This is a genomic window from Pseudomonas sp. Irchel 3A7, assembly GCF_900187565.1.
Lineage (GTDB): Bacteria > Pseudomonadota > Gammaproteobacteria > Pseudomonadales > Pseudomonadaceae > Aquipseudomonas.
Genome location: NZ_FYED01000005.1, coordinates 342,999 through 399,704, shown reverse-complemented (window position 1 = coordinate 399,704; position 56,706 = coordinate 342,999). Strand labels below are relative to the sequence as shown.

The following is a 56,706-nucleotide window of genomic DNA, read 5'->3' as shown; positions in this document are numbered from 1 at the left end:
TGTGCAGACATTCGACCCTGATACCGGTTTGCCCGATCCGATCAATCCACTGGACATCGAAACGGTGACGGCCAGCGATTTGCTGCAAAGTCGCTACGGCCAACTGTATGTCGGCAGTTCCTGGCGCCGTGGCTTGCCCGGCGCGCTGGTGCGGACCAGGCCGCAATACACCTGGCTGGTGGACCTGACGGCAGGTTGGCAATGGACGGATTCAACCTTTAACTACGGCATCAATACCGGGATCGGCGTTGAAGTGCTGGGCGATGACGAACTGGCCTTCACCTTCGGCTACCAATCCGCGCCACAAGGCGGGGACGGCAAGGCCGGCGGAACACTGGGTGTGAGCTACGGCGTGCGTTTCGGACGCTGATCATGGAATTTCTACGGGAGAACAACGTATGCAAGCAATTCGTAATCTGAGCCTGGCGCTGGCGGTCCTGTTCGTCGCCGGTTGCGCCAGCTTCACCGACGATGCCAGCCCGACCCTGCCGCGCAATGCGCAGTGGGGCATCGTGCCGATGGTCAACTATTCGCAAACGCCGCAGGCCGGTGAGCGCAGCGAGCAAATCCTGCTCAGCGTGCTCAGCAGCCACGGCCTGCAACCACGGGTTTACCCAGCCAGCACCCGTGGTGAGCAAGCGTTGATGGACGACAACGAGCGTCTGGCCGGTGCCCTTGATTGGGCCCGTGAGCAGAAACTCGATTACGTGGTCGCCGGCAGCGTCGAAGAATGGCAGTACAAGAACGGTCTGGACGGCGAGCCAGCGGTGGGCATCAGCCTGCGCGTACTCGATGCCGACAGCGGTCGTGTGCTGTGGAGCAAAAGCGGTGCGCGTGCCGGTTGGTCCCGTGAAAGCCTGGCGGGCACTGCGCAAAAAGTGCTCGACACACTTGTTGGCGCCCTTCGGTTCGAGTGATTGCAATGAATTCTCCACACATGGATTACAGCCTGGCGCCTCGCGCCAGCGGCCCGGTGTCTTGGCTGGAAACGTTCCTGGTGACCGGCCTGGCCATTGGCCTGGGCCTGTGGCTGACCCCGGAAGACCCGATGCAGATGCACGGCGGTTTCCCCTGGCCGATTCTGGCGCCGCTGCTGTTGGGTGTGCGTTACGGATTTGTCCGCGGGCTGCTCAGCGCTGCGTTGTTGGTGATGGCAGTGTTCGCCCTGCGCTACAGCGGCCATGCCGGGTACGCCCAGCTTGAGCCGTCGTGGATTGTCGGCGTGCTGGTGTGCGGGATGTTGGTGGGCGAGGTTCGCGATCTGTGGGAACGACGCCTGGAGCGTCTGCAGATGGCCAACGATTATCGCCAGTATCGTCTCGATGAATTCACCCGCGCCCATCAGATCCTGCGGGTCTCCCACGACCTGCTGGAGCAGCGCGTGGCAGGCAGCGACCAAAGCTTGCGCAGTTCGTTGCTGGGCTTGCGTGAAAAACTGCGGGTGATGCCGGACGAAGGCGATGCGCTGGGTGCATTGGCCGACCCGATCGTAGCAGTGTTGGGGCAGTATGGCGCACTGCGGGTGGCCGGCCTTTACCGGGTCGACGATCGCGGTGAGCGGGTGTTGCCCACGCCGCTGGCCACCGTCGGTGTCATGGGCTCCCTGGACACCGAGGACGGTCTGGTCAAGCTCTGTCTGGAGCGCGGTGAGCTGGTGAGCGTGCGTCAGGAGCTGCTCGAAGCCGGCGCCGCGGCGCAATTTTCCTCGTTGCAGGCGTGCATTCCGTTGATCGATGCCGAGGGGCGTCTCCTGGCGATACTGGCGGTGCGACAGATGCCGTTCTTTGCCTTCCAGGATCGTACCTTGAGCCTGCTCGCGTTGCTGGCCGGGCACATTGCCGACCTGCTGTTGCGCGATACGCAAGTGCTGCAACTGGCCGATGCCGATGCCCAGCACTTTACGCTGCAACTCAAGCGTTCACTGGTGGACGTCGAGCAACACAAGTTGTCAGCCGGCCTGTTCGCCTTCGAAATGACCCGCGCCAATGAAGAACTGACGCGCTTGCTGGAACGCAGTCAGCGCGGTCTGGACCTGCACTTGCCGCTGCGCAACAACCGTGACCATCAGTTGTTGCTGGTGCTGTTGCCATTGACCAGCCCGCAAGGCACTGAAGGTTACCTGGCGAGGATCAACCTGTTGTTGCACGAACACTTTGGCATTGAAAGTGATATGGACAGCCTCGGCGTGCGGGTCATGCCTTTCAACCTGGAGCCTGGTGAACACAACGGGCTGCGTAATTTCCTGTTCAACGAGTGTGGTCTGAATGATCAGCAAGTGGCTGTTTAGCGGAGCCTTTTTGCTAGAGGCAGGCAGTTGGACCAGTCTATGGGTCGACGTGCCCGAGGCGCACCAATTGTGGGTGTTCACCTTCAGTCATGGCCTGGCCTGCGCGATGTTGTGCGGCGCGGTATGGCTGCTGTTGCCGGCGCGTTATCGCTCGCCGCTGCCGTGGAGCCCGCTGTTCATATTCAGCCTGGCGTTTTTTGTGCCGGCGCTCGGTGCGGTGGGGGTGGTCGCGGCGATCTTCCCGGCCCTGTACCTGCCACGCAAACGCGACAAGCAGGCCTGGCAAGCGGTCGGGATTCCGAGTCTGCCGTACCGGGCCCAACTGCAATCGCGCACGCCGATTTTTGCCGATGGCGGATTGCAGGACGTGCTGCGTCATGCCTCCGATCCAGATCAGCGCCTGGCGGCGTTGCTGGCTACCAAACGCATGCCCGGCAAGGAGGCGGTGCCGATCCTCAAGCTGGCACTGGGCGATCCGAGCGATGACGTGCGGCTGTTGGCGTACTCGATGCTCGACAAGCAGGAAAGCGACATCAACCTGCGCATCCAGATTGCCCTCGGCCAATTGCACGGTGCCACGGCCAAGGCCGCCGGTGTATTGCATGGCACGCTGGCGCGCTGGTATTGGGAGCTGGCGTATCTGGGCCTGGCCCAGGGCAGCGTGCTGGAACACGTGCTCAATCAGGCCAGCGAACATGCCGAGCAAGGCCTGGCCGCAGGCGAGGGCGGTGAACTGTTTCTGCTGGCGGGGCGTATCGCCCTGGAGCGCGGGGATATCGATCGCGCCGAAGTCCTGCTGACCAAGGCCCAGGAAAACGGCATGGGCGCGGCGCAGATTCTGCCGTTCCACGCCGAGCTGGCGTTCGAGGCCGGTCGTTATCACGAAATTCCCGGATTGCTCGCCAGCCTTCCGGAAAAAACCCGTCAGCGACCACCCTTCGCTGATCTGGTGAGGAGTTGGACATGAGTCGCAAGGAAGAGGCGCCAATGGCCGACATCTGCCTGCTGCTCGAAGGCACCTGGCCTTACGTGCGCGGCGGTGTGTCGAGCTGGATTCACCAGATGATCCTCGGCCTGCCGGAACTGACGTTCTCGGTCATGTTCATCGGCGGGCAGCGCTCGGCCTATGGGGAGCGTCGCTACCAGGTGCCGCCCAATGTGCTGCATATCGAAGAGGTCTTCCTCGAAGACGCGACCCATCCGACCGACATCCGGGGCACGCCACGGGAAGCCGACCTGCAGCAGTTGCAGGATTTGTATCGCTTCCTGCACCACCCGGACGCGCCGGAACCTGCGCTGGGCGAAAGCCTGCTCGACAACATCGTCCAGGGTCGTCTGACCCTCGACGACGTGCTGCGCAGCCGCGCCAGTTGGGAGGCGTTGAGCGAAGGTTATCGCCTGCATTGCGCCGACCCGTCGTTCATCAACTATTTCTGGACCCTGCGCTCGATGCAGTCGCCGTTGCTGATGCTCGCCGAGTCGTCGCGCCGCATGCCTCGGGCGCGGGTGCTGCATTCGATCTCCACCGGCTACGCCGGGCTGTTGGGCTGCATCCTCAAGCAACGCTGGAACTGCACCTATCTGCTCAGCGAGCACGGAATCTACACCAAGGAACGCAAGATCGACCTGGCCCAGGCCACCTGGATTGCCGAGAGTTCCGGACAGGCACTGAACCGCAGTCTCGACGCCGGCTCGGGTTACATCCGAACCTTGTGGGTGCGCTTCTTCGAACGCATCGGCCAGCTGACCTACAACAGCGCCGACAGCATCATCTCGCTGTATGACGGCAACCGTCAGCGGCAAATCAAGGACGGCGCAGATCCGGTGCGTACCCGGGTCATTCCCAACGGCATCGACCTGCCGCAATGGACTGCGGCACTCGAATCCCGCGCGCCCGGCATTGCGCCGGTGGTGGGGTTGATCGGGCGTGTGGTGCCGATCAAGGATGTGAAGACTTTCCTGCGGGCGATGCGCGGCGTGATCAGCACCATGCCCCAGGTTGAAGGCTGGATCGTCGGCCCGGAAGAGGAAGACCCCGAATACGTCAGCGAATGCCGCAGCCTGATGGCCAGCCTGGGGCTGGAGGGCAAGGTGCATTTCCTTGGCTTCCAGCGTATCCAGGAAATCCTGCCCAAACTGGGCCTGATGGTGCTGACTTCGATCAGCGAGGCACAGCCGCTGGTGATCCTCGAAGCCTGGGCCGCCGGTACGCCGGTGGTCAGCAGTGACGTGGGGTCGTGCCGCGAGTTGATCGAAGGCGGCAGCGCTGAAGATCGCGACCTCGGCCTGGCCGGCAAAGTCGTGGCGATCGCCGATCCACAAGCCACCAGCGTGGCGATCCTCGAACTGCTGCGCAGCCCGCAACGTTGGCAGGCCGCTCAGGCCAGCGGCTTGCTGCGGGTCACCCGTTACTACACCGAAGCCTTGATGCTGCAGCGTTATCGCGACTTGTATCAAGCCGCCATGGAGAACAGTTAAATGGCCGGGATTGGCTTCGAACTTCGCAAGATCCTGTCGCGCGATTCCTACACCGCGACCTTGCACGCTTATGTGTATGCCGGGCTGATCAGCTCCGGTCCCTGGGTGTTGTCGATCATCAGCGTAATGCTGGTGGGGATCATCAGCCTGGGCCTGGTGGTGCCGAACACCCTGGTCGGGCAGTTTCTGGTGACCGTGACGTATCTGATGGCCAGTTCGCTGATCCTCACAGGCGGCTTGCAACTGTTCTTCACCCGATTCGTTTCCGACCGTTTGTTCGAGCACAAATACGAACAGATCCTGCCCAACCTGCTGGGCGTGCTGTTGCTGGTCACCATCGGTGCCGGTGTGCTGGGAATCGTCGTGTTGACGACCTTGTTCGATCAGTCGTTGATCTACCGATTACTGGTGCTGTCGAATTTCGTGGTGCTGTGCAACCTGTGGATGGTGATCATCTTCCTCTCGGGGATGAAGGCCTATAACCGTATCCTGCTGGTGATGCTGGTGGGCTACACGCTGATGGTTGTCAGTGCGTATCTGCTGGCCTTCCTGGGCATCGCGGGCCTGCTGCTGGCGTTGTTGATCGGGCACAGCACGCTGCTGTTCCTGTTTCTCTATGACATTTTGCGCGAATACCGCGCCGAGAAACTGATCGCCTTCGACTTCCTCCAGCGCCGCCAGGTGTTCCTCAGCCTGCTGGCCACCGGGCTCTTCTATAACCTGGGTATCTGGATCGACAAGTTCCTGTTCTGGTTCAACCCGGGTACCTCGAACATCGTCATCGGTCCGCTGCGTGCGTCGATTCTGTATGACTTGCCGATTTTCCTCGCGTACCTGGCGATCATTCCCGGGATGGCGGTGTTCCTGGTGCGCATCGAAACCGATTTTGCCGAGTGGTATGACCGACTGTTCCGGGCCATCCGCGAAGGTGAAACCCTGCAGCACATCAGTTCGCTGAAAACCGAAATGACCCTGTCGATCCGTCAGGGCCTGCTGGAAATCTGCAAGGTGCAGGGGCTGACCGTGGTGCTGCTGTTTCTGTTCGCCCCGCGCTTGCTGGACTGGCTGGGGATCTCCAGTTACTACCTGCCGCTGTTCTACATCGACTTGATCGGGGTGAGCATCCAGGTGGTGTTCATGGCACTGCTCAACGTGTTTTTCTACCTCGACAAGCGTGCCGTGGTGCTGGAGCTGTGTGTGATTTTCGCGGTGTTGAACGCCGGGTTGACGTTGCTCAGCATGCACCTGGGGCCGAGCTTCTTCGGCTACGGCTTCACTCTTTCGCTGCTGGTTTGCGTACTGCTGGGATTGCATCGGTTGTCCACGGCACTGGAAGACCTCGAGTACGACACCTTCATGTTGTCACGCTAAACACCCACAAGGCGCTGGCGACCTTCGCCGGCGCCTTTACATGTCAGGTGTGATCTCATCCGATGACAGGTCATGTCAGCCCAATTTGCGCTGCTACGCTTGAACCGTCGGAGCTGGCGCCGAAGACGACGTGTTCCGGGCCTCCCGCTTATGTTGACCCCAGCCGATGCCTCCGACCGTGCCCGACCGCTTTGCGGCGCTGCACACACTAACGATGTGTTGACCCGCAAAGGGACCGAGCACGGCGCGTGAGTCTTCACGCTCCGCGCAGCAGGCAGGCCGCAATGACTGCTCAACGGGAATCCACATGCCACCAGGCAATCCTCTGGAGAAGTTCCCATGAGATTTCAGTTGCTCACGGCTGCATTGATTTTCGCCAGCACAGCGATGACGGACACAGCGCTCGCAGGCCAGACAGCCCCTTCATCCGCCGACAAGGCATCCTCCACCAGCGCGGTCAAACAGGAAATCAAGCTCACGCGGGTCACGCCCGAGTACTGGCGGGTGACGTTCCACAATCCGCCGTACAACATCTATGGCCCGGAAACCATGCCGCAGTTGAACGAAGTGGTCACGGCCATCGAGTCCGATCCGAAACTGGTGGTCGTGGTATTCGACAGCGATGTGCCGGACTTCTTTTTGACCCACTATGACTTCGTGCCGCCGCTGACCGATACCACCAGCCTGCCCAACGGCCCGACCGGCCTGCCGCCGCTGCCCGACATGCTGGTGCGGCTGAGCAAGGCGCCGGTGGTCTCGATCGTGTCGATTCGCGGACGCGCCACCGGCGTCGGCAGCGAACTGGCCCTGGCCAGCGACATGCGTTTTGCCAGCCGCGAGAAAGCCATCCTGTCACAATGGGAAATCGGCGCCGCGCTGGTACCGGGAGGCGGCCCCATGGCTCGCCTGCCACGGCTGATGGGACGCGGGCGGGCGCTGGAAGTGTTGCTGACCGGCAACGACATCAATGGCGAACTCGCCGAGCGTTATGGTTACGTCAACCGCGCGCTGCCCGACGCCGAACTCGACAAGTTCGTCGACACCATGGCCCGACGCATCGCCCGCTTCGACAAACAATCGATTGCCGACATCAAGCGCCTGGTCGATGCCGCCAGCCTGCCGCCCAACGAAGCCATCGCCAGCGAGTGGGAAGGCTTCATCGGCTCGGTGCAACGGCCGGCGGCGCAGGCGCGGATCAAGCAGTTGATGGAGCTTGGCCTGCAGAAGAAAGCGGATGTCGAGAAACGCCTGGCCCACTACACCGGTATGCTGGGCGAGCCGTCGAAGTAAGGTGGTCGGCCCCTGTAGGAGCGAGCTGGCTCGCGATGGTCGTGAACGATAACGCGTGAAACCAGACACCCAACGGCGCCCTCAGGTTTTTCGCGAGCGAACTCGCTCCTACACAAAGCATTGCGGAGTACGAACGATGATCGAATTGCTGCAAAAGGTGCTCGATGCCCATGGCGGTCTGGAGCGCTGGAGCCGTTTCACCACACTCAACGCCACCATCGTGACGGGGGGCGAGTTGTGGGGGATCAAGAGCGTGTCACAAGACACCGTGCCCCGGGAAATGACCGTCAGCCTGCACCAGCAACGCGCCTCGGTGACACCGTTCGGCAAACCCGACTGGCGCACGGTATTCAGGGCCGACTACATCTCCATCGAAACCACCCAGGGTGAAATCGTCCGCGAGCGTTCGAACCCGCGCGAGGCATTCGCCGGGCATGTCATGGACACCCCCTGGGACCCGTTGCATCGCGCGTACTTCAGCGGATACGCCATGTGGACGTACCTGACGACACCGTTCTTCATGGCGATGCCGGGCTTCAGCGTCAATGAAATTACGCCCTGGCAGGAAGGCCAGGAGCGCTGGCGTGGATTGCGAGTGGAGTTTGCGCAAGACATTGCCAGTCACAGTCGCTATCAGGACTTTTACTTCGATGACGATTTTCTGCTGCGCCGTCACGACTATCACGTCGACGTGGCGGGTGGGTTTGCTGCCGCTCAATACGTGAGCGATTACGTTGAAGCCCAAGGCTTTCGTTTTCCGACCCGGCGTAGAGCCTACCTGCGGGGCGCGGATTTGCAGCCCATGCGTGAACGCTTGATGGTGTCGATAGACTTGAGTGACTTTCGCCTGAGTTGAGGTGCTTTGGTTGGCCAAGGCTGAATGGGCGTCAGTTGTTGCGATCTCGAACCACGGCATCGCAGGGCACCAGCCTATGGACCTCGTCGAGTTCCCTGGCGTGATGGATTCCCCATTCAATCAGCGACTCCAGGAGGGGGCGCAGGCTTTCGCCAAGCGGGGTAAGCAGGTATTCGATCCCCTGACGATCCTTGGCGCTGGGTTGCCGGCTCACCATTCCATGTTCCTCGAGCGCTCGCAGTTGCTCGATCAACACTTTCTGTGAAATGCCTGCAATGCGCTTCTCCAGATCGCAGGTGCGATGCGGGCCGTCCAGCAGCACATGAAGGATGACCGCCTTCCAGCGCCCGGAGAGGACAGCCAGGGTGCGCTCGACCGGCAAGCCCGGCAGTCTATTGATTGTCTTCATTTGCCACCACTGACAAAACGGTGTGTAGATGGGCGCGACTGACGAAAAGTACGCTTTCCTTCCGATCAAAACCGATCCGAAGGAAGTCCCATGATAGACCTGTTTGAATCTCGGTTGCTTGGCGGCACCGTTGTGCTGAAGAACCGCATTGTCATGGCCCCCATGACACGCACGCGGACGTCCGAGGGTGACATCCCGAATGAATTGATGGCCACCTATTACGGGCAACGGGCCAGTGCCGGCCTGATCGTCGCCGAGGCGACCGATGTTGCACCGTCCAGTAACGGCTACGCACTGACACCCGGCATCTACACGCAAGCCCAGCAGCAGGGCTGGCGTTTGGTGACCGATCAGGTTCACCGCAATGGCGGCACAATATTTTTGCAACTCTGGCACGTCGGCCGGATGGCCCATCCATCGCTCATGCCGAACGGCGAAGCGCCATGGGGAGTGACCGAGGAAAGGTCCGAGTCGCAGGTGTTTGCCCACGGCCCGGATGGCAAGTTGGACTTTATCGCCGCCGGTAAACCGAGACGCCTGAGGACGGAGGAAGTGATGGCGTTGGTCAGCACTTTTTCCCGGAACTGCGTCAATGCTCGGGAGGCTGGATTTGATGGTGTCGAAATCCACGGCGCCAACGGTTACCTGTTCGAGCAGTTCATGAACTCGGTGCTCAATACGCGCACCGATTGCTATGGGGGAGGCAGCGTAGAAAACCGTACACGGTTCCTGATGGAAGTCGTTGAAGCGGCGGTGCGTGAACTGGGTCCCGGGCGTGTGGGTGTCCGCCTGTCTCCGTTCGGCAAGTTCAACGGTATTGCGGCAGACCCGCTGACCGAGGAAACCCTGCTGTACGTTGCCGAGCGTCTGGGGCGTCTCGGCGTCGCCTATCTGCACCTGGTCTACGAGCTGATGCCTGAGGCGAACATGGAAATTGCCGAGTTCAAATCACACCACCTCGACCACACGCTGCTGGCCAAGGTGCGAGCGGCGTTTGCAGGTGCAATCATCTGGTGCGGTGGCTTTACTGGTCGCCAGAGCGCCCAGGACGCACTCGACACCGGCTTAGTGGACCTGATCGCCTTCGGCAGACCCTATATCGCCAACCCGGATCTGGCTGCGCGTCTCAAGCACGGCTGGCCGCTGGCCGAAGCGGACCGATCAACGTATTACACCCGACGTGGTGAGGTGGGTTACACGGACTTTCCTGCCTATCCGATGGTGAGTGCTGCATACGGCACGGCCTGACCGGGAGGGGTGTGCAGGCGCTTGATGCCGGCTGGTGGTTGCCCTGTCGGTCGCTGAAAACTTGATTTCACTGAATTCCAGGCACAAAAAAAGACGTCCGTGGACGTCTTTTTTGTTGAGTTGGTGGAGCCGGGGGGATTTGAACCCCCGTCCGCCAGTACTCCGCTGTCGGTACTACATGCGTAGCCGTGTCTATTAAGTTAACCCTCAGCGACCCGACGGGCAGGGTGCTTTGGGCGAGTTGTGTAAGTTTTAGCCGCTTCGTCCACAACGTACTGCACGGCGATTCTGTTCTATATGACAATCACTTTGGGTTTACAGACATCCCCTGGTGATTGCTGGACCCGAAGGTACCAGAAGCTCAGGGCTAAGGCTGCTTACGCAGCGAGAGCGAATTCCTGGCCGTAGTTTTCGTCATTGGCAACTATAAGTAGTTGCAACAGTGGATTTACGAGTTCTGTTACCAACTCGGCATGCACCTAAAGTTTCGCAACCGGCGTCGAATCCTAAACGGCCCCGAACTCATTGCTCGCAAATCATGGTGAGCAACAAGCCTGTACAGTCTACGTCAATGTGGCCCGGAAGGCCAACCCGAAGGTTGGCCTTGTCTCGCATCAGTTCCGGGTAGGGTTTCGGATCTGCATTTTGGTGATCATGCCGGAGGTGATTTCGATGCAATCCTTGTCGTTACCGGCCGCCTGGGCCGCCTTGGATTTTTCCAGCGCATCTTTGACGGTGTTCAGGGAGGTTTCAGGTATGGACGGTGCGCTGTCCACGAAGTCGCTTATTTGTTGAATGTTCGCCGCACAAAGATCCTTGTCTGCCGCGAATACGGGCGATGCCAGCAGTGCCGCAGTGATAAACAATCCAGCAATTGCAGAGTGCTTCATGGGTATCTCCTTGCGCATGAGGGCTCGGTGCTGCCGGTGAATGGGGCCGCTGGCCGAGGGGGTTATAAGCCCGTTCGCAGGGCCTAATCAAATGACTATAGCCGCGCGCAGGAATTCGGTTTTTTTTTGCAGCAGCGCAAGGGGTTGTAGGAGCGAGCTTGCTCGCGAAGGATTCAAGAGCGACGCGTTTATTCAGAAAGCACGCGTTATCGTTGACTTCCATCGCGAGCAAGCTCGCTCCACAGTTTTTACGCAGTGCGCGCTTGCGTCACGCGATCCACCAGATAGACCAGCCCGTGATAATCGATCCCGCCATGCTGGCTGAGGCCGATTTCACAGGTTCGGCTGGTGGAAATGCCTTCACTGCAGTACTGCACCGCGTCTTTCAAGGTGCGCAGCGAATGGGCGTTCAGCTCCGGCGTGGTGAACCCCTTGTCGCCGGCAAACCCGCAGCAGTGAATGCCTTCGGGGATGACCACGTTTTTACTGCACTTGCGCGCCAGATCGATCAACGCCTGGCTTTCCCCCAGGTGCTGGGTGCTGCAGGTGACGTGCACCGCGATGGGTGTGTCCTGTGGCGTGAAGTCCAGGCGATCCATCAGGTGCGTGCGAATGAAACGCACCGGGTCGTACAGGTCCAGGCGCACATCGCCGAGGTCCTGGGTCAGGCGCAAGGTGCAGGGGCTGGTGTCGCAGTAGATCGGATCGAGCCCGCCACGGCTGGCGTGGAGCAGGGCGCCGATCAGTTCCTGGCGTTTGTGTTCGGCCTGTTCGGCGTAACCCTTTGAGGCAAACGGCTGGCCGCAGCAGAGATTGTCCAGATTGTCTGGAAAGACCACCTGATACCCGGCTTTTTCCAGCAGACCGCGGGTTTTGTCGTACAGCGACATTTGTTCCTTGTCCCCGGCTGACGGACCCATGGCGCGTGAAACGCACGCAGCCAGGTACACCACGCGCGGGCGCTCGTCCGTCAGTGCCGGGCTGAAGCGGATCGCCCGTTCAGGCTGCGGCATGGCGTTGGTCCACTGCGGGATTTGCCCTTTGGACAGGCGGGTCACCGCTGCGGAAAGTTTGGCCAGTCGCGGTGCGCCCAGCAACATCCGCGCACCGTTGGCCACGTGGAGGGTGAAACGTGCGCCTTGCAACGCCGTGGCGAAATTTCCTTCAAGCCAGTTGGCAGTTTTCGTATGGGTGGCGTGCTGGCCGCGAAGCTTTTTCACCAGCTCGCCGGTATTGATGCCTACCGGGCAGCGTTGCGCGCAAAGGCCGGTGGCGGCACAGGTATCGATACCCTGGTATTCATAGGCTGCTTCGAGTTCCCGGGTATCGACCCCGGCTCGCTTCTTCGCCTGGATGTCACGCCAGATCACAATGCGCTGGCGCGGGCTCAGGGTCAGGCCTTTCGAGGGGCAGACGGGTTCACAGAAGCCGCACTCGATGCACTTGTCCACGATCTCGTCGGCGGCCGGCAATGGCTTGAGATGCTTGAGGTGGATCTGCGGATCGTCGCTGAGCACCACGTCCGGGTTGAGAATGCCATTGGGATCGAGCAGGCGTTTGAGTTGCCACATCAGCTGGTAGGCATCGCTGCCCCATTCCAGTTCGACAAACGGCGCCATGTTGCGCCCGGTGCCGTGTTCAGCCTTGAGCGAGCCGCCAAACTCCACCGCGACCAACTGCGCCACGTCATCCATGAACGCCTGGTAGCGTGCGACTTCTTCCGGGTTGTTGAAGCCTTGGGTGAAGACGAAGTGCAGATTGCCTTCCAGTGCGTGTCCGAAAAGGATCGCTTCGTCGTAATGATGTTTGTCGAACAATTCGATCAGGCGGTTCACGCCGATCGCCAGTTGTTCCACCGGGAAGGTCACGTCCTCGATGATCACCGTGGTACCGGTTTTGCGCACCGCGCCGACGGCGGGGAAGGTGTCCTTGCGGATCGCCCAGAGGCGGGCGTTTTCCAGCGGATCTTCGGTGAAGTCGACTTGCTTCTCCACCGGGAACGACGCCAATGACGTCATGATCTGTGCCAGTTGCTCTTGCAGCAAGGTGGACGATGCCGCGCGGGATTCGATCAGCAAGGCGCAAGCATTATTCGACAGGTGCTGTACGAAAGCGGGCATGCCGGGTTTGTTCTGCACCGAACGCAGGCTGCGCCGGTCCAGCAGTTCCACAGCTGACACCGGTTGGCTTTTCAGCACGGTGACCGCATTGCAGCAGGTTTCCACGTTCGGGAAGACGATCAGCGCCGAGGCCTTGTTCGGGTGGTCGATCACGGTGTCGTAGGTCACCGCGCTGATGAAGCCCAGGGTGCCTTCGGAACCCACCAGCAGGTGGCTCAAGATATCGACAGGCTCGTCGTAATCCACCAGGGCGTTGAGTGACAGGCCGGTGGTATTTTTCAGACGGTATTTGTGGCGGATTTTTGCCGCGAGTTCGGTGTTGGCGCGGGTCTCGCGACCCAAGGTTGCCAGGTGCTCCAGCAATGTTGCATGGCTTTGACGAAACGCAGCCACGCTGGCGGCATCTTCGGTGTCGAGACGGCTGCCATCGGCCAATACCAGGCGAATGCCGGCCAGGGTGTGATAGGTGTTTTGCGCGGTACCGCAGCACATGCCGCTGGCATTGTTGGCGACGATGCCGCCGATTTTGCAGGCATTGATCGACGCCGGGTCCGGGCCGATCTTGCGTCCGAACGGTGCCAGCCAGGCATTGGCCTGAGCGCCGATTACGCCGGGCTGCAGGCGAATTTGCGTGCCCTGGCCACGGATCTCGCGACCGTTCCAGTTATCCCCAAGGACGATCAACACCGAATCACTGATGGCCTGGCCGGACAGACTGGTGCCGGCGGCGCGGAAGGTCACCGGAACCTGATCGCGCTGAGCCAGTTGCAGCAGCGCTACCACTTCATCTTCAGACTCGACGCGAATTACCAGTTGCGGAATCAGCCGATAGAAACTGGCGTCAGTGCCGAACGCCAGGGTCGACAGCGGATCGTCGAAGCGCCGTTCATGGGGAATCAATTGCTGCGCATCGCGCAGGAAAGCGGCCGGTAGACTCATTGGTCCTCCAGGATCAACACCACCAGGTCCTTCGGACCGTGGGCACCGTAGGCCAGGACCTGCTCGATATCGGCGGTCTTCGATGGGCCGGACACCAGCAGCGCATTGGTCGGCATGCCTTGAGCCCACTCGAATTCCTGCTGCACCTGATAGAAGTTATCACGGATCTCGCTGGCCTTGAGCAGGGCGAAATGCACCGGTGGCGCCAGGCTCATCAAGCGCGGTTCTTCCCGCGTGGGCCAAAGGATCAGGCTACCTGTCGCCGCGATTGCGCCCAAGGTGCCGGTCAGGCTCGCCGGGGTGTCGTTGAACAGTTCGGCTTTCCATTCTTCCACAGGACGGTCGTAGGCCTTGAGTGTCGGCAGCTGCGGATTTTTCTCCCAGTGCTCGGTGACACGTTGGCCGTGAGTTGTGGTCGGCGAGATCAACAGGCTCGGCAGCTGACGATCCAGCAGCAACTTCGCCAGCAAGGCGGGCCAGTCTTCACCCGAGGTCAGATGGATTTCCGTGTGCACCGCTTCCATCAGTTTGCGCAGTTGCGGGATGCGTTGCTCCGGGGTGTAGGTGTAAGGCTCTGTCACCAAACCGACATTGAAGTTGTCAGCCACGGGTGTGGTGCCTGTCAGACTTTTGCGCAGTTTGCCCAGGATATTTTGCTTGGCGCTCATCAACGATCTCCCTGTTTGGCCAGATGTTCGCGAGCCATGTCATGCAGTGAACGGGCAGCGGGTTTCGGTGCGCTATGATTCTGCGTCCACGGGCCGACATTGCTCGGCGTGAGTGCACGCAGCCGCGTGGCGAAGAAACCGAACAGGCGATACAGCGTCGGTGAGCTGTTGAGCCTGGCCCAGGCGTTCCAGATGAACCGTTCCTTGCGCGAGTATTTGCTGCCCTGGCCGCGCATCGCTTGATGCGGGCTATCGGGCGCTTTGACATTCTCTTCGCGCAGACGCCGCAACAAGGACGGGATCGGAATCTTGACCGGGCACACCTCACCGCAAGCTCCGCACAACGAAGAGGCGCTGGGGTGGTCCGGGACTTTCGCCAGGCCGACCATGTGCGGGGTGATGATTTTTCCGATAGGGCCGGGGTAAACCTCACCGTAGGCATGGCCACCGATTCGGGTATAGACCGGGCAATGATTCATACAGGCGCCGCAGCGGATGCAGTTCAGGGTCTGGCGCAATTCGCTGTCGGCAAACGCCTGGCTGCGACCGTTATCCAGCAGGACCAGGTGCACTTCCTGTGGGCCGTCCAGTTCATGTTCCTTGCGCGGGCCGGAGATCATGTTGACGTAGGTGGTGATCGGAATGCCGAGTGCTGAACGGGTCAGCAGCGACAACAGCGGCACCACGTCGCGCAGGTTTTCCACGACTTTTTCGATACCGGTGACGGCGATGTGCACCGGTGGCACCGTGGTCGTCATGCGACCGTTGCCTTCGTTCTCAACCAGCAGCAAGGTGCCGGTTTCGGCCACGGCGAAGTTGACGCCGGAGACGCCGATGTCCGCTTCGAAGAATTTCTGCCGCAGGACCCTGCGACCGATCTGAATGAGTTGGTCAACGTCCTTGGTGTATTCCACGCCAAGTTTGTCGTGGAACAAGGACGCGACCTGGCCGGCGTTCTTGTGGATTGCCGGCATGATTATGTGTGAAGGCTTCTCGTGGTCGAGCTGGACGATGTACTCGCCCATGTCCGATTCCAGGCATTCAATGCCCTGTTCAGCGAGGACATGGTTCATCTCCATCTCTTCGCTGACCATCGATTTGCCCTTGATCACTTGCCGCCCCTCGTGAGCGCGGATGATCGAGAGGACGATGCCATTGGCCTCGTCCACCGTTTCCGCCCAGTGCACTGTCACACCGTTGCGGGTCAGGTTCTGTTCAAGTTGCTCGAGCAGGTCGGGCAACTTCGATAAAGCGCGGGCGCGGACCGCATTGCCCAGCGCTCGCAGGTGTTCTCTTTCATGGGCATCGCTGAAAGCCGTTGCCCGTTTTGTCATCAGTGAATCCATCGCCTTGCGAAAGTTGTTTCGCAATTGCGCATCACCCAGTGCGTCGTGAGCCCGGGTGCGGAAATCTTCTTCTACGGCGACCGTAGGAATAATCGCGGAAGCGTTCATTGTGCGCCTCCGGTTCGCTGCCAGAGGAAACTGGCCAGGTGTTGGCCACGCAACGCTTCTTGCTGTTTCTCCAGCGAGCCATTGATGTTCATCAGGCAACCGCAGTCGGCACTGAGTACCTTGTGTGCGCCGGATTCCTTCAACGACCGGGTCTTGTCAGCCACCATCGCCCCGGAGATATCTGGCATACGGACGCTGAAAGTCCCACCGAAGCCACAGCATTCGCTTTCATGGCTATGGTTGACTCGTTCTACATTGCTCAATTGCGCCAGCAATTCGCGGCCATGCAAATGAGTGTTCATTTCGCGACGTGCCGAACACGAGGTGTGCAACGCCACTTTCACAGGCGTGCCGCTGTCCTTGAGCTGCACCTTGCAGACAAACAGCAGGAACTCGGCCAGTTCATAGGTTCTGGCTGCCAATGCCTGAACCTGTTTCAACGTTTGCGGCTCGTCCTTGAACAGGTCGGCATAGTGCTCACGCAACATGCCGGCGCAGGAACCGGACGGCACCACCACCGGATAGTCCCCGGCGAACAGCGCCAGTTGCGAGCGCGCGACGGTCCTGGCCTGCTCGGTGTAACCCGAGGTGTAGGCCGGCTGACCGCAGCAGCTTTGCCCTTGCGGGTACTCGACACGGATGCCTTCGCGCTCGAGCAAGTGGATCGCATCCATACCAGCTTCCGGGTAGAACAAGTCCACTACGCAGGTCCCGAACAGGTACACCCGTTGCGGTTTCTCGCTGGGGTATTGCCGAGGCTCGGGCAGTGGCGGGGCGACACGGGTCGCATTCGGCACAGCGTTGTAAAAAAGCTCGCTCATCAGGCGTGTCTCTCGGCCGGTTATCCGTCCGCTGAGGCTGCTGAATATAGAGAAAGATGCTTTCAGCAGCCTTACAGACCGGGTTGTGAATAGCTGACGCCGGAGTCGTGGTCCGGCGTCGGTTTTTTCTATGCGGCGGGTAGTACTCAGTGCACCAGCATGCCGGTGAACCAGTAGGCCTGAGCCAGGGTGATCAGGCCGACGATGGTTGCAAAGAACAGGCTGTGCTTGAGCGTGAAGCGGAACAGATCCGATTCCTTGCCCACCAGGCCGGTCGCGGCGCAGGCCACGGCGATCGATTGTGGCGAGATCATCTTGCCGGTCACGCCGCCGCTGGTGTTAGCCGCCACCAGCAAGGTGTCGTTGACACCGATCTGATGTGCAGTGGTCGCTTGCAACGAGCCGAACAGTGCGTTGGACGAGGTGTCGGAACCGGTCAGGAACACGCCCAGCCAGCCAAGGAACGGCGAGAAGAACGGGAAGGCTGCGCCAGTGCCGGCCAACACCAGGGCCATGGTCGACGACATGCCCGAGAAGTTGGTGACGAAGGCGAAAGCCAACACCATGCCGATGGACAGAATCGGCCAGCGCAGTTCGTAGAAGGTCTCTTTCAAAGTGGTCAGACCAGTTCTGAGGTTGATCTTCAGAACCAGCATCGAAATCAATGCCGAGAAGAAAATCGCCGTACCGGTCGCGGAAATCGGGTCAAGCTTGAACACGGCCGGGATGGCGGTCGGATTGGCCACGATCGGTGCGACTTTGATCACCATCTGGTCCAGGTGCGGAATGGCGAAGTTGAACACCCAGCTGTACATGGAGCCGCCGGCGGCAAACATGGCCTTGAACGGCTTCAGGGTCCAGATGGTGACCAATACGGTGAGGATCAGGAACGGCGACCAGGCCTTGATGATTTCCCCCAGGCTGTAAGGCGAAGCCACGGTCGTGCGCTTCTGGCCGAAACCACCGGTACTGGCGCTCACCACAGAGGCGGATACGGCGCCGACGATGTGTTGGCCGGCGGCGCGTTTCGGCTGCCAGACTTTCAGGAACAGTGTCAGGGAAACCAGGCTGGCCAGGGCCGAAGTAATGTCCGGCAGTTCCGGGCCGATGAAGTTCGAGGTGAAGTACTGGGTCACGGCAAAGCTCAAACCGGCGACCAATGCAGCAGGCCAGGTTTCGCGCACGCCACGCAGGCCATCCATCATGAACACCAGCCAGAACGGCACGAACAACGACAGCAGCGGCAGTTGACGGCCGGTCATGGCGCCGATCTTGAACGCGTCGATGCCTGTCACTTGCCCGGCAACGATGATCGGAATGCCCAGGGCGCCGAAGGCCACCGGCGCGGTGTTCGCGATCAGGCACAGGCCTGCGGCGTACAGCGGGTTGAAGCCCAGCCCTACCAGCAACGCGGCGGTAATCGCTACCGGCGCGCCGAAACCGGCTGCACCTTCGAGGAAGGCGCCGAAGCAAAAGCCGATCAGCAGCACTTGCAGACGTTGGTCGTCGGTAATCGACAGCACCGAGCTGCGGATCACTTCGAACTGGCCGCTCTTGACCGTCAGTTTGTAGAGGAATACGGCGGCGACGATGATCCAGGCGATCGGCCACAGACCGTAAGCGAAGCCATATCCCGCGGCGGCGAATGCCATGTCGACCGGCATCTGGAAGGCAAAGATTGCCACCAAAATCGACAAGGCCAGGGTGATGCTGCCGGCCACGTGCCCTTTGAGGCGGAACACGGCCAGGGCCAGAAAGAAAAACACGATGGGGATGACGGCTGCGAGCGCGGATAAACCGAGGCTGCCGAGTGGGCTGTAGAGCTGTTGCCAAGTTTGCATATGGGGTGGCCCCTAATTGTTGTTGGTCAGGCACTGATCAGCGTTCTTGGATAATTGGTAAGACCAATTTACAATCGCTGTTGGCTAGGGTAAAAGCCTTGTAGGCGGTGTGTCAATTTGCCGCCCTAAAACTTTTGTCGAATGCGTGATCCATCAGGGCGTTCGGGCCTGAGGGTTAAATGCTTGGCAACAGGTGCCGACACGGCGCGAATGGGCCAGAATAGAGGCCCGGCGAGCCGTCGGGTCGTGGAGAAATCGAGTTATGGGGTTTGATCAGATTCGTCAGCGCCGTTTGTCTGACGATATTGTCGAGCAGCTGGAGGGCATGATCCTCGAAGGCACGCTGAAGGCCGGAGAGCGTCTGCCGGCCGAACGGGCATTGGCCGAGCAGTTCGGTGTGTCACGCCCTTCGTTGCGCGAAGCCATTCAGAAACTGGTCGCCAAGGGTTTGCTGGTCAGTCGCCAGGGTGGCGGCAACTATGTGGTGGAGTCCCTGGGCACGACCTTCAGTGATCCACTGCTGCAATTGCTGGAAAGCAATCCCGAGGCTCAGCGTGATCTGTTGGAATTTCGCCATACGCTGGAAGCGTCCTGCGCTTACTACGCCGCCTTACGTGCCACGGATGTTGATCGCGAGCGACTGACTGCGGCATTCAATGAGTTGCAGGACTGTTATTCGCGGCACGATGAGGTCAGTCGGGCGGAAGAAGGCGCGGCGGATGCAAAATTCCATCTGGCGATTGCCGAGGCGAGCCACAACGCGGTGCTGCTGCACACCATTCGCGGCTTGTTCGACCTGCTCAAGCGCAACGTGGTCACCAACATTGGCGGCATGTACAAACAGCGCACTGAAACCCGCGACATGCTGATCACGCAGCACCGGGAATTGTATCTGGCGATTATCGAAGGCAGGGCGGAGTACGCGCGGGAAGTCTCCAGTCGCCACATTCTGTATGTGCAGGAAGTGCTGGAAGAAGTGCGTCAGGAAGTGCAGCGCGTGGCCCGGGCGGAGCGGCGCAAGGGGATGTAGAGGTATTCTGTGGCGAGGGAGCTTGCTCCCGCTGGGGCGCGGAGCGGCCCCTTTTACCAGCCACTACACTTCTAGATACAGAGCGTATTTGCCAGATTGCGGCTGCTTCGCAGCCGAGCGGGAGCAAGCTCCCTCGCCACAGTAGTCGCGGTCAGGCCAGAAGATCGAATATCAGTCTTCCTTACCCTTGTTCCGCACCGCACGCTGCAGCTCGCGACCGGCATCGCGTTCGCGCTCGGTATCACGCTTGTCGTATTCCTTCTTGCCCTTGCCCAGAGCGATTTCGCACTTGACCATGTGCTTGCTCCAGTACCAGGACAGGCACACGCAGGCGTAACCTTTTTGCTGTACGGCTGCGGACAGCTTATCCAGCTCGCGGCGGTTGAGCAGCAATTTACGGGTGCGGGTCGGATCGGCAATGACGTGGGTGCTGGCGGTCGTCAGCGGCGTGATGTGGCTGCCGAGCAGCCAGGCTTCGCCGTCCTTGAGCAGTACGTAACTGTCAACCAGTTGCAGCTTGCTTGCCCGCAAACTTTTTACTTCCCAGCCGGCCAGGACCAGACCAGCCTCGAACCGATGTTCGATGAAGTAATCGTGTCGCGCCTTTTTATTTTGCGCGATGGTCCCTGTGGGGTGTTTCTTCTGTTTAGCCATAGGGGCGGCATTATAGGGAGTTGCAAGCGAGTCGGCTACGGTGATGCTGCGTGCTTGAGCAGGTTGATTGAATCCCGGACAATGCGCGCTCTTTTTTTGAACGCTCGGTCGTAATATTGATGTCGACAGACAAGGTTTCTGTCCACGGCAGTTGGGCTAGCCGCTGGGTTTTCATACTCGCCGCGACCGGTTCTGCCGTGGGACTGGGCAGCATCTGGAAATTTCCGTACATGGTCGGCGTCTATGGTGGCGGCGCCTTCGTGTTGATGTTCCTGGCCTGTATCGCGCTGATCGGTATCCCGGTCATGTTGGCAGAAACCCTGATCGGTCGGCGGGCGCGGCAAAGTCCGGCCAACGCCTTGAAGGTGCTGGCGCTGGAAGCGGGGCATTCGGCGAAATGGTCCTGGGGGGCCTTCGCCGGGATGATCACGGCGTTGCTGATCCTGTCTTTCTACAGTGTGGTTGGCGGCTGGTCGCTCGATTACATCATCGACATGGGGCGTGGCGACTTTCAGGGGGCGACACCCGATCAGGTGGGTGCGTACTTTGGTAATGTCATTGCCGACCCGTGGCGCCTGACACTTTGGCACACGATTTTCATGCTGCTGTCGGCGGTTGTGATCGCCAGGGGCGTGGTTGCCGGGCTGGAGCGCAGCTTGCGCATCATGATGCCGTTGCTGTTTGTGATGGTGATTGTGTTGCTGGGGTACAGCATGACCACCGGGCATTTCATGGAGGGCGTGCATTTCATGTTCGACTTCCATCCGGAAAAAGTCCTTGACGGTCTGTTGCCGGCCATGGGGCACGCGTTCTTTTCCCTGAGCGTGGGCGTTGGTTCGATCATGATCTACGGCGCTTACATGCCGAAGAGTTCGTCTATTTCCGGGACAATCGTTGGCGTGGCGCTGCTCGACACTTTTGTTTCCCTGGTGGCCGGCCTGGCACTGTTCCCGATCGTGTTCGCCGCGGGTCTGAACCCGAGCGAAGGTCCCGGGCTGATGTTTGTCAGCCTGCCGTTTGCCTTCGGTAACGTAGCGTTCGGTCAGTTGATGGGCGTAGTGTTCTTTGTGTTGGTGGCGATTGCGGCCTGGAGTTCGGCGATCTCGTTGCTCGAGCCGATGGTGGCGTACCTGGTCGAACGGACAAAAATCAGCCGCGCCTGGGTGACCTTCTGGCTGGCATTCACCTGCTGGTTTGTCGGCCTGGGCACGGTGTTTTCGTTCAATATCTGGAAGCAGGCCAAGTTTTTCGTGAACGAAGGCGGTTCGTTCCACCTCTACCAATGGGGAGCGGCGAGCGGCCTGGATTTCTTCGGTGTGATCGATTTCTTCACTTCGCGGATCATGTTGCCACTCGGTGGTTTGTGTTTCGTGGTGTTCGCGGGCTGGGTGATGAACCGGGAGGTGGTGCGCGACGAATTGTCGATCCGCAACCCTGCGTTGTTCGCCCTGTCTTTGTTCTTGATGCGCTATGTGGCGCCCATCGGCATTCTTGTAGTGTTTGCCGCCCAGCTGTGGAAATGACGCTGACATGACGACACACATTTCACGTTCGGCTTTGTTGCCGTACCCGGCGCAAGCCCTATTTGACCTGGTCAACGACGTGGCGCGATACCCTGAGTTCCTGCCGTGGTGTTCATCTGCCGAAGTGCTGGAAAGCTCGCCCGAGCATATGCGAGCCAGCGTCGGTGTGGCGAAGGGAGGGCTCAGCCAGCATTTCGTGACGCGTAATACCCTGGTTCCCGGGAAGTCGATCGAGATGAACCTCGAAGAAGGCCCGTTCACTCAGCTGCATGGCATTTGGGTATTCAAGGCTTTGACTGAAAAGGCCTGCAAGATCAGCCTGGACCTGTCGTTTGATTACGCCGGTCCCATTGTTCGCGCGACCTTGGGGCCGTTGTTCAATCAGGCGGCCAACACGTTGGTGGATGCGTTCTGTCAGCGGGCCAAGCAAATACATGGTTGAGGCAGTGATCGAGGTCGAAGTGGTCTATGCCGCTGTTGATCGGCAGGTGCTTTTGTCGGTGAAGGTACCGCCAGGAACAAGCATTCGGGCGGCGTTGCTGCAATCCGGGATTGGCCAATCGTTTCCGGAGCTGGATTTGGCCACATGTCCCGTTGGGATCTTCGGCAAGGTGATCGTCGATCCCGGCAACCGTCCCGTCCAGTCTGGGGATCGAATCGAGATTTACCGGCCTTTGCTGGCGGATCCGAAGGAAGTTCGTCGGTTGCGTGCAGCCAAAGCGGCCGAAGCCAAGGCCCGGAATCAGTGAGTGTTACGGCCAGACAATAAAAAACCCGGACATGCCGGGTTTTTTATTGCGTCGCAAATTATTGCGGCGAGGTGTCCAGTGGTTCTGGAGTTGGAACCGGAACAGTTTCTACACCGTCCACTTCCTTCTGGATCTGATCCAGCAACGAACCTGGCTTGACCGGTTTTTCCGGTTTCGGCTTCTCGACGTTTTCAGCTGGCGCGGTCACGGTAGTGCCACTGTCCTTGCCGAGAATGGCCTCGTCACGGCTCACGCCTGGCATGAAATCACCAGAGAGGCTGACAAGTTGATCATTTGGGTTGAAGATAACGCTAATGCGTTCCTGTTGGCGTTCACCGCCCCCTGGTTGCAGGCTGTACAGGTAATCCCAGCGATCGGCATGGAACGTGTCGGTCAACAGAGGGTTGCCCATGATAAACCTTACTTGCTTACGGGTCATTCCCGGGCGTAACTGGTCTATCATGTCCTGCGTGACGACATTGCCCTGCTGGATGTCGATTTTGTAAACCCCGGGGAATGAACAACCGGCGAGTGCGAGCAGTCCCACAAAGGTGAAACTGGTTAGCAAGAGCTTGGTGTTTTGCATCGGTGGGCGACTTCCACTATCTTGGCTGGGACAACGTAAACGCCGATCATACCCGCATTAAGAGAAGCTGCGAAGCAGCATCGCGAGAAAGCTGACCATGGTTGAAAATAGCGAACTACGCAAAGCCGGCCTCAAAGTGACCCTGCCACGGGTCAAGATTCTGCAAATGCTCGATTCCGCCGAGCAACGCCACATGAGTGCCGAGGATGTCTACAAGGCACTGATGGAGGCTGGCGAGGACGTCGGTCTGGCCACGGTTTACCGTGTACTGACTCAGTTCGAGGCAGCTGGCCTTGTGGTGCGGCACAACTTCGACGGGGGCCATGCGGTCTTCGAGCTGGACGACGGCAAGCATCACGACCATATGGTCAACGTCGAGACCAGTGAAGTGATCGAATTCTTCGACGAAGAAATCGAGCGCCTGCAGAAAGCAATCGTCGACAAGTATGGCTTCGAGATGGTTGATCACAATCTGGTGCTGTACGTGCGCAAGAAAAAGTAAGCATGTCGCGCGAACGCAAGGTTCGCGAAACGAACGAAGGCGACCCCAGGGTCGCCTTCGTGCTTTCTGCATCGACTTAGGCTTTTGCAGCAACCACCATTTTTTTGGCGTGAGCCAGGGATTCCTTGGTGAGATCGATGCCGCCCAGCATCCGAGCCACCTCTTCGACACGGTCATTCTTGCTTAGTTTTGAGACGGCAGTACGGGTGGCATCTTCACCTCGTACTTTGTGCACAAACAAGTGCTGATGACCCTGCGCTGCTACTTGTGGCAAGTGAGTCACGGTCAGAACCTGCCCGCGCTCTCCGAGCCGACGCAACAACTGGCCGACGATCTCGGCCGTCGGGCCGCCAATGCCCACGTCCACTTCGTCGAACACCAGGGTCGGCACGCGAGAGGTTTGTGCGGTGATCACCTGGATGGCCAGGCTGATCCGTGACAGCTCGCCGCCGGATGCGACTTTCGCCAGGGCCTTCAATGGCTGCCCTGGGTTGGCGCTGACCAGCAGCTCGACCTGCTCGAGCCCGTTAGGCAGCAGTTCGTCTCCGCTGTTGGGGCGCAGTTCGATGGTGAAGCGCCCCCCAGGCATCCCCAGGCGCTGGATTTCCTGTTCCACTGCGCTGGCCAGGCTGGTGGAGGCCTGGTGACGCAAATCGCTCAGTTCGCGGGCCTTTTCCTGGTAGTGGCGGGCGTAGGACGACAGCTCGTCGCTCAGGCGCTCGATGGATTCGTCGTTGGCGTTCAGGGTTTCGATTTCATCCAGCAGCTTTTGTTGCATCTCGGCGACTTCGGTCGGCTGAATGCGATGTTTGCGCGCCAGGGTGTAAATCGAGTCGAGGCGCTCCTCCAGATATTGAAGGCGCGATGGATCGGCGTCGAAGTTGTCGAGGAAGCGATTCAGCTCGCCTACCGCTTCTTCTACCTGGATCTGCGCACTGGTCAGCAGGCTGCTGGCCTCACCCAGCGCGCCGATCGAGTTGTTCACGCTCGAAAGACGGTTGAGGCTGGCGGTCAGGGCGTTCAGCACGTTGCCGGAATCACTTTCGCTGCATTGCTCGACCACTTGCCGGCAGATGCCCAGAAGGGTTTCGGCATTGGTCAGGTTCTTGTGTTCCTGCTCCAGCTGCTCCAGTTCGTTGTCCCCCAGGCCCAGGTTTTCCAGCTCTTCGAGCTGATAGCTGAGCAGTTGGTGGCGGGCGCGCTGTTCGTCGCCCGAGTTGGAGAGCCGCTCCAGTTCCTGGCGGGTCTGGCGCCAGCGTTGGGCAGCCAGCTGTACCTGGCGGGCAAGGTCGGTCGCACCGGCGTACTCGTCGAGCAGGCGGCGGTGGGTGTCGGTCTTGAGCAGGGATTGGTGTTCGTGCTGGCTGTGGATATCGATCAGCAGTTCGCCCAGCGCCTTGAGGTCGCCCAAGGGACAGGGGGTGCCGTTTATATAGCCGCGCGAGCGTCCTTCGGCGGTAATGACCCGGCGCAGGATGCACGGGCCATCGTTCTCGAGGTCGCGTTCGGCCAGCCAGGCGCTGGCTTCCGGGATGTCGACCAGGTCGAAGGTCGCCAGGATGTCGGCCTTGTCTGCGCCGGGTCGAACCACGCCGCTGTCTGCGCGATCGCCAAGGGTCAGGCCGAGCGCGTCGAGCATGATCGACTTGCCGGCGCCGGTTTCGCCTGTGATCACGCTCATCCCGCGATCGAGTTCGAGATCGAGATGTTCAACGATGGCGTAGTTGTGTACGGACAGGTGCACCAGCATAAAGGCCGCTCCCAGGCATTAGGTCTGGTTATTTATACAGTGTTTTGTTTCAGGCTGACAATGCCCCTCGTTAGCTCGATTCGCTTGATCCGACGAAATCCTTAGTGCGTCCTGGAATGACAATGCAGGTGTTTTTTGTAGGGTTAATGCATCGATGCCCCTTGAAGCTGCATTTTGCGGCCCCATATAGCTGGGCAGAAGCGCGAGTCAGGCTCGCAGACGATATTGAAAGGAGAATTCTATGGCTGACGAACAGACAGTGGATACGCAAAATCCAGACGCCAACCAGGCGCCCGAGGCTTCGGGTGAAGACCTGGCGGCTCGTGTACAAGTGCTCGAAGAGCAACTGGCAGGTGCGCAGGATCAGGCTTTGCGTGTAGCCGCCGATCTGCAGAACGTCCGCCGTCGCGCCGAGCAGGATGTAGAAAAGGCTCACAAATTCGCGCTGGAAAAATTCGCCGGCGACCTGCTGCCGATCATTGACAGCCTGGAGCGCGGTCTGGAGTTGTCCAGCCCGGATGACGAAAGCATCCGTCCAATGCGCGAAGGTATCGAGCTGACCCTGAAAATGTTCCAGGACACCCTGAAGCGTTATCAGCTGGAAGCGATCGATCCGCACGGCGAACCATTCAACGCCGTCCTGCACCAGGCCATGGCCATGCAGGAAAGCGCCGACCTCGAGCCGAACAGCGTGCTCAAGGTGTTCCAGAAGGGCTACCAGCTCAACGGACGCCTGCTGCGCCCGGCGATGGTCGTGGTCAGCAAGGCTCCGGCGCCAGTATCGCCTTCTATTGATGAGCAGGCTTGAAATTAGCCGCAAGGCCCCCATTTAGAAGTCAAGCGTTTAAGTGCTACCGCAGTTGGCAACAACCGCTGCGGCAACCAAATCCAAAGTTTCGGGAGAGTGAACATGGGCAAAATTATCGGTATCGACCTGGGGACTACCAACTCCTGCGTCTCCGTGCTGGAAAACGGCAAAGCCAAAGTTATTGAAAACGCCGAAGGCGCGCGCACCACACCGTCGATCATCGCTTACGCCAATGATGGCGAAATCCTGGTTGGCCAGTCCGCCAAGCGTCAGGCCGTGACCAATCCGCACAACACCTTGTACGCGGTGAAGCGTCTGATCGGTCGTCGCTTCGAAGAAGAAGTCGTACAGAAAGACATCCAGATGGTCCCTTACAAGATCGTCAAGGCTGACAACAACGACGCCTGGGTTGAAGTGAACGGCCAGAAAATGGCTCCGCCACAAATCTCGGCTGAAATCCTGAAGAAAATGAAGAAGACCGCCGAAGACTATCTCGGCGAGCCAGTGACCGAAGCGGTGATCACCGTTCCGGCCTACTTCAACGACAGCCAGCGTCAGGCCACCAAAGACGCCGGCCGCATCGCGGGCCTGGACGTTAAACGTATCATCAACGAACCAACCGCGGCTGCTCTGGCGTACGGTATGGACAAGGCCAAGGGCGATCACACCGTGATCGTTTATGACCTGGGTGGCGGTACTTTCGACGTATCCGTGATCGAAATCGCCGAAGTCGATGGCGAGCACCAGTTCGAAGTGTTGGCCACCAACGGCGACACCTTCCTGGGTGGTGAAGACTTCGACATTCGTCTGATCGACTACCTCGTCGACGAATTCAAGAAAGAAAGCGGCATGAACCTCAAGGGTGACCCGCTGGCGATGCAGCGCCTGAAAGAAGCTGCTGAAAAAGCCAAGATCGAGCTGTCTTCCGCTCAGTCGACCGACGTGAACCTGCCGTACATCACTGCAGACGCCACCGGTCCTAAGCACCTGAACGTGAAGATCTCCCGCGCCAAGCTGGAAGCGCTGGTAGAAGACCTGGTTCAACGCACCATCGAACCTTGCCGCATCGCGCTGAAAGACTCCGGTATCGACGTTGGCTCGATCAACGACGTGATCCTGGTCGGTGGTCAGACCCGTATGCCACTGGTTCAGAAACTGGTGACCGAGTTCTTCGGTAAAGAAGCTCGTAAAGACGTGAACCCGGACGAAGCCGTTGCCATGGGTGCTGCGATTCAGGGTGCCGTTCTGGCCGGCGACGTAAAAGACGTTCTGCTGCTGGACGTCAGCCCGCTGACCCTGGGTATCGAAACCATGGGTGGCGTGATGACTGCGCTGATCGAGAAAAACACCACGATTCCTACCAAGAAATCGCAAGTGTTCTCGACTGCCGACGACAACCAGGGCGCCGTGACCATTCACGTGCTGCAAGGTGAGCGTAAGCAAGCGGCGCAGAACAAGTCCCTGGGCAAGTTCGACCTGGCCGAGATTCCACCAGCACCACGTGGTGTGCCACAAATCGAAGTGACCTTCGACATCGACGCCAACGGCATTCTGCACGTAGGCGCCAAGGACAAGGCTACCGGCAAGACTCAGTCGATCGTGATCAAGGCCAACTCCGGTCTGTCCGACGAAGAAATCGAGCGCATGGTGCGTGATGCCGAGGCCAACGCCGAGGAAGACCGCAAGTTCGAAGAGCTGGCCGCTGCCCGTAACCAGGGTGATGCACTGGTTCACTCGACGCGCAAAATGGTCGCTGATGCTGGCGACAAGGTGAGCGCTGAAGAGAAGACCGCAATCGAAGCCGCAGTCGTTGCCCTGGAAGCCGCTGTAAAAGGCGACGACAAGGCCGCTATCGAAGCCAAGGTTGAAGAACTGTCCAAGGTTTCCGCGCCAGTGGCTCAGAAAATGTACGCCGAGCAGGCGCAGCCAGCTGAAGGTGCTGCACCGCAAGGCGAATCGGCTGAGAAGGCTGACGACGTCGTCGACGCCGAGTTCGAAGAAGTCAAAGACCACAAGTAAGTTGTTGGTCGGCCGGTTGACTGCCTTCAGGCGGTGACTGGTAGGATGTCGCCGCGCGGGAGCTTGCTCCCGCGTTGGCGTGTCTGGAGTTAGCGAATTTTTACAGCATGCGACAACGTTCGGATGTTGGTGGCATGGCCGGAAATGCTCCTGCTTTCCGAGCCGAAAGTGCCGCATCGAAACAAAGACCAGGATCGTTGAATTGACGTGAGTTGGGTCCGGGCCTGCATTGGGGCTCAACGAGTTCGGCGAGGCTCAGGAGAGGTTTGTCGAACGTCCTCAAGAGTGCAAAAGACTTATGGCAAAGCGTGACTATTACGAAGTATTGGGTGTTGAACGGGGCTCAAGCGAGGCGGACCTGAAAAAGGCCTACCGTCGCCTGGCGATGAAGCACCACCCGGACCGTAATCCCGATGACAAAGCGTCGGAAGAGATGTTCAAGGAGGCCAACGAGGCCTACGAAGTGCTGTCCGATTCCAGCAAGCGTGCGGCGTACGACCAGTACGGCCATGCCGGTGTCGACCCGAGCATGGGTGGCGGCGGTGCCGGTTTCGGTGGCCAGAACTTCTCCGACATCTTTGGCGATGTCTTCAGTGACTTCTTCGGTGGCGGTCGCGGTGGTTCCCGTGGCGGTGCTCAGCGCGGCAGTGATTTGCGTTACACCCTGGAGCTGGACCTGGAAGAAGCGGTGCGCGGCACGACCGTGAATATCCGTGTTCCGACATTGGTCAACTGCAAGCCGTGCGACGGCTCGGGTGCCAAGAAAGGCTCCTCGCCGGTGACCTGTCCGACCTGTGGCGGTATCGGCCAGGTACGCATGCAGCAAGGCTTCTTCTCGGTGCAGCAGACCTGCCCGCGCTGCCATGGCCAGGGCAAGATCATTTCCGACCCGTGCGATTCCTGCCATGGCGAAGGTCGTGTCGAGGAATACAAGACCCTGTCGGTGAAAGTGCCGGCCGGTGTCGATACCGGCGACCGCATTCGCTTGTCCGGTGAAGGCGAGGCGGGTGCCCAGGGTGGGCCGACCGGTGATCTGTACGTGGTGATCAATGTGCGCGAGCACTCGATCTTCCAGCGCGACGGCAAGCACCTGTTCTGTGAAGTGCCGATCAGTTTCGTCGATGCGGCACTGGGTGGCGAGCTGGAGATTCCGACCCTTGATGGTCGGGTCAAGCTGAAGATTCCTGAAGGCACCCAGACCGGCAAGCAATTCCGCGTGCGTGGCAAGGGCGTCGCGCCTGTGCGTGGCGGCGGTGCCGGTGACTTGATGTGCCGTGTAGCAGTCGAGACACCGGTCAACCTGAGTCGTCGTCAGCGCGAAATGCTGGAAGAGTTCCGCAGCTCGCTGGCGGATGACAACAGCCATTCCCCGAAAACCACGGGCTGGTTCGAAGGCGTGAAGCGCTTCTTCGGCGATTTGTAAGGAGACAGGCATGCGACGTATAGCTGTGATGGGCGCCGCCGGGCGCATGGGTAAGACTCTGATCGAAGCGGTGCATCAAGCGCCGGGCGCTGGTCTGACCGCGGCTGTGGATCGTCCTGACAGCACCCTGGTCGGCGCCGATGCCGGAGAGCTGGCGGCGCTGGGCCGAATCGGTGTGCCGCTGTCCGGTGATCTGGACCGTGTCGTTGACGAATTCGACGTGCTGATCGACTTCACGCACCCGACGGTGACCCTGAAGAATCTCGTCTTCTGCCGCAAGCACGGCAAGGCGATGATCATTGGCACCACCGGTTTCAGTGTTGAAGAGAAGCAGTTGCTGGCGGAGGCGGGCAAAGATATCCCGATCGTCTTCGCGGCCAACTTCAGCGTCGGTGTAAACCTCTGCCTGAAGTTGCTCGACACTGCAGCTCGTGTGCTCGGTGATGATGTCGATATCGAGATCACCGAAGCCCACCATCGGCATAAAGTCGACGCGCCGTCGGGAACGGCGGTGCGCATGGGTGAAGTGATCGCCGATGCGTTGGGTCGTGACCTGAAGAAGGTGGCGGTTTACGGTCGTGAGGGGCAGACCGGTGCCCGTGAGCGCGAAACGATCGGTTTCGCCACTGTGCGTGCCGGTGACATCGTCGGTGATCACACCGTGCTGTTTGCTGCCGATGGCGAGCGTGTGGAGATCACTCACAAGGCGTCCAGTCGCATGACCTTCGCCAAGGGCGCGGTACGTGCCGCGTTGTGGCTGGATGGGCGCGAGCCAGGCCTTTACGACATGCAAGACGTACTCGACCTGCGTTAAGATGTGCCCGAAATCGGGTTCAAACCCAGCGTTTGAGCCCGTTTTTACTCCGCCAAGCGACGACCTGTCGCATTCTCCGGCCTTTCGGGCTCATTGGCGGTAGACCAAAAATGCCTTTTTCTGTAAGCTACAGCTTTAGTGTGTCCACTAAAAGCGCGCAGAATAATTCAGTGAAGAAGCGGGGTGATGTGTCCATACGTCACTCCGCTTTTTTACAACCTGCGATCGCCCTTTCAGGCTTTATTTACGGGAGGTCTTCTTGACTAAGCCAGCCATACTCGCCCTTGCTGATGGCAGCATTTTTCGCGGCGAAGCCATTGGAGCCGACGGTCAAACCGTTGGTGAGGTGGTGTTCAACACCGCAATGACCGGCTATCAGGAAATCCTTACCGATCCTTCCTACGCCCAACAAATCGTTACCCTGACTTACCCGCACATCGGCAACACCGGCACCACGCCGGAAGATGCCGAGTCGAACCGCGTCTGGTCCGCCGGTCTGGTTATCCGTGACCTGCCGCTGGTAGCGAGCAACTGGCGTAACACGATGTCCCTGTCCGACTACCTGAAAGCCAACAATGTTGTGGCAATCGCCGGTATCGACACCCGCCGCCTGACGCGCATCCTGCGTGAAAAAGGCGCGCAGAACGGCTGCATCATGGCCGGTGACAACATTTCCGAAGAAGCCGCCGTCGCCGCTGCCCAGGGCTTCCCTGGTCTCAAAGGCATGGACCTGGCGAAAGTCGTCAGCACCAAGGACACCTACGAGTGGCGCTCGACTGTCTGGGATCTGAAAACCGACAGCCACGCGACCATTGAAGCTTCCGAGCTGCCCTATCACGTGGTGGCCTACGACTACGGCGTCAAAGTGAACATCCTGCGCATGCTGGTCGAGCGCGGTTGCCGCGTGACCGTGGTGCCTGCTCAGACCCCTGCGGCTGATGTGCTGGCGCTGAAGCCGGACGGCGTGTTCCTGTCCAACGGCCCAGGTGATCCGGAGCCTTGCGACTATGCGATCCAGGCGATCAAGGATGTGCTGGAAACCGAGATTCCGGTGTTCGGTATCTGCCTCGGTCACCAGTTGCTGGCCCTGGCCTCCGGCGCAAAGACCCTGAAAATGGGCCACGGCCACCACGGTGCCAACCACCCGGTCCAGGATCTGGATACCGGTGTCGTGATGATCACCAGCCAGAACCACGGTTTTGCGGTTGACGAAGCGACCCTGCCAGCCAACGTCCGCGCGATCCACAAATCGCTGTTCGACGGCACCCTGCAAGGGATCGAGCGTACCGACAAGAGCGCCTTCAGCTTCCAGGGTCACCCTGAAGCCAGCCCTGGCCCGAACGACGTAGCGCCACTGTTCGATCGCTTCATCAATGAGATGGCCAAGCGACGCTGATCGCTCGCCGTGATGTAGCAAAGCTTGAGGGCGGTCCCGATACCGGCGGCCCCCTCAAGTCTTCAGAGATTGAACAAGACGGCTAGCCGACTGACCTGCGGATTTGAGTGACAAACCCATGCCAAAACGTACAGACATTAAAAGCATCCTGATTCTCGGCGCTGGCCCGATCGTAATCGGCCAGGCCTGCGAATTCGACTACTCCGGCGCCCAGGCCTGTAAGGCCCTGCGCGAAGAGGGCTATCGCGTCATCCTGGTGAACTCCAACCCGGCCACCATCATGACCGACCCGGCCATGGCCGACGCCACCTACATCGAGCCGATCAAGTGGCAGACCGTTGCCAAGATCATCGAGAAAGAGCGTCCGGACGCACTGCTGCCGACCATGGGTGGCCAGACTGCTCTGAACTGCGCCCTGGACCTGGAGCGCGAAGGCGTTCTGGAGAAGTTCGGCGTGGAAATGATCGGCGCCAACGCCGACACCATTGACAAGGCTGAAGACCGTTCGCGTTTCGACAAGGCCATGAAGTCCATCGGCCTGGCGTGCCCGCGTTCCGGTATCGCCCACAGCATGGAAGAGGCCAACGCGGTCCTCGAGAAGCTGGGCTTCCCGTGCATCATTCGTCCGTCCTTCACCATGGGCGGCACCGGTGGCGGTATCGCTTACAACCGTGAAGAGTTCGAAGAAATCTGCGCCCGTGGTCTGGACCTGTCGCCAACCAAAGAGCTGCTGATCGACGAATCGCTGATCGGCTGGAAAGAGTATGAGATGGAGGTTGTCCGCGATAAGAAGGACAACTGCATCATCGTCTGCTCCATCGAAAACTTCGACCCGATGGGCGTGCACACCGGTGACTCGATCACCGTGGCGCCAGCACAGACCCTGACCGACAAGGAATACCAGATCCTGCGTAACGCCTCCCTGGCGGTATTGCGCGAGATCGGCGTGGAAACCGGTGGTTCCAACGTCCAGTTCGGTATCTGCCCGAACACTGGCCGCATGGTTGTCATCGAGATGAACCCGCGCGTATCCCGTTCCTCGGCACTGGCTTCGAAAGCCACCGGTTTCCCGATCGCCAAGGTCGCAGCCAAGCTGGCTGTGGGTTACACCCTGGACGAACTGTCGAACGACATCACCGGCGGCAAGACCCCGGCGTCCTTCGAGCCGTCCATCGACTACGTTGTGACCAAGCTGCCACGTTTCGCCTTCGAGAAATTCGCCAAGGCTGACGCACGCCTGACCACACAAATGAAGTCGGTCGGTGAAGTCATGGCCATCGGTCGTACTTTCCAGGAATCCCTGCAGAAAGCCCTGCGCGGCCTGGAAGTGGGCGTTTGTGGTCTGGACGAGAAGGTTGACCTGAGCAACCCGGAAAGCATGAGCATCCTCAAGCGCGAACTGACCGTACCCGGTGCCGAGCGTATCTGGTACGTGGCGGACGCAATGCGCGCCGGCATGAGCGTTGAGGACATCTTCGGCATGACCATGATTGATCCTTGGTTCCTGGTGCAGATGGAAGATCTGATCAAGGACGAGGAGAAGGTCAAGACCCTGGGTCTGACCAGCATCGACCGCGACCTGATGTTCCGACTCAAGCGCAAAGGTTTCTCCGATCAGCGTCTGGCCAAGCTGCTGGGCGTGACCGAGAAGAGCCTGCGTGCTCATCGCCACAAGGTGGAAGTGTTCCCGGTCTACAAGCGCGTCGACACCTGCGCCGCCGAGTTCGCGACGGACACTGCTTACCTGTACTCGACGTACGAAGAAGAGTGTGAAGCCGCGCCGTCGGGTCGCGACAAGATCATGATCCTGGGCGGCGGTCCGAACCGTATCGGCCAGGGTATCGAGTTCGACTACTGCTGCGTACACGCGGCGCTGGCCCTGCGCGATGATGGTTATGAGACCATCATGGTCAACTGCAACCCGGAAACCGTTTCCACCGACTACGACACCTCCGATCGCCTGTACTTCGAACCAGTAACCCTGGAAGACGTGCTGGAAATCGTCCGCGTCGAGAAGCCGAAAGGCGTGATCGTCCAGTACGGCGGTCAGACCCCGCTGAAACTGGCTCGCGCCCTGGAAGCCGCCGGTGTGCCGATCATCGGTACCAGCCCTGACGCCATCGACCGTGCCGAAGACCGCGAGCGCTTCCAGCAAATGGTCCAGCGCCTGAACCTGCGTCAGCCGCCAAACGCCACCGTGCGCAGCGAAGATGAAGCGATTCGTGCTGCTGCCAAGATCGGCTACCCGCTGGTGGTGCGTCCGTCCTACGTGTTGGGCGGTCGTGCGATGGAAATCGTCTACGAAGAAGAAGAGCTCAAGCGCTACCTTCGTGAAGCGGTTCAAGTGTCCAACGACAGCCCGGTGCTGCTGGATCACTTCCTCAACTGCGCCATTGAAATGGACGTGGATGCGGTCTGCGACGGCAAGGACGTGGTGATCGGCGCGATCATGCAGCACATCGAGCAGGCGGGTGTTCACTCCGGTGACTCCGCGTGCTCGCTGCCGCCGTACTCGCTGCCGGCGCACATCCAGGACGAGATGCGCGAACAGGTCAAGAAAATGGCCCTGGAGCTCGGCGTGGTCGGTCTGATGAACGTACAGTTGGCGCTGCAAGGCGAAGACATCTACGTTATCGAAGTCAACCCGCGTGCTTCCCGTACCGTACCGTTCGTGTCCAAGTGCATCGGTGTTTCCCTGGCAATGATCGCTGCGCGCGTGATGGCTGGTAAAACCCTGAAAGAGTTGGGTTTCACCAAGGAAATCATCCCGAATTTCTACAGTGTGAAAGAGGCGGTGTTCCCGTTCGCCAAATTCCCTGGCGTTGACCCGATCCTCGGCCCTGAGATGAAGTCCACCGGCGAAGTGATGGGCGTGGGCGACACCTTCGGCGAAGCGTTCGCCAAGGCGCAAATGGGTGCCAGCGAAGTGCTGCCGACCGGTGGTACTGCATTCATCAGCGTCCGCGACGACGACAAGCCGCTGGTTGCGGGCGTGGCCCGTGATCTGATCAACTTGGGCTTTGAAGTGGTTGCCACTGCCGGTACTGCCAAGCTGATCGAAGCCGCAGGCCTGAAAGTGCGCCGCGTGAACAAGGTGACCGAGGGCCGTCCGCACGTGGTCGACATGATCAAGAATGACGAAGTCACTCTGATCATCAACACCACCGAAGGCCGCCAGTCGATCGCCGACTCCTATTCCATTCGTCGCAATGCCCTGCAGCACAAGATCTACTGCACCACGACCATTGCTGCTGGCGAAGCGATCTGCGAAGCACTGAAGTTCGGTCCCGAGAAGACCGTGCGCCGCTTGCAGGATCTACACGCAGGATTGAAGGCATGAGCATAACGAAGTACCCGATGACCGTTCAGGGCGCTCGCGCCCTGGAAGAGGAGCACGCTCACCTGACCAAAGTCGTCCGTCCGAAGCTCAGCCAGGACATCGGTACGGCCCGCGAGTTGGGTGACTTGAAGGAAAACGCCGAATACCACGCTGCTCGCGAGCAACAAGGTATGGTCGAGGCACGGATCCGTGACATCGAAGGCCGCATGCAGAACGCTGTGGTTATCGACGTCACGACCATTCCTCATACTGGCAAAGTGATTTTTGGCACGACCGTCGAAATCGCCAACGTCGAAACCGATGAAAGCGTGACCTACCAGATTGTTGGTGAGGACGAAGCTGACATCAAACTCGGCAAGATTTCGGTCGGCTCGCCCATTGCTCGCGCCTTGATCGCCAAGGAAGAGGGCGATGTGGTCGTCGTCAAAACGCCTGGTGGCGTTATCGAGTACGAGATTGTCGAAGTTCGCCACATCTAAAGGCAGGCGTCCGCTTCGAGCGGGCGCCATGCTTTGGCAGCTGACCCAGATGTTGTGGGTCGGCGGTCTGTGGTTGTTGCACATCGGTCTGCTGCCGGTGCTGGGGCGAATCGGCCTGGCGCCGCTGCTGATCGACGAAATCGCAGGCATGTTGAATGCGCTGGTGGTGGGGTTTGCCGCCACGTGCGTGGTTTTTCAGGCTTTGGTGCTGGTTCAGGCCGAGGGCCTTGCGAGTCTATGGCGGGATATTCGCGGGCAACTGTTGTTGATGGCGCTGTATGCGTGTGCGATGTACTTCGCGGCGCGTATCGGTTGGCCGGATGCAGTGCGTTGGCAGGTGTTCAGCTATCTTGTCCTGGGCCTTTCCGGGCTGGTGCTGGTATTGCAGCCCGTACCGGGATGGAGTGGCAGGGTGCGCGAAGCACACCCTTGACCCTTGCCATCACTTGAAGCGATGGACGTTCGACAGCTGCTTGTTGACGCTGAAGTTCTTGCGGTAAATCAGTGCCATCTTGCCGATGACTTGAACCAGGTCCGCTTTGCCGACTTTGCACAGTTCTGCAATGGACGCCAGGCGCGATTCGCGATCCAGGATGTTGAGCTTGATCTTGATCAGCTCGTGATCCGCCAAAGCGCGTTCAAGTTCGGCTAGCACACCTTCAGTCAGACCGTTGTCAGCCACAATCAAAACTGGTTTCAGATGGTGGCCAATGGATTTGTACTGTTTCTTCTGCTCTTGAGTGAGCGGCATAATCTGACCCTTTCGTCTGGATTCTGTAAAATGGCGGCCATTTTACCCGAGGGTTCGTGGATCCGCCCAACTAATCACGACCCTTATCATCGAGGTGCCCAATGGCGCGTTCCAAGACAAGCCTTGGTTGGCTGAAAAGACATGTCAATGATCCCTATGTGAAGCAGGCGCAGAAGGATGGCTACCGCTCGCGTGCGAGTTACAAGCTTCTGGAGGTCCAGGAGAAATACAAGCTGATCCGTCCGGGTATGACGGTTGTCGATCTGGGGGCGGCGCCCGGTGGCTGGTCGCAGGTCACCAGTCGGCTGATCGGTGGTCAGGGACGCCTGATCGCCTCGGACATCCTGGAAATGGACAGCATTCCGGACGTGACTTTCATCCAGGGTGACTTCACTCAGGACGAAGTGCTCGCTCGGATCCTGGACGCCGTGGGTAATTCGCAAGTGGACCTTGTGATTTCCGATATGGCCCCCAATATGAGTGGTACGCCTGCCGTAGATATGCCCAAAGCCATGTTTCTTTGCGAGCTGGCGCTTGATCTGGCGGCTCGGATACTCAAGCCGGGTGGTAATTTCGTGATCAAGGTTTTTCAGGGTGAAGGGTTTGATGCTTACGTGAAGGACGCTCGTCAGAAATTCGACAAGGTCCAGATGATCAAGCCGGACTCTTCCCGCGGCAGTTCCCGCGAGCAATACATGCTGGCTTGGGGCTACCGCGGTCGGAGTGAATAAAGCGGGTTTTTTTGCGGGGCAATAGGAATTTCGTATTTCGCCCTGTGAGAAATAGCGAATATTGTGTAGGAAGTGTTTCACAAAGGGTTACAGACGGCGCCTGCCAGAGTTGTAGGTAATGTAGTAAGTTAGGCCGGTGAATATCATGCGAAGCGCGCGCCATTAGCGGAGCTTGCTTCAGAGGGTAGTTAATTGAACGATATGGCAAAGAATCTGATCCTGTGGTTGATCATCGCGGCTGTCCTGGTGACGGTGATGAACAACTTCTCCAGCCCTAACGAGCCGCAGACCCTCAACTATTCCGACTTCATCCAGCAGGTCAAGGATGGCAAGGTCGAGCGCGTGGCGGTTGATGGCTACGTGATTACCGGCAAGCGCAACGATGGCGACAGCTTCAAGACCATTCGTCCGGCAATCCAGGATAACGGTCTGATCGGCGATCTGGTGGATAACCACGTCGTGGTCGAAGGCAAGCAGCCTGAACAGCAAAGCATCTGGACTCAACTCCTGGTGGCGAGCTTCCCGATCCTGGTGATCATTGCCGTGTTCATGTTCTTCATGCGGCAGATGCAGGGTGGTGCCGGTGGCAAGGGCGGGCCAATGAGCTTTGGCAAGAGCAAGGCACGCCTGCTCTCCGAGGATCAGGTAAAGACCACCCTGGCTGACGTTGCCGGTTGCGACGAAGCCAAGGAAGAAGTTGGCGAGCTGGTCGAGTTCCTGCGTGATCCGGGCAAGTTCCAGCGCCTGGGCGGTCGTATCCCTCGCGGCGTGCTGATGGTCGGCCCTCCGGGTACCGGTAAGACCTTGCTGGCCAAGGCCATTGCTGGCGAAGCCAAAGTACCGTTCTTCACCATCTCCGGTTCCGATTTCGTCGAAATGTTTGTCGGTGTGGGTGCCAGCCGTGTTCGCGATATGTTCGAACAGGCCAAGAAGCACGCGCCATGCATCATCTTCATCGATGAAATCGACGCCGTCGGTCGCCACCGTGGCGCTGGCATGGGCGGCGGTCACGATGAGCGCGAGCAGACTCTCAACCAGTTGCTGGTGGAGATGGACGGTTTCGAAATGAACGACGGCATCATCGTGATTGCCGCGACCAACCGTCCTGACGTACTGGACCCTGCGCTGCTGCGTCCGGGCCGTTTCGACCGTCAGGTTGTGGTTGGTCTGCCGGATATTCGCGGTCGTGAACAGATTCTCAAGGTCCACATGCGCAAAGTGCCAATGGGTGATGACGTCGCTCCTGCCGTGATCGCCCGTGGTACGCCTGGTTTCTCCGGTGCCGACCTGGCCAACCTGGTGAACGAGGCGTCGTTGTTCGCCGCGCGTGCCGGCAAGCGCATCGTTGAAATGAAAGAATTCGAACTGGCCAAAGACAAGATCATGATGGGTGCCGAGCGCAAATCCATGGTCATGTCCGAGAAAGAAAAGCAGAACACCGCTTATCACGAGGCGGGTCACGCTATCGTTGGTCGCGTCGTGCCTGAGCATGATCCGGTGTACAAGGTCTCTATCATCCCGCGCGGTCGTGCGCTGGGTGTGACCATGTTCCTGCCGGAAGAGGATCGCTACAGCCTTTCCAAGCGCGCCTTGATCAGCCAGATCTGCTCGCTGTACGGTGGCCGTATCGCCGAAGAGATGACCCTGGGCTTCGATGGTGTTACCACCGGCGCCTCCAACGACATCATGCGTGCCAGTCAGATTGCGCGGAACATGGTGACCAAGTGGGGGCTGTCGGAGAAACTCGGTCCATTGATGTACGCCGAAGAAGAGGGCGAAGTGTTCCTCGGTCGCGGCGGTGGTGGCCAGAATGCAAGCTTCTCGGGTGAAACGGCGAAGCTGATCGACTCCGAAGTGCGCAGTATCATTGATCAGTGCTATGGCACGGCGAAACAGATCCTTACGGATAATCGTGACAAACTCGACGCCATGGCTGATGCCCTGATGAAGTACGAAACCATTGATGCCGAGCAGATTGACGACATCATGGCCGGACGTACTCCTCGCGAACCTCGCGATTGGTCGGGTGGTACCGGTACTTCTGGAACGCCACCGGCGGTGCAGGATGAGCGTCCGCAAACACCTATCGGCGGTCCGGCTGCTGACGTTTAAGGTTTGAAATGACTTTTGTTCAGTCCTCGACCCGGTTGCCTTGCGGCAACCGGGTTCTTGATTTGGCCCAGACGCATGTCATGGGCATTCTCAATGTCACTCCCGATTCTTTCTCCGATGGCGGTCAATACAGCCAGCTCGATGCCGCCTTGCGCCACGCCGAAGCCATGGTGGCGGCTGGTGCGACACTGATCGATGTCGGCGGTGAATCGACGCGACCCGGTGCCAGGGCGGTATCGCCGCTGGAAGAGCTTGAGCGCGTCGCTCCGATTGTCGAACGAATACATCGCGAGCTGGATGTGATTATCTCGGTCGATACCTCCACGCCGGCAGTCATGCGCGAAACCGCACGGCTGGGGGCTGGTTTGATCAACGACGTGCGCTCGCTGCGCCGCGATGGTGCACTGGATGCGGCGGCGGCCACGGGGTTGCCGGTCTGTCTGATGCATATGCTCGGTGAGCCGGGCGACATGCAGGACAACCCGCAGTACCAGAACGTTACAAAAGAGGTGGGCGAGTTTCTTGCCGGGCGAATGGCTGAATGCGCCTCAGTGGGAATTCCCGCTGAACGGATCATTCTTGATCCGGGTTTTGGTTTCGCCAAAACCTTGCAGCACAATCTAAGCTTGTTCAAGCATATGGAGGCCTTGCACGCCTTGGGGCGGCCCCTGTTGGTCGGGGTTTCGCGCAAGAGCATGATAGGCCAGGCGTTGAGTCGTCCAGTGGATGAGCGCCTGTATGGCGGGCTCGCCCTGGCGGCGCTGGCTTCACACAAGGGTGCGCGTATATTGCGCGTCCATGATGTAGCCGAGACAATCGACGTGGTGAGGATGATCGCAGCAGTTGAATCAGCCGAATAAGAATGATGGAGCGCTTATGACTAGGAAATACTTTGGTACTGACGGCATTCGTGGTCGAGTTGGCGAATACCCGATTACTCCTGACTTTATGCTTAAGCTCGGCTGGGCTGCGGGCATGGCGTTCCGCAAAATGGGTGCCTGCAAGGTACTCGTCGGCAAGGACACCCGGATTTCCGGATATATGTTCGAGTCGGCGCTTGAAGCCGGCCTGACATCGGCGGGAGCTGACGTGATGCTGCTCGGCCCGATGCCGACGCCGGCCATTGCTTATTTGTCGCGCACGTTCCAGGCTGAGGCCGGTATCGTGATCAGCGCCTCGCACAACCCCCATGACGATAACGGCATCAAGTTTTTCTCTGGCAAGGGCACCAAGCTGCCGGATGAGCTGGAGTTGATGATCGAAGAGCTGCTGGACACGCCGATGACCGTGGTCGAGTCGAGCAAAATCGGCAAGGTCTCGCGAATCAATGACGCCTCCGGCCGCTATATCGAGTTCTGCAAGAGCAGCGTGCCGACCGGTACCAGTTTCTCTGGGTTGAAGATCGTTCTCGACTGCGCCCACGGTGCGACTTATAAAGTCGCGCCTAGTGTGTTCCGTGAGCTGGGCGCCGAAGTCGTGGTGCTGTCTGCGCAACCTAATGGATTAAACATCAACGATAACTGTGGTTCGACCCATATGGGGCAATTGCAGGCCGCGGTCCTGGCCGAGCATGCTGATCTGGGTATCGCATTCGATGGCGATGGCGATCGTGTCCTGATGGTCGATCACACCGGTACAATCGTTGATGGTGACGAATTGCTGTTCATCATTGCTCGCGATCTGCATGAGCGGGGCAAGTTGCAGGGCGGTGTGGTCGGTACATTGATGAGTAACCTGGGCCTTGAACTGGCGTTGGCGGACCTGGCTATTCCATTCGTGCGGGCCAATGTCGGCGACCGTTATGTGATCGCTGATCTGCTGGAGCGCAATTGGCTGGTAGGTGGTGAAAATTCCGGTCATATCGTTTGCTTCAATCACACGACTACCGGCGATGCGATCATCGCTGCGCTGCAGGTGCTGATGGCGCTGAAGACGCGCTCCGAAGGGTTGGCTCAGTCCCGCCAGGCGCTGCGCAAGTGCCCTCAGGTGCTGATCAATGTACGCTTCGGTGGTGGCGCAAGTCCGCTGGATCATCCGGCGGTCAAGGAAGCCAGCGAGCGTGTGACCAAGGCCATGGCAGGTCGCGGGCGTGTGCTGTTGCGCAAGTCCGGTACAGAGCCGCTGGTGCGTGTCATGGTCGAAGGCGAAGATGAAAAGCAAGTTCGTGCGTATGCCGAAGAGCTGGCAAAACTGGTAACTGAAGTTTCTGCCTGAATTCGGCTTGCCAGCCTTGATTGTGTTGGGTAACATCTGCGCCCACTTTGACCGACGAGGTACAGCATGCGTCGCCCTATGGTAGCTGGTAACTGGAAGATGCACGGTACCCGCGCCAGCGTCGCTGAGCTGATCAACGGCCTACGTGACTTGGCCTTGCCGAGCGGTGTTGAAGTGGCGGTATTCCCGCCTTTGTTGCATGTCAGCCAAGTGGTTGATGGCTTGAAAGGAAAGTCGATTTCGATCGGCGCGCAGAATTCTGCGGTGGAAGCCGGGCAAGGCGCACTGACCGGTGAGGTCTCACCAAGTCAGTTGGTGGATGCAGGTTGTTCCCTGGTGCTTGTCGGGCACTCCGAGCGCCGTCAGTTAATGGGCGAGCAGGACGAAGTGCTGATTCGCAAGTTTGCGGCGGCGCAGGCAAGTGGCCTGGTTCCGGTGTTGTGCATAGGGGAGACCCTTGAGCGGCGTGAGGCCGGGAAGACGCTTGAAGTCGTCTCGCAGCAGCTGGGCAGCATCATCGACGAGTTGGGTGTCGGTGCTTTTGCAAATGCAGTCATTGCTTACGAGCCGGTCTGGGCCATTGGTACCGGGCTGACTGCTTCGCCGCAACAGGCTCAGGATGTGCATGCAGCCATCCGCGCTCAGTTGGCGGCAGAAAATTCTGAAGTCGCGCAAGGTGTGCGGCTTCTATACGGCGGCAGCGTGAAGGCGGCCAATGCGGTCGAACTGTTCGGCATGCCGGATATCGATGGGGGCCTCATTGGTGGGGCTTCCCTGAATGCAGATGAGTTCGGTGCGATTTGTCGCGCCGCGGGAAACTGAAAAAATGCTGGAAACAGTCGTAGTCGTTTTTCATCTGCTGGGTGCATTGGGCGTAGTAGCTCTGGTATTGCTGCAGCAGGGTAAAGGTGCGGATGCTGGCGCGTCTTTCGGAGCAGGTGCTTCAAATACTGTGTTCGGAAGCCAAGGTTCCTCTACCTTTCTTAGTAAGTTTACTGCTATACTTGCCGCAGGTTTTTTCATAACCAGCTTGGGGTTAGGTTACTTTGCTAAAGAGAAGGCTTACCAGCTGACTCAAGTAGGTCTCCCAAATCCAGCGGTACTGGAAGTTCCAAAGCAACAACCGGCTTCTGATGATGTCCCGGTGCTTCAAGAGCAAAAGTCGGCTACTCCAGCGACTGACGTGCCTCCAGCTCAAGAGCAGAAGTAAGAAGGGTTTCAAACGTAGTATTGCCGAGGTGGTGGAATTGGTAGACACGCAACCTTGAGGTGGTTGTGCCCATAGGGTGTAGGGGTTCGAGTCCCCTTCTCGGTACCAATTAGTCAGGAGAGCCCGCTGTTGCGGGCTTTCTTGCAGGTGGAAGGTTACATTGACCCTGTCAGGGATCGGTCGTATACTTCCGCCCCAGCTTTGTCGCGGGGTGGAGCAGTCTGGTAGCTCGTCGGGCTCATAACCCGAAGGTCGTCGGTTCAAATCCGGCCCCCGCAACCAGTTTAAGGAGCCCCTTTTAAGGGGCTTTTTGTTAGCTGGACACTTTCAACGCCGCTGTTCGACGGCGTTTCAAGGATGGGCGTTTCGCCCATTTTTTTATTTTGCATAGCATGCACATACATGCACTAGGGGGTTCAGGTGTCGAGCAAGCTAGAAGAGTTGCAGGCCTTGCTGGCCCCGGTGGTCGTGGCCCTAGGCTATGAATGCTGGGGTATTGAGTTTTCGGCTCAAGGTCGTCACTCAATGTTGCGCGTTTATATCGATAAAGAGGGCGGTGTGCTGGTGGACGATTGCGCCATCGTAAGCCGTCAGATCAGCGGCGTCCTGGATGTTGAAGATCCAATCTCCGTTGAATACACCCTTGAAGTTTCCTCGCCTGGCATGGAACGCCCACTGTTCACTCTTGAGCAGTTTGCAAAATTTGCCGGTGAACAAGTGAAGATCAAGCTGCGCTCGCCTTTTGAAGGTCGACGCAACTTTCAGGGCCTTCTGCGCGGTGTAGAAGAGCAGGATGTCGTGGTGCAGGTAGATGACCATGAGTTCCTGTTGCCGATCGATATGATCGACAAGGCCAACATTATTCCCAGTTTTGACTGAGACGCGGATCCCGCGGATCCAATGGCTTGCGAAAGGCGAGGCGTACGATGAGCAAAGAAGTACTGCTGGTTGTTGAGTCGGTATCCAATGAAAAGGGTGTACCGGCAAGCGTAATTTTTGAAGCGTTGGAGCTGGCTCTGGCCACTGCTACCAAAAAGCGTTTCGAGGACGAAGTTGATCTGCGTGTGGAAATCAATCGCCACACCGGTGCTTACGAGACATTCCGTCGCTGGACGGTCGTCGAAGAAGCAGACCTGGACGATCCGGCCATCGAAACCTGGCCGAGCAAGGTTGCAGAGACGCATCCTGGTGCCAAGGTCGGCGATGTCGTAGAAGAAAAGATCGAGTCGATCGAGTTCGGTCGTATCGCGGCACAGACTGCCAAGCAAGTGATTGTGCAGAAAGTACGTGAAGCCGAGCGTGCTCAGGTTGTTGACGCATACCGCGAGCGCCTGGGCGAAATCATCTCCGGCACCGTGAAGAAAGTGACTCGCGACAACGTGATCGTTGATCTGGGTAATAACGCCGAAGCGTTGCTGGCTCGTGAAGACATCATTTCCCGCGAGACCTTCCGGGTTGGCGTGCGCCTGCGTGCACTGCTCAAGGAAATCCGCACCGAGAACCGCGGCCCGCAGCTGATCCTGTCGCGTACCGCGCCGGAAATGCTGATCGAGTTGTTCCGAATCGAAGTGCCGGAAATCGCCGAAGGCCTGATCGAAGTGATGGCGGCGTCCCGTGACCCGGGCTCGCGTGCCAAGATCGCCGTGCGCTCCAAAGACAAACGCATCGACCCGCAGGGCGCTTGCATCGGTATGCGCGGTTCGCGCGTCCAGGCAGTGTCGGGTGAGTTGGGTGGTGAGCGTGTCGACATCGTCCTGTGGGACGACAACCCGGCTCAGTTCGTGATCAACGCCATGTCCCCGGCCGAGGTCGCAGCAATTATCGTCGACGAAGATGCCCATGCCATGGACATCGCCGTTGGCGCAGACAATCTGGCTCAGGCCATCGGTCGCGGTGGTCAGAACGTGCGTCTGGCCAGCCAATTGACTGGCTGGACCCTGAACGTGATGACCGAATCGGACATCCAGGCTAAGCAGCAAGCAGAAACCGGTGACATCCTGCGCAACTTCATCGAAGAGCTGGAAGTCGATGAAGAACTGGCGCAGGTGCTGGTTGATGAAGGCTTCACCAGCCTGGAAGAGATTGCCTACGTACCGTTGGAAGAAATGCTCAACATCGACGGCTTTGACGAAGACATCGTCAACGAGCTTCGCGCTCGTGCCAAGGATCGTTTGTTGACCAAAGCCATCGCTACTGAGGAAAAGCTGGCAGACGCCCATCCGGCCGAAGACCTGCTCTCGCTTGAGGGTATGGACAAGGATTTGGCGATGGAACTGGCGGTGCGCGGCGTAATTACCCGCGAAGACCTGGCCGAGCAGTCTATTGACGATCTGCTCGACATCGACGGCATTGACGATGATCGTGCCGGCAAGTTGATCATGGCCGCCCGAGCCCACTGGTTCGAGTAATTAGGCGCGGCCTGAGGAGAGAAGTGCATGACGCAAGTCACGGTGAAACAACTGGCCGATGAGGTCAAAACACCGGTAGAGCGCCTGTTGCAGCAGATGCGTGAGGCAGGTCTGCCGCACACCGCCGCCGAAGAAAGTGTGACTGACAGTGAGAAGCAATCCTTGCTGACTCACTTGAAAAGCAGCCACAAGGCGAAAGTGGAAGAACCACGCAAGATCACGCTGCAGCGTAAAACCACCAGCACCCTGCGTGTTGCTGGCAGCAAAAGCATCAGTGTTGAAGTACGCAAGAAGAAAGTCTTCGTACAGCGCAGCCCGGAAGAAATCGAAGCCGAGCGCAAGCGTGAACTGGAAGAACGTCGCGCAGTAGAAAATGCTGCTCGTCAGAAGGCTGAAGAAGAAGCCAAGCGTCGCGCCGAAGAAGAAGCGCGTCGCCAGCCTGCTGCTGCGCCGACCGCTCCAGCCGAACCTGTTGTCGCACCTGTTGCAGTGGCCGAGCCTGTGCGTGAAAGCGCACCGGCCGTGGCTGCCGCACCGGTTGCCGACACCCGCAAGCGTGACGAACCGCGCCGTCCGGATAAACCACGTGCCGACGATAACAATCGTCGCGGTGGTGGCGATGGTGAGCGCAAAAACGCTCCGCATCGTGCTTCGGTCAAGGAAAAAGCGCCTGCTCCACGCGTTGCCCCACGTACTACTGACGAAGAAAGCGATGGCTTCCGTCGTGGTGGTCGCGGCAAGGCCAAGCTGAAGAAGCGCAACGCCCACGGTTTCCAGAGCCCAACCGGCCCTGTCGTGCGCGAAGTGAAGATCGGCGAGACCATCACTGTGGGCGATCTGGCCCAGCAGATGTCGGTCAAGGCTGCTGAAATCATCAAGTTCATGTTCAAACTGGGTACTCCAGCGACCATCAACCAGGTACTGGATCAGGAAACTGCCCAACTGGTTGCCGAAGAGCTGGGCCACAAAGTGACCCTGGTCAGCGACACCGCCCTGGAAGATTCCCTGGCCGAGTCCCTGAAGTTTGAAGGCGAGGCGGTTGCCCGTGCGCCGGTCGTGACCGTAATGGGCCACGTTGACCACGGTAAGACCTCCCTGCTCGACTACATCCGTCGTGCCAAGGTAGCGGCTGGCGAAGCCGGCGGCATTACCCAGCACATCGGTGCATACCACGTTGAAACCGACCGTGGCATGGTGACGTTCCTCGACACCCCTGGTCACGCCGCGTTTACCGCAATGCGTGCCCGTGGTGCCAAGGCGACCGACATCGTGATCCTGGTGGTTGCAGCGGACGACGGCGTGATGCCGCAGACCATTGAAGCTGTTCAGCATGCTCAGGCTGCTGGCGTTCCGTTGGTCGTGGCAGTGAACAAGATCGACAAGCCGGGCGCCGATCTCGATCGCATCCGTAGCGAGTTGTCGGTACACGGCGTGACGTCGGAAGAGTGGGGTGGTGATACTCCATTCGTACCGGTTTCCGCGAAGATGGGTACCGGTGTCGACGAACTGCTCGAAGCCGTTCTGCTGCAAGCCGAAGTTCTGGAACTGACCGCTACGCCTTCGGCTCCTGGCCGTGGTGTCGTGGTTGAATCGCGCCTGGACAAGGGCCGTGGCCCGGTGGCTACCGTTCTGGTTCAAGACGGTACTCTGCGTCAAGGCGACATGGTACTGGTCGGTTCGAACTATGGCCGTGTCCGCGCCATGCTCGATGAGAACGGCAAGCCAATCAAGGAAGCCGGTCCTGCAATCCCTGTCGAGATCCTCGGCCTGGACGGCACCCCGGACGCTGGCGACGAGATGAGCGTTGTGGCTGACGAGAAGAAAGCCCGTGAAGTGGCTCTGTTCCGTCAGGGCAAGTTCCGCGAAGTCAAACTGGCTCGTGCTCACGCAGGCAAGCTGGAAAACATCTTCGAAAGCATGGGGCAGGAAGAGAAGAAGACGCTCAACATCGTCCTCAAATCCGACGTCCGTGGTTCGCTGGAAGCGTTGAACGGTGCCTTGAACGGCCTGGGTAACGACGAAGTGCAAGTGCGTGTGGTCGGTGGCGGTGTCGGTGGTATCACCGAGTCCGACGCTAACCTGGCACTGGCCTCCAACGCTGTACTGTTCGGCTTCAACGTGCGTGCCGATGCCGGCGCTCGCAAGATCGTCGAGCAGGAAGGCCTGGATATGCGTTACTACAACGTGATCTACGACATCATCGAAGACGTCAAGAAAGCGTTGACCGGTATGCTCGGCAGCGATGTTCGCGAGAACATCCTGGGTGTGGCCGAAGTGCGTGACGTGTTCCGTTCGCCTAAGTTTGGCGCGATCGCCGGTTGCATGGTTCTCGAAGGTGTTGTTCACCGTAACCGTCCAATCCGTGTACTGCGTGAAGACATCGTTATCTTCGAAGGCGAGCTGGAATCCCTGCGCCGCTTCAAGGATGACGCTTCCGAAGTACGTGCCGGCATGGAATGCGGTATCGGCGTGAAGAGCTACAACGACGTCAAAGTCGGTGACAAGATCGAAGTCTTCGAGAAGGTTCAGGTTGCTCGCAGCCTCTAACTCGCGCACTTCAAGAGCCGTGATGGCCTGCCGCATGCAAATGCACGGCGCATCGCCCGGACTCTAAACGCAACGCCCGGTCTGGCTTTTGTCAGGCCGGGCGTTTGCCGCTTTCAGACCTCATGGGTTTCACCATGGGGCAGTAACAGGTAACAAGACATGGCAAAAGAATATAGCCGTACCCAACGTATCGGCGATCAGATGCAGCGCGAGCTGGCACAACTGATCCGTCGTGAAGTCAAAGACCCGCGCGTCGGCCTGGTCACCATTACCGCTGTGGAAGTCAGCCGTGACGTCGGTCACGCCAAGATCTTCATCACTGTGATGGGGCAGGACAGCCGCGAAGACATCGCACAAAGCATCAAGGTGCTCAACTCCGCCGCCGGCTTCCTGCGCATGCAGTTGGCCCGCGAGATGAAACTGCGCAGCGTTCCACAGTTGCACTTCCACTACGACGAAAGCGTCGTGCGCGGTGCGCATCTGTCGGCTTTGATCGAGCGCGCAGTGGCTGAAGACAATCAGCATCCGGTTGCGGCAGAAGCCGAAGACACCAAGGAGTAATCGGTGGCTCAGGTCAAACGTATCCGTCGTAACGTCAGCGGTATCATCCTGCTCGACAAACCGTTGGGGTTCACCTCCAACGCGGCACTGCAGAAGGTTCGCTGGCTGCTCAACGCCGAGAAGGCCGGACACACCGGCAGCCTCGATCCGCTGGCCACCGGTGTGTTGCCGTTGTGCTTCGGTGAGGCCACCAAGTTCTCGCAATACCTGCTCGATTCCGACAAAGGGTACGAAACCCTGGCGCAACTGGGCAAAACCACCACCACGGCGGATGCCGAGGGTGAAGTTTTGCAGGAGCGCCCGGTGACCGTTGGTCGCGCCGATATCGAGGCTGTGCTTCCGGATTTTCGCGGGCAAATCAGTCAGATACCGCCGATGTACTCGGCCCTCAAGCGTGATGGGCAGCCGCTGTACAAGCTGGCTCGCGCAGGTGAAGTAGTGGAGCGCGAACCGCGTTCTGTTACTATTACGCGCTTGGAATTGCTGGCCTTCGAAGGTGATACTGCGCGGCTTGCAGTGGATTGCAGCAAAGGCACCTATATCCGCACCCTGGTGGAGGATATTGGCGAGAAACTCGGTTGTGGTGCTTACGTCGCGGAACTGCGACGTACCCAGGCCGGGCCTTTCACGCTGGCTCAGACCGTCACCCTGGAAGAGCTGGAAGCGGTACATGCCGAAGGCGGCAACGAAGCGGTCGATCGCTTCCTGATGCCATCGGACAGCGGCTTGCTGGATTGGCCGCTACTGCAGTTCTCGGAAGCGAGCGCGTTCTATTGGCTCAATGGCCAGCCAGTACGTGCCCCCGACGCACCGAAATTTGGCATGGTACGAGTTCAGGATCACAATGGCCGCTTCATCGGTATCGGTGAAGTGAGCGAAGACGGGCGCATCGCGCCACGTCGACTGATTCGGTCAGAATGACCGAAACCAGTCTGTGTAACAGCAGGCTGGCGAGGGTGGCTGTCAACAGGCACGGTCACTACTCTTTTTTAGATACAGGGATTTGTCCCTGGCCTGTTGAAGCTGTTTCTCTGAAACAGTTTCCTGATAAAAGGATTGCCTCATGGCTCTCAGCGTTGAAGAAAAAGCTCAAATCGTTACCGACTACCAGCAAGCTGTTGGTGATACTGGTTCGCCAGAAGTGCAAGTTGCACTGCTGACCGCCAACATCAACAAACTGCAAGGTCACTTCAAGGCCAACGGTAAAGATCACCACTCCCGTCGTGGTCTGATCCGCATGGTTAACCAGCGTCGCAAGCTGCTGGACTACCTGAAAGGCAAAGACGTGAGCCGTTACAGCGCTCTGATCGGTCGCCTGGGTCTGCGTCGCTAATCAGCGATTGCGCTAGAGGTTGGTTGTCTGTCATGCATCAGCGGGTTTCCCGCGGGCGCATGGCAGGCTCCCAGCCTCAAGTTTTATCTGGACACACGCTTTACCCCTGGACAGGCGTTGGGCCGATTCCCGACATTGCCCAAGAATTTCGCAAGAAACCAGTTTCCCCAAGAGCCACAAAAGAAGGTAGGACACCGTGAACCCGGTAATCAAAAAATTCCAGTTCGGTCAGTCGACCGTTACCCTCGAGACTGGCCGTATCGCCCGTCAGGCCTCCGGCGCAGTATTGGTCACCGTTGACGACGACGTCAGCGTATTGGTGACCGTAGTCGGTGCCAAACAAGCCGATCCAGGCAAGGGTTTCTTCCCTTTGTCTGTTCACTACCAGGAAAAGACTTACGCTGCCGGTAAGATCCCTGGCGGTTTCTTCAAGCGTGAAGGCCGTCCTTCCGAGAAAGAAACCCTGACTTCCCGACTGATCGACCGTCCGATCCGTCCGCTGTTCCCTGAAGGCTTCATGAACGAAGTGCAGGTTGTCTGCACCGTCGTTTCCACCAGCAAGAAGACCGATCCGGACATCGCTGCGATGATCGGTACTTCGGCTGCCCTGGCCATCTCCGGCATTCCTTTCGATGGTCCGATCGGCGCTGCCCGCGTTGCCTTCCACGAAAGCACCGGCTACCTGCTGAACCCGACTTACGAGCAACTGGCTGCTTCGAGCCTGGACATGGTCGTTGCCGGTACTTCCGAAGCTGTTCTGATGGTTGAATCGGAAGCCAAAGTGCTGACCGAAGACCAGATGCTGGGCGCCGTACTGTTTGCACACGATGAGTTCCAGGCCGTGATCCAGGCCGTCAAAGAGCTGGCTGCCGAAGCTGCCAAGCCAACCTGGACCTGGGCACCGCAAGCCGAAGCCACCGAACTGCTGGGCGCCATCCGTGCCGAGTTCGGCGAAGCGATCTCCCAGGCTTACACCATCACCGTCAAGGCCGACCGTTACGCTCGCCTGGGCGAGCTGAAGGATCAAGTGGTTGCCAAGCTGTCCGGCGAAGAAGGCCAGCCTTCCGCTGCTGACGTCAAAGCGGCATTCGGTGAAATCGAATACCGTACCGTTCGCGAAAACATCGTAAACGGCAAGCCACGTATTGACGGTCGCGACACTCGCACCGTTCGTCCGCTGAACATCGAAGTCGGCGTTCTGCCGAAGACCCACGGTTCGGCGCTGTTCACCCGTGGCGAAACCCAGGCTCTGGTAGTCGCGACGCTGGGCACCGCCCGTGACGCACAACTGCTGGACACTCTGGAAGGCGAGAAAAAAGACCCGTTCATGCTGCACTACAACTTCCCTCCGTTCTCGGTGGGCGAGTGTGGTCGCATGGGTGGCGCCGGTCGTCGCGAAATCGGTCACGGTCGTCTGGCCCGTCGTTCGGTTCAGGCCATGCTGCCAGCCGCTGACGTGTTCCCGTACACCATCCGTGTTGTATCGGAAATCACCGAATCCAACGGTTCCAGCTCCATGGCTTCGGTTTGCGGTGCTTCCCTGGCGCTGATGGACGCCGGTGTACCGATGAAGGCACCGGTTGCCGGTATCGCCATGGGCCTGGTTAAAGAAGGCGAGAAGTTCGCCGTCCTGACCGACATCCTGGGTGACGAAGACCACCTGGGCGACATGGACTTCAAGGTAGCCGGTACCGCCAAAGGTGTTACCGCGCTGCAGATGGACATCAAGATCAAGGGCATCACCGAAGAGATCATGGAAATCGCCCTGGGCCAAGCCCTGGAAGCGCGCCTGAACATCCTCGGTCAGATGAACCAGATTATTGGTCAGTCGCGTACCGAGCTGTCGGCCAACGCACCGACCATGATCGCGATGAAAATCGACACCGACAAAATCCGTGATGTCATCGGTAAAGGCGGCGCGACCATTCGTGCGATCTGTGAAGAGACCAAGGCTTCGATCGACATCGAAGACGACGGTTCGATCAAGATCTTCGGCGAAACCAAGGAAGCGGCTGAAGCTGCACGTCAGCGCGTTCTGGGCATCACCGCCGAGGCCGAGATCGGCAAGATCTACGTCGGTAAGGTTGAGCGTATCGTCGACTTCGGCGCATTCGTCAACATCCTGCCTGGCAAGGACGGTCTGGTTCACATCTCGATGCTGAGCGACGCTCGCGTTGAGAAAGTGACCGACATCCTGAAGGAAGGCCAGGAAGTGGAAGTGCTGGTACTGGACGTGGACAACCGCGGCCGTATCAAGCTGTCCATCAAGGACGTGGCAGCAGCCAAGGCTTCGGGCGTTTAATCACGCCTCCAGCCTGTCTGCTACAACGTTGCAAAAAGGCCCCGCAGTGAAAACTGCGGGGCCTTTTTTATACGGGAAGAACTGAGGTGCTGGCTGAAGTTGCCGGTATCGCTACGTGATGCTAGGTTTAGCCCACAGCCCGTGTAGCTCAGTCGGTAGAGCAGCGCACTCGTAACGCGAAGGTCGCAGGTTCGATTCCTGTCTCGGGCACCACGCTGCACCTCATTTCACTTTTCTGCTCAACTCCTCGACAGTGCGTTTGAGCTGATCCATTTCGCGATCCTGATCGCTGACTTCCCGCTTGAGGTTCGAGATCTCGCTGGTGTTCGAGCTTGAGCTGGAGCCGTTGTTGCGCTTGAGCTCTTCCACTTGTTTGCCGAGATTATCCAGATCGCGTTCCTGCTCGTTGATCGTGCGCTTGAGTTCCTCGATCTCCTTGCTGCTGGAGCTGGAACTGGATCCGCTGCTGCGCTTGAGTTCTTCGATCTGGCGCGCCTGATCGCTGAGGGTGTCTTGCATTTTTTTCAGATCGCCAACGTCGACATCTGATTTGATCAGCACGTCTTTGCCGAACTCGCTGTGAATGGCGGTAATTTTATCGCTGGGATACGTGCTGCTATTACTCAGTTCAATTCCCGCCAGAGCGGTTCCTGAAAGGGCCATGGCACCCAAGAGGGCAGTCATTGTGGTTGCGGACAAAGCAGACGAAAGCTTCGAAAAACGGCGCATCACTGAGGTTCCTTGTGAAGTGCCATATGGCACATCGCTATGACTTGGCGTTTTGACTTATGTTCCCAGGCACCTCTGACGGAAAGTGAGTTTTTTGTGGGGTTGATGTAAAGAGTCGTGTAAATCGTCCGACAAACATCCTATATTCGGAGCCTGCATGAGCTTCGCCCAGCAGTTTTCAGATGATCCAGAATGGTCCTGAAGGCCAGATAAACCGGGCTTCTAACGGTTTTTTGCGTCAGAGAGATCCTTGATGATCCAGATCCATCTTCCATTCCCCAGATCAACGAGAACGCCATGACCGTTAAAGAATTGACTCAAGAAGCCAGACACGAAGAAGCCCTGAAGAAGTATGTGCTGGACGCACCCGAATTGATGGACGAGATCAAGGACTTGCCAGCCGATGATCAGAAAGACCAGATCCAGTGGGCGTTCGAGGATGAAGCAGAAGCCCAGGGGTTACAGCCGTGGGAGCTGACCCTCAAGTACACCACCACCCCGGAAGAATACGAGGCCGAGCGCCTGAAGCTGCACAAGGAAGCGGCAGAGATATTGGGCGTCGAGTGGGAAGAGTACTGCGAGATGAACAATCTGGTGGTTTGAGAGCAGCTTCAAGCTTCAAGCGGCAAGCTACAAGTCAAAGCAAGTCAGCTTGCCGCTTGAGGCTTGTAGCTGCTTCTCTCATAGACTCAAACGCATCGACAGATCCACAGCCTTCACATCCTTGGTCATCGCACCAATGGAAATGTAATCAACACCGGTTTCGGCGATGGGCAGCAAGGTGCTTTCGTTGATTCCGCCACTGGCCTCCAGCTTTGCCTTGCCGTCGTTCAGGCGTACGGCTTCGCGCATGTCATCCAGGCTCAATTCGTCAAGCATGATGATATCGGCACCGGCCGCCAGCGCCTCTTTGAGCTCAACCAGGCTTTCCACTTCGATCTCCACCGGTTTGCCCGGTGCGATTTTGTGTGCCGCGGCGATGGCCTGCGAGATGCCGCCGCAAGCGGCGATATGGTTTTCCTTGATCAGGAAGGCGTCATAAAGGCCAATGCGGTGGTTGTGGCAACCGCCACAGGTCACTGCGTACTTTTGCGCCAGACGCAGCCCCGGCAAGGTTTTACGGGTGTCGAGCAACTTCACCTGAGTCTGGGCCACGAAGTCCGCCAGGTATTGGGCGCGAGTGGCCACGCCGGACAATAGTTGCAGGAAGTTCAGCGCGCTACGTTCACCGGTCAGCAGCGAGCGGGCCGGCCCTTCGAGGTGGAACAGCACTTGGTTGGGTTTGACCCGTTCACCATCGGCGACTTGCCAGTGCACCGCCACTCGCGGGTCCAGTTGCCGAAACACGGTATCCACCCAGGCGGTACCACAGATGACAGCGGCGTCGCGGGTAATGATGGTGGCTTTGGCCAGGCGTTCGGTCGGGATCAATTGCGCGGTGATGTCGCCGCTGCCGACGTCTTCGAGCAACGCACGGCGCACGTTGGCTTCGATTTCGGCGGTCAAATCGGCGAGACGTAGATTCGGCATAACGGGCTCCACAAACAAAGTGGCCCGATTATAGGGCCATGGTGCCAGGCAACCCAAGGCATCCGCGACGTTCCGCGCGCTGCGGAGCCTGTATTTGGTCGATTCCCGCGAACCGACGACGGTCCGTTGCGTCTCAATCGCGGCAAGTGATCGCCTCCAGAGGGGCTATCACGGCATACTGGGCACCAACACAATCGTCGTTGAAGGAATCGGTATGCAGTTGGACCCCGCGAGCGGTTGGTGTCAGGACGTACATTTGTGTCCTTCGCCCAACTTCAATGCGCGCCCCACGGGCGAAGTTTCCCTGCTGGTGATCCACAACATCAGCTTGCCGCCGGCGCAATTCGCCACCGGCAAGGTGCAGGCGTTTTTCCAGAATCGTCTGGATGTCACGGAGCACCCTTACTTTGAGGGGATTGCCGACCTGCGGGTATCTGCGCACTTTTTGATCGAGCGAGACGGCACCGTCACCCAGTTTGTCTCTTGCCTTGAGCGTGCCTGGCACGCAGGGGTTTCGAGTTTCGAGGGGCGGGAAACCTGTAACGATTTTTCCGTGGGCATCGAGCTTGAAGGCACGGATGATCTGCCATTCACCGATGCTCAGTACGATGCGTTGATTGCCCTGACCCGGCAGCTGCAAAGCGCCTTCACCGCCATCACGCCACAACGTATCTGCGGGCACAGCGACATCGCGCCCGGGCGCAAGACCGATCCGGGACCGGCGTTCGACTGGGCACGCTATCGTGCGGCCCTGGCGAAAGGCGTGCTGGAAAAAGAGGAGAAACAATGAGTTTTCTGGTGTTGCTGCTGGCGGTATGGATCGAGAAGTTCTCGGCGTTGCGCCATCAGATTCAGCGAGATGGCGGTTGGGTGCGCGAGTTGCACAAGCTTGAATCCAGCCCGCGTCTGGCAAAAAGTCCATGGCTGGTTCTGGTCGTGCTGGTGCTGTTACCGGTCGCGTTGTTGGGTTTGCTGTTGCTGGTGCTGGACCCGGTGGCCTACGGTCTGTTGGCATTGCCGGTGCACCTGCTGGTGGTGATTTACAGCCTGGGGCGTGGTGATCTGCTGGGCGGTCTGGGGCCATTTCGCGATGCCTGGCGTCGGGAAGACCTGCAAGCCGCGGCCCACGTCGCCAAACGCGACCTCGATATCTGCGCCGACAGCGGCGAGCAACTGCTGGAGAGAGTCGAAGGGCATTTGTTGTGGGAGGCTTACCAGAGCTTCTTCGCGGTGATTTTCTGGTACTTCCTGTTGGGGCCGGTCGCCGCCCTGAGCTACCGGCTGCTGGCACTGGCTGAAGAGCACGGGCAAAACCCTGCTGTGGTCGAACGCGCTGCGCAACTGCGCCACGCCTTCGATTGGGTGCCGGTACGTTTGCTGGCGGCGAGTTTTGCCTTGGTCGGCAACTTTGTCTCGGTCAGCCGGGTAATGTTGCACGAGCTGCTGAACTGGAACATCAGTGCGGCCCAACTGATCGAGAAGGCCGGGCTGGTGGCCGCCGAAATCCCGGCCCCGGTGGTCGGGCCTGAAGGCATCATCAACCTCGACCGGATCTGGGAGTTGCTGTTGCGGGCGGCGGTGCTCTGGTATGCAGGGTTTGCGTTATGGACTGTGTTGCCCTGATGGAATAGATCAAGATCAAAAGATCGCAGCCTGCGACAGCTCCTACTGGCTGCGATCTTTTGCCGTTAACCTTAAGTTACAAAACACTCCCCTGATTTGAGCTATATAGAGATAGCGCCCAATAGTGGCTATCTGCTGTCGAGCTGCGCCTGCCAATAAAAATAAGAAATCAAGGGAGACTTCCAGTGAAGAGCTTGCTCTATCCCGCCGTCGCGCTGATGAATCGCCTGAGCTTCGGCATGAAGTTCAGCCTGATCAGTGTTCTGTTCCTGGTGCCGATGCTGGTGACCAACTTCTATCTGGTGCGTGATTCCTATCGCGAATTCCAGGGCACCCGGGTCGAACTGCAGAGCCTGGACCTGTTGGGCAGCAGCCTGACACTACGGCGCGATCTGGAAACCCTGAACAACCTGGTGCAGATCAATGTCGCCCTCGGTCAGTCCGGTAAGGCCGGCAATGTCGAGGCGCAGATCGGTACGCTGGGGCAAAGCGTCTTAAGCCGTTTGCAGGGCCTGTCGGCGATGACCACCGACCCGGAGCAAATCGCCGTTTTTGATGGTAAACGCGATGAAATGATCGCCGCTTTCAAGGCACAGCAAACGGAAAGCTCGCTGCAAAGCAAAAGTGCCTTGATCGGAAAACTGCTGGGCAGCGCACAGATTTTCAGCCAGATCATCGCCAGTCAGGCAGGTTTGAGTCGCGATACGCAGAGCGACATGCGCCAGTTGACTGAACTCATCACCAATATCACCCCGGCCGTCACCCAACTTGTGGGGGACGGTCGGGCGATGGGTTCATATTCGTTGGGGCAGGGCTTTCTCAATTCATCGTCGAGCACCCGTTTCGATGAGCTGTTGGCGCAGATCGAAAAACTCCAGGCCGAATATGGGTTGAAATTGCAGGACGTACT

The 56,706-nt window shown here is 58.9% G+C and carries 52 protein-coding genes, 3 tRNA genes and 1 other RNA gene (2 of these 56 running past the window's edge); 42 read left to right on the top strand and 14 right to left on the bottom strand.

Annotated features, from left to right (window positions below; genetic code table 11):
• From CKW21_RS11270 to CKW21_RS11235, 8 genes are all read left to right on the top strand, one after another.
• Window positions 1–370: the 3' portion of a tetratricopeptide repeat protein gene (locus CKW21_RS11270; RefSeq protein WP_095194029.1), read on the top strand. Its footprint begins 3,269 nt before the window's first position; 370 of the gene's 3,639 nt are visible here — the last part of the coding sequence; the start codon falls outside the window, past its left edge; the stop codon is at window positions 368–370.
• 28 nt (window positions 371–398) lie between these two features.
• On the top strand, window positions 399–917 hold the full coding sequence (locus tag CKW21_RS11265) for a penicillin-binding protein activator LpoB (protein ID WP_095194028.1): 519 nt from the start codon (window positions 399–401) through the stop codon (window positions 915–917).
• Window positions 918–922: 5 nt separating this feature from the next.
• Complete coding sequence (locus CKW21_RS11260; protein ID WP_256590200.1) at window positions 923–2,287, top strand: PelD GGDEF domain-containing protein; 1,365 nt, start codon at window positions 923–925, stop codon at window positions 2,285–2,287.
• A complete protein-coding gene (locus tag CKW21_RS11255; protein WP_095194026.1) occupies window positions 2,265–3,254 on the top strand; it encodes a HEAT repeat domain-containing protein in 990 nt (329 codons plus the stop codon). Before CKW21_RS11260 ends, CKW21_RS11255 begins: the two co-directional genes overlap by 23 nt.
• Complete coding sequence (gene pelF / locus CKW21_RS11250; protein ID WP_095194025.1) at window positions 3,251–4,765, top strand: GT4 family glycosyltransferase PelF; 1,515 nt, start codon at window positions 3,251–3,253, stop codon at window positions 4,763–4,765. The genes CKW21_RS11255 and pelF overlap by 4 nt, the downstream gene beginning before the upstream one ends.
• Window positions 4,766–6,136 (top strand): exopolysaccharide Pel transporter PelG, encoded by a 1,371-nt coding sequence (pelG, locus tag CKW21_RS11245; protein ID WP_095194024.1) that lies wholly within the window; start codon window positions 4,766–4,768, stop codon window positions 6,134–6,136. It abuts the gene before it with no gap.
• Window positions 6,137–6,475: 339 nt separating this feature from the next.
• Window positions 6,476–7,426 carry an enoyl-CoA hydratase/isomerase family protein gene (locus CKW21_RS11240; protein ID WP_095194023.1) on the top strand — a complete coding sequence of 317 codons (951 nt, stop codon included), beginning with the start codon at window positions 6,476–6,478 and terminating at the stop codon, window positions 7,424–7,426.
• Window positions 7,427–7,562: 136 nt separating this feature from the next.
• Window positions 7,563–8,282 (top strand): hypothetical protein, encoded by a 720-nt coding sequence (locus CKW21_RS11235; protein WP_095194022.1) that lies wholly within the window; start codon window positions 7,563–7,565, stop codon window positions 8,280–8,282.
• A gap of 31 nt (window positions 8,283–8,313) precedes the next feature.
• Here the strand turns inward: CKW21_RS11235 and CKW21_RS11230 are convergent, their stop codons facing one another.
• Window positions 8,314–8,691, bottom strand: a complete 378-nt coding sequence (locus tag CKW21_RS11230) for a helix-turn-helix domain-containing protein (protein WP_095194021.1) — start codon at window positions 8,689–8,691, stop codon at window positions 8,314–8,316.
• A 90-nt stretch (window positions 8,692–8,781) separates the two neighbouring features.
• Between CKW21_RS11230 and CKW21_RS11225 the strand changes: the two genes are divergently transcribed.
• Complete coding sequence (locus tag CKW21_RS11225) at window positions 8,782–9,939, top strand: alkene reductase (RefSeq protein ID WP_095194020.1); 1,158 nt, start codon at window positions 8,782–8,784, stop codon at window positions 9,937–9,939.
• A 121-nt stretch (window positions 9,940–10,060) separates the two neighbouring features.
• On the opposite strand, the gene ssrA is transcribed toward CKW21_RS11225, so the two are convergent.
• From ssrA to CKW21_RS11185, 7 genes are all read right to left on the bottom strand, one after another.
• Window positions 10,061–10,457: a transfer-messenger RNA gene (gene ssrA / locus CKW21_RS11220) on the bottom strand.
• Between the two features lie 96 nt (window positions 10,458–10,553).
• Window positions 10,554–10,829: a hypothetical protein gene (locus CKW21_RS11215; RefSeq protein WP_095194019.1), complete on the bottom strand. Its 276-nt coding sequence runs from the start codon at window positions 10,827–10,829 to the stop codon at window positions 10,554–10,556.
• A 248-nt stretch (window positions 10,830–11,077) separates the two neighbouring features.
• Window positions 11,078–13,888 (bottom strand): FAD-binding and (Fe-S)-binding domain-containing protein, encoded by a 2,811-nt coding sequence (locus CKW21_RS11205; protein WP_095194018.1) that lies wholly within the window; start codon window positions 13,886–13,888, stop codon window positions 11,078–11,080.
• On the bottom strand, window positions 13,885–14,556 hold the full coding sequence (locus CKW21_RS11200; protein ID WP_095194017.1) for a lactate utilization protein: 672 nt from the start codon (window positions 14,554–14,556) through the stop codon (window positions 13,885–13,887). The genes CKW21_RS11205 and CKW21_RS11200 overlap by 4 nt, the downstream gene beginning before the upstream one ends.
• Entirely contained in the window at window positions 14,556–16,010 is a 1,455-nt protein-coding gene (locus tag CKW21_RS11195) for a LutB/LldF family L-lactate oxidation iron-sulfur protein (RefSeq protein ID WP_095194016.1), read from the bottom strand. Before CKW21_RS11195 ends, CKW21_RS11200 begins: the two co-directional genes overlap by 1 nt.
• On the bottom strand, window positions 16,007–16,831 hold the full coding sequence (locus tag CKW21_RS11190; RefSeq protein ID WP_095194015.1) for a (Fe-S)-binding protein: 825 nt from the start codon (window positions 16,829–16,831) through the stop codon (window positions 16,007–16,009). Before CKW21_RS11190 ends, CKW21_RS11195 begins: the two co-directional genes overlap by 4 nt.
• Window positions 16,832–16,977: 146 nt before the next feature.
• Entirely contained in the window at window positions 16,978–18,672 is a 1,695-nt protein-coding gene (locus tag CKW21_RS11185; protein ID WP_095194014.1) for a lactate permease LctP family transporter, read from the bottom strand.
• Between the two features lie 262 nt (window positions 18,673–18,934).
• On the opposite strand from CKW21_RS11185, the gene CKW21_RS11180 reads away from it, so the two are divergent.
• The gene (locus CKW21_RS11180; protein WP_095194013.1) at window positions 18,935–19,702 is read left to right on the top strand and encodes a GntR family transcriptional regulator; all 768 of its coding nucleotides are present in this window, start codon (window positions 18,935–18,937) and stop codon (window positions 19,700–19,702) included.
• 171 nt (window positions 19,703–19,873) lie between these two features.
• Here the strand turns inward: CKW21_RS11180 and smpB are convergent, their stop codons facing one another.
• Entirely contained in the window at window positions 19,874–20,356 is a 483-nt protein-coding gene (gene smpB, locus CKW21_RS11175) for an SsrA-binding protein SmpB (RefSeq protein WP_090315874.1), read from the bottom strand.
• Between the two features lie 119 nt (window positions 20,357–20,475).
• Here smpB and CKW21_RS11170 point away from each other — a divergent pair, with 119 nt between their 5' ends.
• From CKW21_RS11170 to CKW21_RS11160, 3 genes are read left to right on the top strand one after another with little or no spacing between them, the layout of a single operon-like run.
• Window positions 20,476–21,879 (top strand): sodium-dependent transporter, encoded by a 1,404-nt coding sequence (locus tag CKW21_RS11170; protein ID WP_095194012.1) that lies wholly within the window; start codon window positions 20,476–20,478, stop codon window positions 21,877–21,879.
• Between the two features lie 7 nt (window positions 21,880–21,886).
• Window positions 21,887–22,321 (top strand): type II toxin-antitoxin system RatA family toxin, encoded by a 435-nt coding sequence (locus tag CKW21_RS11165; protein WP_095194011.1) that lies wholly within the window; start codon window positions 21,887–21,889, stop codon window positions 22,319–22,321.
• A complete protein-coding gene (locus tag CKW21_RS11160; protein WP_095194010.1) occupies window positions 22,314–22,628 on the top strand; it encodes an RnfH family protein in 315 nt (104 codons plus the stop codon). Before CKW21_RS11165 ends, CKW21_RS11160 begins: the two co-directional genes overlap by 8 nt.
• A gap of 58 nt (window positions 22,629–22,686) precedes the next feature.
• On the opposite strand, the gene CKW21_RS11155 is transcribed toward CKW21_RS11160, so the two are convergent.
• The gene (locus tag CKW21_RS11155; protein WP_095194009.1) at window positions 22,687–23,214 is read right to left on the bottom strand and encodes an outer membrane protein assembly factor BamE; all 528 of its coding nucleotides are present in this window, start codon (window positions 23,212–23,214) and stop codon (window positions 22,687–22,689) included.
• Window positions 23,215–23,311: 97 nt separating this feature from the next.
• Between CKW21_RS11155 and fur the strand changes: the two genes are divergently transcribed.
• Window positions 23,312–23,716 (top strand): ferric iron uptake transcriptional regulator, encoded by a 405-nt coding sequence (fur, locus tag CKW21_RS11150; RefSeq protein ID WP_003197684.1) that lies wholly within the window; start codon window positions 23,312–23,314, stop codon window positions 23,714–23,716.
• Between the two features lie 76 nt (window positions 23,717–23,792).
• Here the strand turns inward: fur and recN are convergent, their stop codons facing one another.
• On the bottom strand, window positions 23,793–25,466 hold the full coding sequence (gene recN / locus CKW21_RS11145) for a DNA repair protein RecN (protein ID WP_095194008.1): 1,674 nt from the start codon (window positions 25,464–25,466) through the stop codon (window positions 23,793–23,795).
• A 241-nt stretch (window positions 25,467–25,707) separates the two neighbouring features.
• Between recN and grpE the strand changes: the two genes are divergently transcribed.
• From grpE to CKW21_RS11105, 8 genes are all read left to right on the top strand, one after another.
• Window positions 25,708–26,274: a nucleotide exchange factor GrpE gene (gene grpE / locus CKW21_RS11140; RefSeq protein WP_095194007.1), complete on the top strand. Its 567-nt coding sequence runs from the start codon at window positions 25,708–25,710 to the stop codon at window positions 26,272–26,274.
• A gap of 102 nt (window positions 26,275–26,376) precedes the next feature.
• Entirely contained in the window at window positions 26,377–28,293 is a 1,917-nt protein-coding gene (gene dnaK, locus CKW21_RS11135) for a molecular chaperone DnaK (RefSeq protein ID WP_095194006.1), read from the top strand.
• A gap of 298 nt (window positions 28,294–28,591) precedes the next feature.
• Window positions 28,592–29,716, top strand: a complete 1,125-nt coding sequence (dnaJ, locus tag CKW21_RS11130; RefSeq protein ID WP_007973132.1) for a molecular chaperone DnaJ — start codon at window positions 28,592–28,594, stop codon at window positions 29,714–29,716.
• A gap of 10 nt (window positions 29,717–29,726) precedes the next feature.
• Window positions 29,727–30,530, top strand: coding sequence for a 4-hydroxy-tetrahydrodipicolinate reductase (gene dapB, locus CKW21_RS11125; protein WP_095194005.1), 804 nt, complete (start codon window positions 29,727–29,729; stop codon window positions 30,528–30,530).
• Between the two features lie 259 nt (window positions 30,531–30,789).
• Window positions 30,790–31,926: a glutamine-hydrolyzing carbamoyl-phosphate synthase small subunit gene (carA, locus tag CKW21_RS11120; RefSeq protein ID WP_095194004.1), complete on the top strand. Its 1,137-nt coding sequence runs from the start codon at window positions 30,790–30,792 to the stop codon at window positions 31,924–31,926.
• 118 nt (window positions 31,927–32,044) lie between these two features.
• Window positions 32,045–35,266 (top strand): carbamoyl-phosphate synthase large subunit, encoded by a 3,222-nt coding sequence (gene carB, locus CKW21_RS11115; RefSeq protein ID WP_095194003.1) that lies wholly within the window; start codon window positions 32,045–32,047, stop codon window positions 35,264–35,266.
• 2 nt (window positions 35,267–35,268) lie between these two features.
• Entirely contained in the window at window positions 35,269–35,745 is a 477-nt protein-coding gene (greA, locus tag CKW21_RS11110) for a transcription elongation factor GreA (RefSeq protein ID WP_095194077.1), read from the top strand.
• Between the two features lie 28 nt (window positions 35,746–35,773).
• On the top strand, window positions 35,774–36,178 hold the full coding sequence (locus CKW21_RS11105; RefSeq protein WP_095194002.1) for an MFS transporter: 405 nt from the start codon (window positions 35,774–35,776) through the stop codon (window positions 36,176–36,178).
• Between the two features lie 9 nt (window positions 36,179–36,187).
• Here the strand turns inward: CKW21_RS11105 and CKW21_RS11100 are convergent, their stop codons facing one another.
• The gene (locus CKW21_RS11100) at window positions 36,188–36,496 is read right to left on the bottom strand and encodes a YhbY family RNA-binding protein (protein ID WP_007942889.1); all 309 of its coding nucleotides are present in this window, start codon (window positions 36,494–36,496) and stop codon (window positions 36,188–36,190) included.
• Window positions 36,497–36,597: 101 nt separating this feature from the next.
• On the opposite strand from CKW21_RS11100, the gene rlmE reads away from it, so the two are divergent.
• The 16 genes from rlmE (at window position 36,598) to CKW21_RS11020 (ending at window position 52,127) form a co-directional block, all read left to right on the top strand.
• Window positions 36,598–37,227 (top strand): 23S rRNA (uridine(2552)-2'-O)-methyltransferase RlmE, encoded by a 630-nt coding sequence (gene rlmE, locus CKW21_RS11095; protein WP_095194001.1) that lies wholly within the window; start codon window positions 36,598–36,600, stop codon window positions 37,225–37,227.
• Window positions 37,228–37,428: 201 nt separating this feature from the next.
• A complete protein-coding gene (gene ftsH / locus CKW21_RS11090) occupies window positions 37,429–39,339 on the top strand; it encodes an ATP-dependent zinc metalloprotease FtsH (protein WP_077046416.1) in 1,911 nt (636 codons plus the stop codon).
• Between the two features lie 8 nt (window positions 39,340–39,347).
• Window positions 39,348–40,199, top strand: a complete 852-nt coding sequence (folP, locus tag CKW21_RS11085) for a dihydropteroate synthase (protein WP_095194000.1) — start codon at window positions 39,348–39,350, stop codon at window positions 40,197–40,199.
• Window positions 40,200–40,215: 16 nt separating this feature from the next.
• Window positions 40,216–41,553: a phosphoglucosamine mutase gene (gene glmM / locus CKW21_RS11080; protein ID WP_095193999.1), complete on the top strand. Its 1,338-nt coding sequence runs from the start codon at window positions 40,216–40,218 to the stop codon at window positions 41,551–41,553.
• A 66-nt stretch (window positions 41,554–41,619) separates the two neighbouring features.
• Window positions 41,620–42,375 carry a triose-phosphate isomerase gene (gene tpiA / locus CKW21_RS11075; RefSeq protein WP_095193998.1) on the top strand — a complete coding sequence of 252 codons (756 nt, stop codon included), beginning with the start codon at window positions 41,620–41,622 and terminating at the stop codon, window positions 42,373–42,375.
• 4 nt (window positions 42,376–42,379) lie between these two features.
• Window positions 42,380–42,763 carry a preprotein translocase subunit SecG gene (gene secG, locus CKW21_RS11070; RefSeq protein WP_095193997.1) on the top strand — a complete coding sequence of 128 codons (384 nt, stop codon included), beginning with the start codon at window positions 42,380–42,382 and terminating at the stop codon, window positions 42,761–42,763.
• 22 nt (window positions 42,764–42,785) lie between these two features.
• Window positions 42,786–42,871, top strand: a tRNA-Leu gene (locus CKW21_RS11065).
• 97 nt (window positions 42,872–42,968) lie between these two features.
• A tRNA-Met gene (locus tag CKW21_RS11060) sits at window positions 42,969–43,045 on the top strand.
• A gap of 138 nt (window positions 43,046–43,183) precedes the next feature.
• Window positions 43,184–43,642: a ribosome maturation factor RimP gene (rimP, locus tag CKW21_RS11055; protein ID WP_007915250.1), complete on the top strand. Its 459-nt coding sequence runs from the start codon at window positions 43,184–43,186 to the stop codon at window positions 43,640–43,642.
• Window positions 43,643–43,689: 47 nt separating this feature from the next.
• Window positions 43,690–45,171: a transcription termination factor NusA gene (gene nusA / locus CKW21_RS11050; RefSeq protein WP_095193996.1), complete on the top strand. Its 1,482-nt coding sequence runs from the start codon at window positions 43,690–43,692 to the stop codon at window positions 45,169–45,171.
• Between the two features lie 27 nt (window positions 45,172–45,198).
• Window positions 45,199–47,718, top strand: a complete 2,520-nt coding sequence (gene infB, locus CKW21_RS11045; RefSeq protein WP_095193995.1) for a translation initiation factor IF-2 — start codon at window positions 45,199–45,201, stop codon at window positions 47,716–47,718.
• A 159-nt stretch (window positions 47,719–47,877) separates the two neighbouring features.
• A complete protein-coding gene (gene rbfA / locus CKW21_RS11040; protein ID WP_095193994.1) occupies window positions 47,878–48,279 on the top strand; it encodes a 30S ribosome-binding factor RbfA in 402 nt (133 codons plus the stop codon).
• Between the two features lie 3 nt (window positions 48,280–48,282).
• Window positions 48,283–49,200 (top strand): tRNA pseudouridine(55) synthase TruB, encoded by a 918-nt coding sequence (gene truB / locus CKW21_RS11035; protein WP_095193993.1) that lies wholly within the window; start codon window positions 48,283–48,285, stop codon window positions 49,198–49,200.
• A gap of 142 nt (window positions 49,201–49,342) precedes the next feature.
• Window positions 49,343–49,612 (top strand): 30S ribosomal protein S15, encoded by a 270-nt coding sequence (rpsO, locus tag CKW21_RS11030; protein WP_002555121.1) that lies wholly within the window; start codon window positions 49,343–49,345, stop codon window positions 49,610–49,612.
• A gap of 196 nt (window positions 49,613–49,808) precedes the next feature.
• Window positions 49,809–51,914, top strand: a complete 2,106-nt coding sequence (pnp, locus tag CKW21_RS11025; RefSeq protein ID WP_095193992.1) for a polyribonucleotide nucleotidyltransferase — start codon at window positions 49,809–49,811, stop codon at window positions 51,912–51,914.
• A gap of 137 nt (window positions 51,915–52,051) precedes the next feature.
• Window positions 52,052–52,127: transfer RNA gene (locus CKW21_RS11020), tRNA-Thr, on the top strand.
• 9 nt (window positions 52,128–52,136) lie between these two features.
• On the opposite strand, the gene CKW21_RS11015 is transcribed toward CKW21_RS11020, so the two are convergent.
• Window positions 52,137–52,643, bottom strand: coding sequence for a hypothetical protein (locus CKW21_RS11015; RefSeq protein ID WP_095193991.1), 507 nt, complete (start codon window positions 52,641–52,643; stop codon window positions 52,137–52,139).
• Window positions 52,644–52,940: 297 nt separating this feature from the next.
• Between CKW21_RS11015 and CKW21_RS11010 the strand changes: the two genes are divergently transcribed.
• Window positions 52,941–53,246, top strand: a complete 306-nt coding sequence (locus CKW21_RS11010; protein ID WP_095193990.1) for a DUF6388 family protein — start codon at window positions 52,941–52,943, stop codon at window positions 53,244–53,246.
• A gap of 78 nt (window positions 53,247–53,324) precedes the next feature.
• Here CKW21_RS11010 and nadC read toward each other — a convergent pair whose 3' ends face one another.
• The gene (gene nadC, locus CKW21_RS11005; protein WP_095193989.1) at window positions 53,325–54,173 is read right to left on the bottom strand and encodes a carboxylating nicotinate-nucleotide diphosphorylase; all 849 of its coding nucleotides are present in this window, start codon (window positions 54,171–54,173) and stop codon (window positions 53,325–53,327) included.
• Between the two features lie 214 nt (window positions 54,174–54,387).
• On the opposite strand from nadC, the gene ampD reads away from it, so the two are divergent.
• The 3 genes from ampD to CKW21_RS10990 all read left to right on the top strand — a co-directional run.
• Window positions 54,388–54,963 (top strand): 1,6-anhydro-N-acetylmuramyl-L-alanine amidase AmpD, encoded by a 576-nt coding sequence (gene ampD, locus CKW21_RS11000; RefSeq protein WP_095193988.1) that lies wholly within the window; start codon window positions 54,388–54,390, stop codon window positions 54,961–54,963.
• A complete protein-coding gene (ampE, locus tag CKW21_RS10995; RefSeq protein WP_095193987.1) occupies window positions 54,960–55,796 on the top strand; it encodes a regulatory signaling modulator protein AmpE in 837 nt (278 codons plus the stop codon). The genes ampD and ampE overlap by 4 nt, the downstream gene beginning before the upstream one ends.
• A 185-nt stretch (window positions 55,797–55,981) precedes the next feature.
• Window positions 55,982–56,706, top strand: partial view of a methyl-accepting chemotaxis protein gene (locus CKW21_RS10990; RefSeq protein WP_095193986.1) — the beginning only. Its footprint extends 1,306 nt past the window's final position; the window shows 725 of its 2,031 coding nt (coding positions 1–725); it begins with the start codon at window positions 55,982–55,984; its stop codon lies beyond the right edge, outside the window.

Excerpts from the sequence above, each read along its gene's own strand:
- pelF (WP_095194025.1), top strand. The coding sequence starts at position 3,251 with ATGAGTCGCAAGGAAGAGGCGCCAATGGCCGACATCTGCCTGCTGCTC.
- CKW21_RS11180 (WP_095194013.1), top strand. The coding sequence starts at position 18,935 with ATGGGGTTTGATCAGATTCGTCAGCGCCGTTTGTCTGACGATATTGTC.
- smpB (WP_090315874.1), bottom strand. The coding sequence starts at position 20,356 with ATGGCTAAACAGAAGAAACACCCCACAGGGACCATCGCGCAAAATAAA.
- grpE (WP_095194007.1), top strand. The coding sequence starts at position 25,708 with ATGGCTGACGAACAGACAGTGGATACGCAAAATCCAGACGCCAACCAG.
- recN (WP_095194008.1), bottom strand. The coding sequence starts at position 25,466 with ATGCTGGTGCACCTGTCCGTACACAACTACGCCATCGTTGAACATCTC.
- CKW21_RS11260 (WP_256590200.1), top strand. The coding sequence starts at position 923 with ATGAATTCTCCACACATGGATTACAGCCTGGCGCCTCGCGCCAGCGGC.
- ampE (WP_095193987.1), top strand. The coding sequence starts at position 54,960 with ATGAGTTTTCTGGTGTTGCTGCTGGCGGTATGGATCGAGAAGTTCTCG.
- CKW21_RS11230 (WP_095194021.1), bottom strand. The coding sequence starts at position 8,691 with ATGAAGACAATCAATAGACTGCCGGGCTTGCCGGTCGAGCGCACCCTG.
- infB (WP_095193995.1), top strand. The coding sequence starts at position 45,199 with ATGACGCAAGTCACGGTGAAACAACTGGCCGATGAGGTCAAAACACCG.
- rlmE (WP_095194001.1), top strand. The coding sequence starts at position 36,598 with ATGGCGCGTTCCAAGACAAGCCTTGGTTGGCTGAAAAGACATGTCAAT.
- CKW21_RS11155 (WP_095194009.1), bottom strand. The coding sequence starts at position 23,214 with ATGCAAAACACCAAGCTCTTGCTAACCAGTTTCACCTTTGTGGGACTG.
- CKW21_RS11185 (WP_095194014.1), bottom strand. The coding sequence starts at position 18,672 with ATGCAAACTTGGCAACAGCTCTACAGCCCACTCGGCAGCCTCGGTTTA.
- fur (WP_003197684.1), top strand. The coding sequence starts at position 23,312 with ATGGTTGAAAATAGCGAACTACGCAAAGCCGGCCTCAAAGTGACCCTG.
- CKW21_RS11105 (WP_095194002.1), top strand. The coding sequence starts at position 35,774 with ATGCTTTGGCAGCTGACCCAGATGTTGTGGGTCGGCGGTCTGTGGTTG.
- CKW21_RS11205 (WP_095194018.1), bottom strand. The coding sequence starts at position 13,888 with ATGAGTCTACCGGCCGCTTTCCTGCGCGATGCGCAGCAATTGATTCCC.
- CKW21_RS11235 (WP_095194022.1), top strand. The coding sequence starts at position 7,563 with ATGATCGAATTGCTGCAAAAGGTGCTCGATGCCCATGGCGGTCTGGAG.
- dnaJ (WP_007973132.1), top strand. The coding sequence starts at position 28,592 with ATGGCAAAGCGTGACTATTACGAAGTATTGGGTGTTGAACGGGGCTCA.
- CKW21_RS11240 (WP_095194023.1), top strand. The coding sequence starts at position 6,476 with ATGAGATTTCAGTTGCTCACGGCTGCATTGATTTTCGCCAGCACAGCG.
- pelG (WP_095194024.1), top strand. The coding sequence starts at position 4,766 with ATGGCCGGGATTGGCTTCGAACTTCGCAAGATCCTGTCGCGCGATTCC.
- CKW21_RS11015 (WP_095193991.1), bottom strand. The coding sequence starts at position 52,643 with ATGCGCCGTTTTTCGAAGCTTTCGTCTGCTTTGTCCGCAACCACAATG.
- folP (WP_095194000.1), top strand. The coding sequence starts at position 39,348 with ATGACTTTTGTTCAGTCCTCGACCCGGTTGCCTTGCGGCAACCGGGTT.
- CKW21_RS11160 (WP_095194010.1), top strand. The coding sequence starts at position 22,314 with ATGGTTGAGGCAGTGATCGAGGTCGAAGTGGTCTATGCCGCTGTTGAT.
- nusA (WP_095193996.1), top strand. The coding sequence starts at position 43,690 with ATGAGCAAAGAAGTACTGCTGGTTGTTGAGTCGGTATCCAATGAAAAG.
- CKW21_RS11010 (WP_095193990.1), top strand. The coding sequence starts at position 52,941 with ATGACCGTTAAAGAATTGACTCAAGAAGCCAGACACGAAGAAGCCCTG.
- rpsO (WP_002555121.1), top strand. The coding sequence starts at position 49,343 with ATGGCTCTCAGCGTTGAAGAAAAAGCTCAAATCGTTACCGACTACCAG.
- CKW21_RS11225 (WP_095194020.1), top strand. The coding sequence starts at position 8,782 with ATGATAGACCTGTTTGAATCTCGGTTGCTTGGCGGCACCGTTGTGCTG.
- CKW21_RS11200 (WP_095194017.1), bottom strand. The coding sequence starts at position 14,556 with ATGAGCGCCAAGCAAAATATCCTGGGCAAACTGCGCAAAAGTCTGACA.
- dnaK (WP_095194006.1), top strand. The coding sequence starts at position 26,377 with ATGGGCAAAATTATCGGTATCGACCTGGGGACTACCAACTCCTGCGTC.
- CKW21_RS11215 (WP_095194019.1), bottom strand. The coding sequence starts at position 10,829 with ATGAAGCACTCTGCAATTGCTGGATTGTTTATCACTGCGGCACTGCTG.
- secG (WP_095193997.1), top strand. The coding sequence starts at position 42,380 with ATGCTGGAAACAGTCGTAGTCGTTTTTCATCTGCTGGGTGCATTGGGC.
- CKW21_RS11195 (WP_095194016.1), bottom strand. The coding sequence starts at position 16,010 with ATGAACGCTTCCGCGATTATTCCTACGGTCGCCGTAGAAGAAGATTTC.
- ampD (WP_095193988.1), top strand. The coding sequence starts at position 54,388 with ATGCAGTTGGACCCCGCGAGCGGTTGGTGTCAGGACGTACATTTGTGT.
- CKW21_RS11165 (WP_095194011.1), top strand. The coding sequence starts at position 21,887 with ATGACGACACACATTTCACGTTCGGCTTTGTTGCCGTACCCGGCGCAA.
- nadC (WP_095193989.1), bottom strand. The coding sequence starts at position 54,173 with ATGCCGAATCTACGTCTCGCCGATTTGACCGCCGAAATCGAAGCCAAC.
- carB (WP_095194003.1), top strand. The coding sequence starts at position 32,045 with ATGCCAAAACGTACAGACATTAAAAGCATCCTGATTCTCGGCGCTGGC.
- rbfA (WP_095193994.1), top strand. The coding sequence starts at position 47,878 with ATGGCAAAAGAATATAGCCGTACCCAACGTATCGGCGATCAGATGCAG.
- CKW21_RS11255 (WP_095194026.1), top strand. The coding sequence starts at position 2,265 with ATGATCAGCAAGTGGCTGTTTAGCGGAGCCTTTTTGCTAGAGGCAGGC.
- ftsH (WP_077046416.1), top strand. The coding sequence starts at position 37,429 with ATGGCAAAGAATCTGATCCTGTGGTTGATCATCGCGGCTGTCCTGGTG.
- CKW21_RS11170 (WP_095194012.1), top strand. The coding sequence starts at position 20,476 with ATGTCGACAGACAAGGTTTCTGTCCACGGCAGTTGGGCTAGCCGCTGG.
- CKW21_RS11190 (WP_095194015.1), bottom strand. The coding sequence starts at position 16,831 with ATGAGCGAGCTTTTTTACAACGCTGTGCCGAATGCGACCCGTGTCGCC.
- CKW21_RS11100 (WP_007942889.1), bottom strand. The coding sequence starts at position 36,496 with ATGCCGCTCACTCAAGAGCAGAAGAAACAGTACAAATCCATTGGCCAC.
- glmM (WP_095193999.1), top strand. The coding sequence starts at position 40,216 with ATGACTAGGAAATACTTTGGTACTGACGGCATTCGTGGTCGAGTTGGC.
- CKW21_RS11265 (WP_095194028.1), top strand. The coding sequence starts at position 399 with ATGCAAGCAATTCGTAATCTGAGCCTGGCGCTGGCGGTCCTGTTCGTC.
- dapB (WP_095194005.1), top strand. The coding sequence starts at position 29,727 with ATGCGACGTATAGCTGTGATGGGCGCCGCCGGGCGCATGGGTAAGACT.
- tpiA (WP_095193998.1), top strand. The coding sequence starts at position 41,620 with ATGCGTCGCCCTATGGTAGCTGGTAACTGGAAGATGCACGGTACCCGC.